The sequence below is a fragment of the Lachnospiraceae bacterium genome (assembly GCA_022794035.1).
Taxonomy (GTDB): domain Bacteria; phylum Bacillota; class Clostridia; order Lachnospirales; family Bianqueaceae; genus CALWPV01.
This window is the reverse complement of sequence record JAAWDX010000007.1, coordinates 173,014-230,142: the sequence shown is the minus strand read 5'-3', so window position 1 is coordinate 230,142 and position 57,129 is coordinate 173,014. Positions and strand designations below refer to the sequence as shown.

At 47.0% G+C, this 57,129-nt stretch carries 57 protein-coding genes, 2 tRNA genes and 1 riboswitch (2 of these 60 cut by a window edge); of the genes, 46 read left to right on the top strand and 13 right to left on the bottom strand.

What is annotated here, in order from left to right; all coding sequences use genetic code 11:
* The 22 genes from HFE64_07360 to HFE64_07255 all read left to right on the top strand — a co-directional run.
* Window positions 1-1,222, top strand: partial view of an ABC transporter substrate-binding protein gene (locus tag HFE64_07360; GenBank protein ID MCI8633279.1) — the 3' portion only. 263 nt of this gene lie to the left of the window's left edge; only the last 1,222 of its 1,485 coding nucleotides appear in the window; its start codon lies beyond the left edge, outside the window; it ends in the stop codon at window positions 1,220-1,222.
* The gene (locus tag HFE64_07355) at window positions 1,219-1,770 is read left to right on the top strand and encodes a Holliday junction resolvase RecU (protein MCI8633278.1); all 552 of its coding nucleotides are present in this window, start codon (window positions 1,219-1,221) and stop codon (window positions 1,768-1,770) included. The genes HFE64_07360 and HFE64_07355 overlap by 4 nt, the downstream gene beginning before the upstream one ends.
* Before the next feature lie 136 nt (window positions 1,771-1,906).
* Window positions 1,907-2,905, top strand: a complete 999-nt coding sequence (plsX, locus tag HFE64_07350) for a phosphate acyltransferase PlsX (GenBank protein MCI8633277.1) — start codon at window positions 1,907-1,909, stop codon at window positions 2,903-2,905.
* Between the two features lie 14 nt (window positions 2,906-2,919).
* The gene (locus HFE64_07345) at window positions 2,920-3,153 is read left to right on the top strand and encodes an acyl carrier protein (GenBank protein MCI8633276.1); all 234 of its coding nucleotides are present in this window, start codon (window positions 2,920-2,922) and stop codon (window positions 3,151-3,153) included.
* Between the two features lie 27 nt (window positions 3,154-3,180).
* Window positions 3,181-3,867, top strand: coding sequence for a ribonuclease III (gene rnc / locus HFE64_07340; protein ID MCI8633275.1), 687 nt, complete (start codon window positions 3,181-3,183; stop codon window positions 3,865-3,867).
* 21 nt (window positions 3,868-3,888) lie between these two features.
* The gene (gene smc / locus HFE64_07335; protein MCI8633274.1) at window positions 3,889-7,473 is read left to right on the top strand and encodes a chromosome segregation protein SMC; all 3,585 of its coding nucleotides are present in this window, start codon (window positions 3,889-3,891) and stop codon (window positions 7,471-7,473) included.
* 13 nt (window positions 7,474-7,486) lie between these two features.
* On the top strand, window positions 7,487-8,407 hold the full coding sequence (gene ftsY / locus HFE64_07330) for a signal recognition particle-docking protein FtsY (protein MCI8633273.1): 921 nt from the start codon (window positions 7,487-7,489) through the stop codon (window positions 8,405-8,407).
* 131 nt (window positions 8,408-8,538) lie between these two features.
* Entirely contained in the window at window positions 8,539-9,303 is a 765-nt protein-coding gene (locus tag HFE64_07325; protein MCI8633272.1) for a hypothetical protein, read from the top strand.
* A gap of 161 nt (window positions 9,304-9,464) precedes the next feature.
* Window positions 9,465-9,752: an OadG family protein gene (locus HFE64_07320; GenBank protein MCI8633271.1), complete on the top strand. Its 288-nt coding sequence runs from the start codon at window positions 9,465-9,467 to the stop codon at window positions 9,750-9,752.
* Between the two features lie 26 nt (window positions 9,753-9,778).
* A complete protein-coding gene (locus HFE64_07315) occupies window positions 9,779-10,138 on the top strand; it encodes a biotin/lipoyl-binding protein (GenBank protein ID MCI8633270.1) in 360 nt (119 codons plus the stop codon).
* A gap of 40 nt (window positions 10,139-10,178) precedes the next feature.
* Complete coding sequence (locus tag HFE64_07310) at window positions 10,179-11,339, top strand: sodium ion-translocating decarboxylase subunit beta (GenBank protein ID MCI8633269.1); 1,161 nt, start codon at window positions 10,179-10,181, stop codon at window positions 11,337-11,339.
* 18 nt (window positions 11,340-11,357) lie between these two features.
* A complete protein-coding gene (locus tag HFE64_07305; GenBank protein MCI8633268.1) occupies window positions 11,358-12,770 on the top strand; it encodes an oxaloacetate decarboxylase subunit alpha in 1,413 nt (470 codons plus the stop codon).
* A 179-nt stretch (window positions 12,771-12,949) separates the two neighbouring features.
* Window positions 12,950-13,444, top strand: coding sequence for a helix-turn-helix transcriptional regulator (locus HFE64_07300; protein MCI8633267.1), 495 nt, complete (start codon window positions 12,950-12,952; stop codon window positions 13,442-13,444).
* A complete protein-coding gene (locus HFE64_07295) occupies window positions 13,441-13,647 on the top strand; it encodes a hypothetical protein (GenBank protein ID MCI8633266.1) in 207 nt (68 codons plus the stop codon). The genes HFE64_07300 and HFE64_07295 overlap by 4 nt, the downstream gene beginning before the upstream one ends.
* A gap of 11 nt (window positions 13,648-13,658) precedes the next feature.
* Window positions 13,659-14,522 (top strand): Gfo/Idh/MocA family oxidoreductase, encoded by an 864-nt coding sequence (locus HFE64_07290; GenBank protein MCI8633265.1) that lies wholly within the window; start codon window positions 13,659-13,661, stop codon window positions 14,520-14,522.
* A 115-nt stretch (window positions 14,523-14,637) separates the two neighbouring features.
* A tRNA-Leu gene (locus HFE64_07285) sits at window positions 14,638-14,715 on the top strand.
* Window positions 14,716-14,790: 75 nt separating this feature from the next.
* The gene (locus tag HFE64_07280) at window positions 14,791-15,219 is read left to right on the top strand and encodes a hypothetical protein (protein ID MCI8633264.1); all 429 of its coding nucleotides are present in this window, start codon (window positions 14,791-14,793) and stop codon (window positions 15,217-15,219) included.
* 15 nt (window positions 15,220-15,234) lie between these two features.
* The gene (locus tag HFE64_07275) at window positions 15,235-15,546 is read left to right on the top strand and encodes a toll/interleukin-1 receptor domain-containing protein (protein MCI8633263.1); all 312 of its coding nucleotides are present in this window, start codon (window positions 15,235-15,237) and stop codon (window positions 15,544-15,546) included.
* A gap of 22 nt (window positions 15,547-15,568) precedes the next feature.
* Complete coding sequence (locus HFE64_07270; protein MCI8633262.1) at window positions 15,569-16,027, top strand: GNAT family N-acetyltransferase; 459 nt, start codon at window positions 15,569-15,571, stop codon at window positions 16,025-16,027.
* Window positions 16,028-16,190: 163 nt separating this feature from the next.
* Window positions 16,191-16,271, top strand: a tRNA-Leu gene (locus HFE64_07265).
* A 92-nt stretch (window positions 16,272-16,363) separates the two neighbouring features.
* Window positions 16,364-17,185, top strand: coding sequence for an RNA methyltransferase (locus HFE64_07260; protein ID MCI8633261.1), 822 nt, complete (start codon window positions 16,364-16,366; stop codon window positions 17,183-17,185).
* A gap of 63 nt (window positions 17,186-17,248) precedes the next feature.
* Complete coding sequence (locus HFE64_07255) at window positions 17,249-18,625, top strand: MATE family efflux transporter (GenBank protein ID MCI8633260.1); 1,377 nt, start codon at window positions 17,249-17,251, stop codon at window positions 18,623-18,625.
* On the opposite strand, the gene HFE64_07250 is transcribed toward HFE64_07255, so the two are convergent.
* The gene (locus tag HFE64_07250) at window positions 18,617-19,189 is read right to left on the bottom strand and encodes a TetR/AcrR family transcriptional regulator (GenBank protein MCI8633259.1); all 573 of its coding nucleotides are present in this window, start codon (window positions 19,187-19,189) and stop codon (window positions 18,617-18,619) included. The genes HFE64_07255 and HFE64_07250 overlap by 9 nt on opposite strands.
* 106 nt (window positions 19,190-19,295) lie before the next feature.
* Here HFE64_07250 and HFE64_07245 point away from each other — a divergent pair, with 106 nt between their 5' ends.
* The gene (locus tag HFE64_07245) at window positions 19,296-20,690 is read left to right on the top strand and encodes an MATE family efflux transporter (GenBank protein MCI8633258.1); all 1,395 of its coding nucleotides are present in this window, start codon (window positions 19,296-19,298) and stop codon (window positions 20,688-20,690) included.
* 21 nt (window positions 20,691-20,711) lie between these two features.
* On the opposite strand, the gene HFE64_07240 is transcribed toward HFE64_07245, so the two are convergent.
* Window positions 20,712-22,181, bottom strand: a complete 1,470-nt coding sequence (locus HFE64_07240) for an FAD-dependent oxidoreductase (GenBank protein MCI8633257.1) — start codon at window positions 22,179-22,181, stop codon at window positions 20,712-20,714.
* A 78-nt stretch (window positions 22,182-22,259) separates the two neighbouring features.
* On the opposite strand from HFE64_07240, the gene HFE64_07235 reads away from it, so the two are divergent.
* Together HFE64_07235 and HFE64_07230 are read left to right on the top strand one after the other, a co-directional pair.
* A complete protein-coding gene (locus HFE64_07235) occupies window positions 22,260-23,582 on the top strand; it encodes a replication-associated recombination protein A (protein MCI8633256.1) in 1,323 nt (440 codons plus the stop codon).
* Window positions 23,575-23,844: a hypothetical protein gene (locus HFE64_07230; protein ID MCI8633255.1), complete on the top strand. Its 270-nt coding sequence runs from the start codon at window positions 23,575-23,577 to the stop codon at window positions 23,842-23,844. Before HFE64_07235 ends, HFE64_07230 begins: the two co-directional genes overlap by 8 nt.
* A 266-nt stretch (window positions 23,845-24,110) precedes the next feature.
* Here HFE64_07230 and HFE64_07225 read toward each other — a convergent pair whose 3' ends face one another.
* The 3 genes from HFE64_07225 to HFE64_07215 all read right to left on the bottom strand — a co-directional run bounded on the left by HFE64_07225 (window position 24,111) and on the right by HFE64_07215 (window position 27,466).
* Window positions 24,111-24,998 carry a DegV family protein gene (locus tag HFE64_07225; protein ID MCI8633254.1) on the bottom strand — a complete coding sequence of 296 codons (888 nt, stop codon included), beginning with the start codon at window positions 24,996-24,998 and terminating at the stop codon, window positions 24,111-24,113.
* An 83-nt stretch (window positions 24,999-25,081) separates the two neighbouring features.
* Window positions 25,082-26,428 carry an MATE family efflux transporter gene (locus tag HFE64_07220; GenBank protein ID MCI8633253.1) on the bottom strand — a complete coding sequence of 449 codons (1,347 nt, stop codon included), beginning with the start codon at window positions 26,426-26,428 and terminating at the stop codon, window positions 25,082-25,084.
* A 123-nt stretch (window positions 26,429-26,551) separates the two neighbouring features.
* Window positions 26,552-27,466 carry a phosphotransferase gene (locus HFE64_07215; GenBank protein ID MCI8633252.1) on the bottom strand — a complete coding sequence of 305 codons (915 nt, stop codon included), beginning with the start codon at window positions 27,464-27,466 and terminating at the stop codon, window positions 26,552-26,554.
* 197 nt (window positions 27,467-27,663) lie between these two features.
* Between HFE64_07215 and HFE64_07210 the strand changes: the two genes are divergently transcribed.
* Entirely contained in the window at window positions 27,664-28,122 is a 459-nt protein-coding gene (locus tag HFE64_07210) for an Lrp/AsnC family transcriptional regulator (protein MCI8633251.1), read from the top strand.
* 34 nt (window positions 28,123-28,156) lie between these two features.
* A complete protein-coding gene (locus HFE64_07205) occupies window positions 28,157-29,242 on the top strand; it encodes a DUF2812 domain-containing protein (protein ID MCI8633250.1) in 1,086 nt (361 codons plus the stop codon).
* Here HFE64_07205 and HFE64_07200 read toward each other — a convergent pair.
* Window positions 29,234-30,190, bottom strand: a complete 957-nt coding sequence (locus HFE64_07200) for an AEC family transporter (protein ID MCI8633249.1) — start codon at window positions 30,188-30,190, stop codon at window positions 29,234-29,236. The two genes, HFE64_07205 and HFE64_07200, sit on opposite strands and share 9 nt — an antisense overlap.
* A gap of 142 nt (window positions 30,191-30,332) precedes the next feature.
* Window positions 30,333-30,530 (bottom strand): DUF2892 domain-containing protein, encoded by a 198-nt coding sequence (locus HFE64_07195; GenBank protein MCI8633248.1) that lies wholly within the window; start codon window positions 30,528-30,530, stop codon window positions 30,333-30,335.
* A 143-nt stretch (window positions 30,531-30,673) separates the two neighbouring features.
* Between HFE64_07195 and HFE64_07190 the strand changes: the two genes are divergently transcribed.
* From HFE64_07190 to HFE64_07170, 5 genes are read left to right on the top strand one after another with little or no spacing between them, the layout of a single operon-like run.
* Entirely contained in the window at window positions 30,674-31,912 is a 1,239-nt protein-coding gene (locus HFE64_07190) for a dihydroorotase (GenBank protein ID MCI8633247.1), read from the top strand.
* On the top strand, window positions 31,909-32,838 hold the full coding sequence (gene pyrF / locus HFE64_07185; protein ID MCI8633246.1) for an orotidine-5'-phosphate decarboxylase: 930 nt from the start codon (window positions 31,909-31,911) through the stop codon (window positions 32,836-32,838). Before HFE64_07190 ends, pyrF begins: the two co-directional genes overlap by 4 nt.
* 21 nt (window positions 32,839-32,859) lie before the next feature.
* Window positions 32,860-33,669 carry a dihydroorotate dehydrogenase electron transfer subunit gene (locus HFE64_07180; GenBank protein MCI8633245.1) on the top strand — a complete coding sequence of 270 codons (810 nt, stop codon included), beginning with the start codon at window positions 32,860-32,862 and terminating at the stop codon, window positions 33,667-33,669.
* Window positions 33,662-34,567, top strand: a complete 906-nt coding sequence (locus HFE64_07175; GenBank protein MCI8633244.1) for a dihydroorotate dehydrogenase — start codon at window positions 33,662-33,664, stop codon at window positions 34,565-34,567. Before HFE64_07180 ends, HFE64_07175 begins: the two co-directional genes overlap by 8 nt.
* A gap of 4 nt (window positions 34,568-34,571) precedes the next feature.
* Window positions 34,572-35,465, top strand: coding sequence for a DegV family protein (locus HFE64_07170; protein MCI8633243.1), 894 nt, complete (start codon window positions 34,572-34,574; stop codon window positions 35,463-35,465).
* 60 nt (window positions 35,466-35,525) lie between these two features.
* Here the strand turns inward: HFE64_07170 and HFE64_07165 are convergent, their stop codons facing one another.
* The 3 genes from HFE64_07165 to HFE64_07155 form a co-directional block, all read right to left on the bottom strand.
* Window positions 35,526-36,041 (bottom strand): hypothetical protein, encoded by a 516-nt coding sequence (locus HFE64_07165; protein MCI8633242.1) that lies wholly within the window; start codon window positions 36,039-36,041, stop codon window positions 35,526-35,528.
* On the bottom strand, window positions 36,038-36,499 hold the full coding sequence (locus tag HFE64_07160) for a DUF4430 domain-containing protein (protein ID MCI8633241.1): 462 nt from the start codon (window positions 36,497-36,499) through the stop codon (window positions 36,038-36,040). The genes HFE64_07165 and HFE64_07160 overlap by 4 nt, the downstream gene beginning before the upstream one ends.
* Before the next feature lie 61 nt (window positions 36,500-36,560).
* Window positions 36,561-36,787: riboswitch (cobalamin riboswitch) on the bottom strand.
* 35 nt (window positions 36,788-36,822) lie between these two features.
* The gene (locus tag HFE64_07155) at window positions 36,823-37,707 is read right to left on the bottom strand and encodes an AraC family transcriptional regulator (GenBank protein MCI8633240.1); all 885 of its coding nucleotides are present in this window, start codon (window positions 37,705-37,707) and stop codon (window positions 36,823-36,825) included.
* 187 nt (window positions 37,708-37,894) lie between these two features.
* Between HFE64_07155 and HFE64_07150 the strand changes: the two genes are divergently transcribed.
* Together HFE64_07150 and HFE64_07145 are read left to right on the top strand one after the other, a co-directional pair.
* Window positions 37,895-38,437, top strand: coding sequence for a chromate transporter (locus HFE64_07150; protein ID MCI8633239.1), 543 nt, complete (start codon window positions 37,895-37,897; stop codon window positions 38,435-38,437).
* On the top strand, window positions 38,437-39,006 hold the full coding sequence (locus HFE64_07145) for a chromate transporter (GenBank protein MCI8633238.1): 570 nt from the start codon (window positions 38,437-38,439) through the stop codon (window positions 39,004-39,006). Before HFE64_07150 ends, HFE64_07145 begins: the two co-directional genes overlap by 1 nt.
* Here the strand turns inward: HFE64_07145 and HFE64_07140 are convergent.
* Window positions 39,003-40,331 carry an MATE family efflux transporter gene (locus HFE64_07140; protein ID MCI8633237.1) on the bottom strand — a complete coding sequence of 443 codons (1,329 nt, stop codon included), beginning with the start codon at window positions 40,329-40,331 and terminating at the stop codon, window positions 39,003-39,005. The genes HFE64_07145 and HFE64_07140 overlap by 4 nt on opposite strands.
* Window positions 40,332-40,518: 187 nt before the next feature.
* Here HFE64_07140 and HFE64_07135 point away from each other — a divergent pair, with 187 nt between their 5' ends.
* The 9 genes from HFE64_07135 (at window position 40,519) to HFE64_07095 (ending at window position 52,604) form a co-directional block, all read left to right on the top strand.
* Entirely contained in the window at window positions 40,519-41,805 is a 1,287-nt protein-coding gene (locus HFE64_07135) for an O-acetylhomoserine aminocarboxypropyltransferase/cysteine synthase (GenBank protein MCI8633236.1), read from the top strand.
* A 240-nt stretch (window positions 41,806-42,045) separates the two neighbouring features.
* On the top strand, window positions 42,046-43,434 hold the full coding sequence (locus HFE64_07130) for an aspartate ammonia-lyase (protein ID MCI8633235.1): 1,389 nt from the start codon (window positions 42,046-42,048) through the stop codon (window positions 43,432-43,434).
* 344 nt (window positions 43,435-43,778) lie between these two features.
* Window positions 43,779-44,111: a hypothetical protein gene (locus HFE64_07125; protein MCI8633234.1), complete on the top strand. Its 333-nt coding sequence runs from the start codon at window positions 43,779-43,781 to the stop codon at window positions 44,109-44,111.
* 23 nt (window positions 44,112-44,134) lie between these two features.
* On the top strand, window positions 44,135-44,404 hold the full coding sequence (locus HFE64_07120; protein ID MCI8633233.1) for a hypothetical protein: 270 nt from the start codon (window positions 44,135-44,137) through the stop codon (window positions 44,402-44,404).
* Window positions 44,405-44,516: 112 nt separating this feature from the next.
* Window positions 44,517-45,578: a lactonase family protein gene (locus HFE64_07115; protein MCI8633232.1), complete on the top strand. Its 1,062-nt coding sequence runs from the start codon at window positions 44,517-44,519 to the stop codon at window positions 45,576-45,578.
* Window positions 45,579-45,581: 3 nt separating this feature from the next.
* Entirely contained in the window at window positions 45,582-46,442 is an 861-nt protein-coding gene (gene metF, locus HFE64_07110) for a methylenetetrahydrofolate reductase [NAD(P)H] (protein ID MCI8633231.1), read from the top strand.
* A complete protein-coding gene (locus tag HFE64_07105; GenBank protein ID MCI8633230.1) occupies window positions 46,439-48,868 on the top strand; it encodes a dihydropteroate synthase in 2,430 nt (809 codons plus the stop codon). The genes metF and HFE64_07105 overlap by 4 nt, the downstream gene beginning before the upstream one ends.
* Before the next feature lie 57 nt (window positions 48,869-48,925).
* A complete protein-coding gene (locus tag HFE64_07100) occupies window positions 48,926-51,334 on the top strand; it encodes a leucine--tRNA ligase (protein MCI8633229.1) in 2,409 nt (802 codons plus the stop codon).
* A 499-nt stretch (window positions 51,335-51,833) separates the two neighbouring features.
* Entirely contained in the window at window positions 51,834-52,604 is a 771-nt protein-coding gene (locus HFE64_07095; GenBank protein MCI8633228.1) for a hypothetical protein, read from the top strand.
* Here HFE64_07095 and HFE64_07090 read toward each other — a convergent pair.
* A complete protein-coding gene (locus tag HFE64_07090; GenBank protein ID MCI8633227.1) occupies window positions 52,589-53,902 on the bottom strand; it encodes a threonine/serine exporter family protein in 1,314 nt (437 codons plus the stop codon). The genes HFE64_07095 and HFE64_07090 overlap by 16 nt on opposite strands.
* 170 nt (window positions 53,903-54,072) lie before the next feature.
* Between HFE64_07090 and HFE64_07085 the strand changes: the two genes are divergently transcribed.
* The 3 genes from HFE64_07085 to HFE64_07075 are packed head-to-tail and all read left to right on the top strand — an operon-like array spanning window position 54,073 to window position 56,942.
* Entirely contained in the window at window positions 54,073-55,317 is a 1,245-nt protein-coding gene (locus HFE64_07085; protein ID MCI8633226.1) for a serine hydroxymethyltransferase, read from the top strand.
* Window positions 55,318-55,329: 12 nt separating this feature from the next.
* The gene (locus HFE64_07080; GenBank protein ID MCI8633225.1) at window positions 55,330-55,797 is read left to right on the top strand and encodes a GNAT family N-acetyltransferase; all 468 of its coding nucleotides are present in this window, start codon (window positions 55,330-55,332) and stop codon (window positions 55,795-55,797) included.
* 26 nt (window positions 55,798-55,823) lie between these two features.
* On the top strand, window positions 55,824-56,942 hold the full coding sequence (locus HFE64_07075) for a 4Fe-4S dicluster domain-containing protein (GenBank protein ID MCI8633224.1): 1,119 nt from the start codon (window positions 55,824-55,826) through the stop codon (window positions 56,940-56,942).
* Window positions 56,943-56,999: 57 nt separating this feature from the next.
* Here HFE64_07075 and HFE64_07070 read toward each other — a convergent pair whose 3' ends face one another.
* Window positions 57,000-57,129, bottom strand: the final stretch of a protein-coding gene (locus HFE64_07070; protein ID MCI8633223.1) for a D-alanyl-D-alanine carboxypeptidase. Its footprint extends 653 nt past the window's final position; the window shows 130 of its 783 coding nt (coding positions 654-783); its start codon lies off the right edge, out of view; the stop codon is at window positions 57,000-57,002.

Sequence of the window (57,129 nt, the reverse complement as noted above, 5' to 3'; positions counted from 1 at the left end):
GCTGATTTATAGCCCGCTGATGAATCAAAGTGAGGATGGCAGGCTGCAGCCATGTCTGGCAGAGAGCTGGAGCTGGTCAGAGGATCAGAGTCAGCTGACGATCCAGCTGAGGCAGGATGTGCATTTTCATGATGGGCAGAGACTGACGGCAAGCGATGTTGTGTACAGCATTCAGCAGCTGCAGTCGGCAAGCAATGTGTTCCGCTCTGCTGTGAGCGGTATTGCGCATGCGGAAGCTGTGGATGAAGGCTGTGTACGGCTTCAATTTGCGGCCCCTGGCCGGATGCAGGAGGAAACGCTGGTGTTCCCGATTGTCCCTTGGGGATATGAGGAGGCGCTTGTTCCGGTGGGCACAGGTCCGTATCAGTATGATCAGACGGAGCCGATGCGAGAGATGAAGCTGAAGCGGTATGAGGCGTATTTTGGAGATAAGCCGTATATTACGGAGATAACGGTGTATTTTGTGCGGGATGGTAAGGCTGTGGAGCAGTGCTTTGAGACCACACGGACTAATCTCATGCAGACGAATCATTTTGAGTGGGGGACTTATGCCAATCAAAAGAATTTGACGCTGCACCGCTTTGAGAGCTATGAGACTTTGTATTTAGAATTTAATCGTCAGGGAGCGTTTGGCGCCTCGCTGTCTAACCGGCAAAAGGTGGCATATGCGATTGACGCGTCGCATGTGCTGCGGGATGCATATTGGGGGCGGGGAAATGTGACAGAAACGCTGCTGCGGCCAGCGAGCTGGTATCAGGGGCATACGACGAAGGAGTATGAGTATGATGCAGAGAAGGCGCAGAGCATTCCGGCTCAGACTACAGATCAGATCAAGCTTTTGTATGACAGCAGAGATTTGGTGCAGACCGCGGCGGCGGAAACGATCCGTGAGCAGCTGACGGAGGCTGGGCTTACCGTGACGCTTACGACAGCGGGATATTATGATATTGCGCTTAAAAGGGAGCAGATGACGCTTGTGAAGATAGCGGAGAAATTGGGCAGGGCTGAGCTTCTGCAGGCGGCGTTCACAGAAGAGGAGATCAGCAGCGCCGCAGCGCAGCTGGATGCCTTCATGACGGAGGAGCTGCCAGTCTATAATTTGTTTTTCCTGACGCAGACATCGGTCACGGGATATGGGATCAAAGGGATGATGACACCGAATGACTGGAATGTGTTTTTGGGGATTGAGGATCTGTATATGAAAGGGACGGCGGCATCATGAGCTACTGGAAAAGCAGAGGACTCAGAGGCAGCGCATTTGAGGAGCTGCTGAACATGACCAATGAGGCGTATCGCAAAGAGGGGTTGGCTCTGATCCAGAAGATCCCAACGCCGATTAAGCCGATTGAGATTGATCAGGAAAAACGCGTGATCAAACTGGCCTATTTTGAGCAGAAAAGTACGGTGGATTATATTGGCGTGATGGGGAGTATTCCGATTTGCTTTGACGCCAAGGAGTGCGGCAAAAAGAGCCTGCCATTTTCTAATATTCATCCACATCAGGTGGCCTTTATGAAGGATTTTGATAAGCAGGGAGGCTTGGCCTTTCTGCTGGTACATTTTACGGTATACCATGAATATTATCTGCTGCCGGTGGAAACGCTGGCGGCGTATTATGAACATAGAGAAGAGACCGGACGCGCATCGGTCCCTTATCAGGCATTTCAGCGAGAGCTGATGATTCCGGAGACGGAGGGAGCGGTTTTAAACTATTTGGCAGCAGCCCTGAAATATGGTAAAATGAAGGCTAAAGGTGAAACATTTGTATGAACCGGCAGAAATTTGGAAGCAGGGTAAGAAAACTACTTGTCAAAAGGCCGGAAATTTAGTATAGTATGCGCCGGAGAAATCTACGGCAGCGAGGGAGGAAGGGAAATTGACAAACTATAAAATCGTAGTCGATGCTATGGGCGGCGATTATGCGCCGCAGGCGCCGGTCGGAGGCGCTCTTTTGGCGCTGTCTCAGTGTCCGGAGCTATCGATTGTACTCACGGGAAATGAAGAAGCTATCCAAAAGGAGTTGGCCGGAAAACAGTATGATTCGCAGCGGCTTATGATTCACCCGACGACAGAGGTGGTAGAAAATGAAGAGCATTCACCAGTGGAAGCGATCCGAAAGAAAAAGGATTCTTCGATGGTGGTTGCGCTGAAAATGCTCAAGCAGCAGGAAGTGGACGGTTTTGTTTCGGCAGGTAATACAGGGGCCGTTCTTTCGGGCGCCACGCTTTTGGTCGGCAGGATTGCGGGCGTGCAGCGGCCGGCGCTGACAGTGGCGCTGCCAACAGGGGAGCTTCCGACTCTGGTGCTGGATGTAGGCGCGAATATGGATAGCAAGCCTGGGTATCTGGTGCAGTTTGCCAGGATGTGTCAGATTTATTTTCGCAAGCAATACGGCGTTGCGCAGCCTAAGGTGGGCCTTTTAAATGTGGGCGTAGAACCGGGAAAGGGAAATGCGCTGGTGAAGGAAGTGTACGAGCTGCTGAGGCAGGAAGAGGACATGAATTTTATCGGCAATGTAGAGGCGCGCGAGGTCATGAGCGGCGATGTGCATATTGTTGTTACCGATGGGTTTGCCGGCAACGTACTGCTGAAAAATACCGAAGGGGTCGTAAGCTTTATTTTGAAGAAAATGAAAAAAGAGCTTTATTCCAGTCTGCGTACCAAGCTCGGAGCGCTGCTGATTAAGCCGGCACTGCTTAAATTGAAAAATGATCTGGATCCGAGAGCGGTGGGAGGCACGCCCATGCTGGGAGTTGATGGCGCTGTGATCAAGGCGCACGGCAACTCTAACGATGTAGCGATTGCCAATGCCATACGGCAGTGCCTTACCTTTATTGATTCCGGTGTGAATGATGAAATCAGGGCTAAGCTGAAAAAAGAGTCCAAATCACGCGAAGGCGTTTAAAACAGGAGGAAAGTATGAGCACAGACGAGCTAAGTATTGTTCGCCAGATTATTGCAGAGGAGATGGAGATCAATCCGGAAGACATTACAGAAGAGATGTCTCTGGAAGAGGATCTGGAAATGGACAGCACTTCTATTTTGCAGGTGCTGATGGCCTGTGAGGTTGAGTTCAATGTAGAATATGACCCGGAGGATATTCGGCAAATCAAAACGGTAGAGGATATTTTAAAAAGTTTGTCTGAATGGTGATGAAAGAGGAGGAGACGTGTGAGACAGATGATTTCAGATGAGCGGTTGACAGAATTTGAACATATTATCGCTTATTCTTTTCGTCAGCGCCGATGGCTTCGTCAGGCGCTGACACATTCTTCTTATAGCCGGGAACAAAAAAAGACGCCGGATTATGAGCGGCTTGAATTTTTAGGAGATGCAGTGCTGGAGCTATGCACCTCTCAGATGCTATTTGAAAAATATGACTGGCCGGAAGGTAAATTGACCAAGACTAGAGCGAAAATCGTATGCGAGGCTTCTTTGTCTTACATAGCCAAAACACTTTCTTTTGGTGAATTTATCGTGATGAATTATGGAGAAGAAAAAACAGGCGGACGCGAGCGGCCTTCTATTTTGTGCGACGTGGTGGAGGCTGTCATCGGAGCCGTATATCTGGACGGCGGTATGGAGGAAGCGAGGGCGCTGATTGAACGGATTTTATACAGCAGGCTGGAAGAAATACCCGATGAACGCCAGTTTGATTTTAAGTCAACGCTGCAGGAGCTTTTGCAAGGAAAAGGAAAAGAAAAACCGACCTACCGTGTGATTGCAGAGGAAGGACCGCCGCATGACAGAACCTTTGTCAGCGAGTTATGGCTTGAAGGCAGGCCGATCTGCCAGGGAGAAGGAAAGAGCAAAAAGGAAGCGGCGCAGCGGGCGGCTGAGAAGGCGCTGGCCATGTGGAAATCTTAAAGGAGACGGTCTGAAAATAGAATGGAATTAAAACGTGTAGAGATCATGGGCTTTAAGTCCTTTCCGGAAAAAATTCAGGTAGAGTTTGGAAAGGGAATTACTGCCATTGTGGGCCCTAATGGAAGCGGAAAGAGTAATATATCAGATGCTGTGCGCTGGGTATTGGGAGAACAGAGCGCTAAAACACTGCGCGGCGCCAAAATGGAGGATGTTATCTTTGCCGGAACAGAGCGCAGAAAGCCCGTTAATTTTGCGCAGGTGACGCTGGTATTAGATAATCATGATAAAAAAATGGCCGTTGATTTCAATGAAGTGGCCATCAGCCGCCGCGTATACCGCTCAGGAGAGAGTGAATATACGATCAACGGCGGGCGCTGCCGGCTTAGGGATGTGCAGGAAATGCTGATGGATACGGGAATCGGCAAAGATGGCTACAGCGTCATCGGGCAGGGACAGATTGATCAGCTTTTAAGCAGCAAGCCTCAGGACCGGCGGATGATTTTTGAAGAAGCTGCCGGTATTGTGAAATATAAAAGCAGAAAAGAACAGGCAGAGAAGCAGTTAGCGGAGGAAGCGGATAATCTGAGCCGCGTACAGGATATTCTGGAGGAGCTGACCTCAAGACTGGAGCCCTTGGAGAAACAGGCCGAAACAGCTGAGACATACCTGAGTCTAAAAGAGGAGCTGAAAACCTACGAGGTGGCTTCCTTTTTGGGAGAATATCAGGAGCTGCAAGGGCAGTATGAGCGGGTCAGCAGGCTGCTGGAGGAGCTGAGCGAACAGATTGAAGGATCTAGAAAGGATCAGCAGCAGGCGAAGGAGCGCTCTGAGCAGTACGCCAAGGAAGCAGATGAAGCGCGCAAAGGCTTGACAGTGCTTTATGAGGAGCATAATCAGCTTCGGCTGCAAAAGGAAAGCAATGAGGGCGACAAGCGCGTGATGCTGCAGCAGGCAGAAGGCAATGAAAAGGAAATTGATTCACTGCAGCAGCGGTTAGAGGATGTTAAGCAGCGTATGAGCAGCCGCATTGAAACAGTAAAAAAAGAAGAGATAAAGCTGCAGCAGCTGGAAGCGCAGACAGCCAAGGAGGAGAACGAGCAGAAGGCCTTTTTAGAGCTTTTGGGCAAAAAGGAAGAGGAGCAGCAGCAGCTCACAAGTGCTTATGACGAGGTTAAAAACCGCGTGTCATCTTTAGAGCAGGAGCTCAGTATGCTGCGCGCGCAGGCAGAGCGTCATGCCCTTGTTTTGGAACAGGACCTCTCACAGCAGGAGCAAATAGACCATAAAGGCGCTGAACTAAGCCAGCAAATGCAGGAACAGAACCGGCAAATAGAGGATGAGCGCAAAAAGCAGGAGGAAGCAGTGCAGGCTGCAGCGAGGGCACTGCAGGAAGAGCAGGAGCTAAGCACACAGACCGAGCAGATGCGCCAGACAATCCGCGAAAAGCAGAAGCAGCAGGAAAGTCTGATTCTGCAGATGAGAGAACTCCAAGGGCGTATGAAATGGCTGCAGGATATGGAGAGCGATTATGAAGGCTTCAGCGGCAGCGTAAAGGCTGTTATGCAGCTAAAAAAACAAGATCCAAACCGATATCAGACGGTACATGGTACAGTAGCAGATATTCTGCAGGTGCCGGGAGAATATACGCTGGCAATTGAAATTGCATTGGGAGCTGCCATTCAAAATATTATTGTGCAGGATACGAAGGCTGCAAAAGAGCTGATTGAAATGCTGCGCAGCACCAAGCGGGGAAGAGCTACATTTTTGCCGCTCGATAGCGTAACAGCGCGCAGCCCCATCCAAAATGAAAGCGTGATCAAAGCGATGAAAGGAGTGTGCGGCTTTGCCCACGAGCTGGTAGAGTACGCCCCAGTCTATCAAAAGATTATTTCCCGGCAGCTCAGTAATGTCGTGGTAGCGGAAGACTTTGAAAGCGCTTCTCAGGTATCGCGCCGGTATGGAAATGCAGTGCGCGTTGTTACGCTAAAAGGGGATATCTTTAATATTGGAGGCTCGATTACAGGTGGCAGTACAACGGCAAAAGCCGGCGGTATCCTAAGCCGAAAGGACGAGATTAAGCGCCTGCAGCAGCAGTTAACTGCGAAAAGAGAAGAAGGCAGAGTACTGCAGGCAGAGGTTTCGGCCTTGTCAGAGCAGCGCCAGAATATGAGTCTTAAACTAGAGAAAAAACAAAATGAAAGACAGGCTGCAGAGCAAAACCGCATGCAGGGGGAGCAGAGGCTGCAGCAATTATCCTTCATTTTGCAGCATATGCAGGCGCAAATGGAAGAGACAGAGCAAAGCAGAAAAGAGCTAACGATCTCCAAGGAGCAGCATGAAAAACAAGAGCGGCAGAGCCGCAAACAGCTGACGGAGCTTGAGGAAAGCCAAGAGCAGCTAAGGCAGGAGGCAGAAACAGCACAGCATGCCGTAGAAGTGCTCAGCGCTCAAATTGAGGCTGAAAAGGGCGAGCTATCTCAAAAGAAAATTGCGCTGGCAGGACTTAGGCAGCAGCAGCAGTTTATGCAGCGAACAGTGGACTGGGAGTCACAGGAAATCGAGAATCTGGCGCAGGAGGCCGATGCGATTCTGGAGGACAGCCAGCAGCGCAGAGAACAGGTAGAGGCAGCTCACAAACAGATTGATCAGATTGAGCAGCAGCAGACGCAGCTGGAAAAAGAGATTGAAGAGAAAGCAGCGCAAATGAAGCAGCTGGAAGCGCAAAGAGCGGAAAAGGATCGGCGCCGGGATGAGAGCATTAAAGAGGCAGAAGAGACACTGCGAAGCTTCAGCGCTCTAGAAAAAGAACAGGTTCGTTTAGAGAATCAGGCTGCTAGAGCGAAAAAGGATCTTAATGATCTGCAGGATCGTATATGGGAAGAATACGAGCTAACCTATGGCGCGGCAAAAGCGCTGAGTGAAAAAAATGGTCAGCAGGATCTGGGAAGCCAGACGGCAATGAAAAAACGGGTTTCACAGCTAAAGGAAGCCATCCGGCGGTTAGGGAACGTCAATGTGGATGCGATCGAGGAGCTGTTGGCGCTGCGAGAACGATGCACATTTTTAAATCAGCAAAGAGACGATATTGCACAGTCAGAGGCGAGTCTGCGCGAGGTAATCGAGCAGCTGACGCAAAAGATGGAGGAACAGTTTATTAAAGGCTTTTCTGCGATTGCCAAAACCTTTAATGAGGTATTTCAGAAATTGTTTGGCGGCGGACAGGGCATTCTGCGGCTGGGAGAAGGAGAAAATGCGCTGGAAGCCGGCATCGAGATCATTGCACAGCCTCCCGGAAAGAAGCTGCAGAGCATGATGCTGCTCTCCGGCGGCGAGAGGGCTCTTACAGCCATTTCCCTTTTGTTTGCAATCCATCAGCTAAATCCGGCGCCATTTTGCATTTTGGATGAGATCGAGGCTGCGCTGGATGATGCCAATGTAGGGCGGTATGCTGATTATTTAAAAGAGATGTGCGAGCATACACAGTTTATTATCATTACACACCGCAAAGGAACGATGGAAGCAGCAGATACCATGTATGGAGTGACGATGGAGGAAAAAGGCGTATCGAAGTGTATATCTGTTCAATTTGCAGAGGCGCAGGCCTAGAAGGGAGAAGGCAATGGGGTTATTTAGTGCATTAAAAAAGGGCTTGGAGAAGACGCGCAGCAGTCTGATCAGCAATATTGAAACTGTATTTGGATCCTATGAAGAAATTGATGAGGATTTCTATGAGGAACTGGAAGAATCTCTGATTCTGGCAGATATGGGGATGGAAACGGCAGTTCAGGTGGTGGATAACATAAGAAAAAAGGCAAAGGAGCAGCGCCTGCAAAAAACAGAAGAGGTCTATGAGCTGTTTAAGGATGAGATCTGCCGGATTTTAGAAACTGCAAATCCCGACATCGTGGTAAAGGGAATGACCAATGTCATCTTGGTGATCGGCGTCAATGGAGCCGGCAAGACTACGAGTATTGGCAAAATGGCATATCAGCTAAAGCAGGATGGACACCATGTGATCTTGGCGGCGGCAGATACCTTCAGGGCGGCTGCCATTGATCAGCTCAAGGTATGGGCAGATCGTGCAGGCGTAGAGATTGTCTGCCATGCCGAGGGCTCCGATCCAGGGGCTGTGGTGTATGATGCTGCAGACATCACGCATGCCAGATGGGCGGATGTACTCATCTGCGATACGGCCGGTCGGCTGCACAATAAGAAAAATTTGATGGAAGAGCTGCGCAAGCTTGGGCGTATTCTGGAAAGAGAATTTCCGACGGCCCATCGAGAGGTTTTATTGGTGCTGGATGCCGCCACAGGGCAAAATGCGCTTAGTCAGGCCAAGCTGTTTGCAGAGGTAGCGCCTATTACCGGAATCGTTCTCACAAAGCTGGACGGAACGGCTAAGGGCGGCGTTGTGATCGGAATTATGAATGAACTGGGGATTCCGGTTAAATACGTAGGCGTAGGAGAGGGGATCGAGGATCTGCGTCCCTTTGATGCACGCGAATTTGCAGAAGCGCTTTTTGCAGTAGAAGAAAATTAAAAAATGTCGGAATTTGATGGAATATGTCAAATTCCGACATCTTTTTACATATGAGGTTCTGGTAAGCCGTCTGATCATTTTTTATAATAAGGGCATCTTTTGCGCTATGCGCATAAATGGCGGAGGTCAAGATGCCAAGAGAAGCAAGACAGAGACGGGAACAGGGAATGCATCACGTGGTGGTGCAGGGCCGGCGGCTGGAGGCCGTGTTTGCTTTGGAGGAGGATAAGGAGCTGTATTTGGAAACGCTGCTGCGGTATAAAGAAAAGACAGGGATGCAGCTTTATGCATACTGCATTTTGGAGAATCATGCCCATATGGTGCTGCAGGAAGCCAATGGAGAGGATGTTTCTAATTTTATGCGCCGGGTCGGAGTCAGCTATGTATACTGGTACCGCAAACAGCATCCGCAGTGGCCGGCAGGACGGGAGCTTTTTCGCGGGCGGTATATGAGCGAGCCGATTGAGTCGCAGCAGCAGCTCTTAGAGACGGTACGTTATATTCATCAGGAGCCGGTGAGGCTGGGGCTGGTAAAGGAAGCGGCGGCGTATCTGTGGAGCAGCGATCGGCTGTATCGGGAGCGCGGCAGCTTTATTGACAGCCGCCGGCTGCTGGATAGCCTGCATTTTAGCGGCGGATATTTAGCGTATATGGAAGCAGAGACAAATAAAGACAGTTTTTTAGAAGAAGTCCCTTTAAAATATGGGCGCAGTGATGACGAGGCTAAACAACTGATTGGCCAAGAGCTTGCAAGTATGCAAGTTGCGGATTTGGCGGAGCTGGAAGAGGAGGAGCTAAGAAATTTTTTAAGACGAATGAGGAAAGAAGAAGAGATCAGTATTCAGCAGCTTGCCAGAGTGACAGGCATCCATCGCGGCAAAATTCAAAGACTATGAGATTCGTGTAAATGCGTATTGAAATCTCCTTTAAAAAGTGGTATGATAGTTTATAATTTGATACAATGCGTTAGAGTTGGCTTTTTGAAAGAATTTTAGAAAATTCTGACAATGTCAGCTCTGGTATTATCATAAAACTTTGGACGAAAGGAGGATTCCTTATGCCAGAATTATCAGGACCGTTTGTAGTTCTTATGGGTATGGGTACAGTGTTTGTCGGCTTGATTTGCATCATCATTTTGGTTGTGCTGATGGGAAAGATTATTGGTGCAATTACAAAAGATACGCCGGCGCCTGCAGCTGCTCCGGCAGTATCACCTGCTCCGGTGGCTGCCCCGACTGAAATCCCGAATCGCCCGGAATTGGTAGCTGCCGTATCGGCGGCGATTGCGGAAGATCTGGGAACAGATATTTCGAAAATTCAAATTCACTCAATTAAAAGAATCTAGTTAAGAATTGAAAGGATGAATGCAAAATGAAAAAGTATCGTGTAAATGTAAACGGCGCTGACTATGAAATTACGTTAGAGGCTTTAAAGGATGGAGAGGATTTTGCACCTAAGGCAGCAGCACCGGCAGCACCGGCTGCAGCACCAGCGGCTCCTGTAGCGGCACCGGCCGGCGGAGAGAAGATCACCAGCCCCATGCCCGGCACCATTTTAAGTGTAAACGTAGCGGCAGGAGATTCTGTTCAGGAGGGTACTGTGCTTCTGATTCTGGAAGCAATGAAGATGGAAAATGAGATTATGGCTCCCAGAGCTGGTAAAGTTGTTTCTGTTCAGGTAGAAAAGGGCGCTACCGTAGAGAGCGGCGCTGTATTGGTTGTAATTGAATAATTTGTCCCTGAAAATAAGAAACAAGTAAAGGAGCTGTCAAATGGAAACTATTACAAATTTCCTGCAGCAGACAGGCTTTTCCAGATTGATGGACGACCCTAAAGTTTTTGTGATGATGCTGATTGCATTTGTGCTGATGTATCTGGCCATTAAAAAAGGGTTTGAGCCTCTTTTGCTGCTGCCTATTGCATTTGGTATGTTACTCACCAATTTGCCCGGCGCCAACATGTATCACACCGAGTTTTTCTCGGGCGGACATGTTCACTGGGATCAGGTTGGTAATTTTGGTCTGATTGATTATCTTTATTTGGGCGTGAAGCTGGGTATCTATCCCTCGCTGATTTTCCTTGGTGTGGGTGCTATGACTGACTTTGGCCCGTTGATTGCAAATCCCAAGAGTCTGCTGCTGGGAGCAGCTGCTCAGCTGGGTATTTTCCTTACCTATTTGGGCGCTTCCGCTATGGGCTTTACGCCGGCTGAAGCAAGTTCTATCGGTATTATCGGCGGAGCCGACGGCCCGACAGCTATTTATGTAACCTCTCAGCTTGCACCAGACCTTCTGGGACCGATTGCGGTTGCTGCCTATTCTTATATGGCACTTGTGCCGGTGATTCAGCCTCCGATTATGAAGGCTCTGACGACAAAGAAGGAACGGCAGATCGAGATGAAGCAGCTGCGTCCCGTGAAGAAGATTGAGAAGATTGTATTCCCGATTATGGTTACCGTCTTTGTGGCGCTGCTGGTTCCTTCGGCGGCACCGCTGATCGGCGCTTTGATGTTGGGTAATCTGATGAAAGAAAGCGGAATGGTAGAGCGCTTGTCTAAAACGGCTCAGAATGAGCTGATGAATATCGTGACGATTTTCCTTGGCGTTTCTGTTGGCGCAACGGCGACAGCTGATGTGTTCCTGAGCTGGAGCACCATTAAGATCATTATCATGGGTGTTGTTGCTTTTGGTGTGGGTACTGCTGGCGGCGTATTGCTGGCGAAGCTGATGAATCTGTTCTGCAAAGAAAAGGTAAATCCGCTGATCGGATCTGCCGGTGTGTCCGCTGTGCCCATGGCAGCTCGTGTTTCCAATACGGTTGGTCAGAAAGAAAAGCCCGGCAACTTCCTGCTGATGCATGCAATGGGCCCGAACGTAGCTGGTGTCATTGGTTCTGCAATTGCAGCTGGTGTACTACTGGCATTGTTCGGTTAAGAATAAAGGGAGAATATTATGGCTAAGAATCCGTTAAGAATTACAGATACGATTTTACGTGACGCGCATCAATCGCAGGCTGCAACTCGCATGCGCCTGGAGGATATGCTGCCGGCCTGTGAGCTTCTGGATAATATGGGCTATTGGTCCATTGAATGCTGGGGCGGAGCAACCTTTGATTCTTGCATGCGTTTTCTGAATGAAGACCCGTGGGAACGTCTTCGCGCTTTGCGCAAGGCGATGCCTAAAACGAAACTGCAGATGCTGCTGCGCGGACAGAACCTGCTTGGCTATAAGCATTATGCAGATGATGTAGTGGAGCAGTTCTGCAAAAAGTCCATTGAAAACGGAATTGATGTTGTGCGTATTTTTGATGCGTTAAACGATCCGCGCAATATGGAAGCAGCGATGAAATATACAAAGCAGTACGGCGGTATTGTGGAGGCGACCATCAGCTATACGGTAAGCCCAGTGCATAATGAAGAATATTTTGTGCGCCTGGCATGTCAGCTGCAGGAGATGGGAGCCGATACGATTTGTATTAAAGATATGGCGAATCTGCTGCTGCCCTATGATGCATATAGTCTGGTAAAGCGTCTGAAGAGCGAGCTGAGTGTTCCGATTCATCTTCATACGCATAATACGACCGGTACGGGCGATATGATTTACCTGAAGGCCGCAGAAGCTGGCGTAGATATCGTGGATACAGCGCTGTCTCCGATGGCAAATGGTACGTCCCAGCCGACTACAGAATCGCTGGTTGCTTCCTTAAAGGGAACTGACCGCGATACAGGACTTGATCTGGAGGCTATGAGCAAGGCAGCAGAGCATTTCCGTAAGGTAGCGCAGAAGCTGCAGGATGATGGTACGCTGAATACGAAGGTGCTGCATGTAGACACAAATACGCTTTTGTATCAGGTGCCGGGTGGTATGCTGTCAAACCTGCTGTCCCAGCTGAAGCAGGCTAATGCAGAAGATAAATATTATGATGTGCTGGCAGAGGTGCCGCGTGTGCGTGAGGATTTTGGCTTCCCGCCGCTGGTTACACCGACAAGCCAGATTGTGGGTTCTCAGGCTGTGCTGAATGTACTAGCAGGAGAGCGCTATAAGATGATCACAAAGGAATCAAAGGCTTTGCTTCGCGGCGAATATGGTGAGCTTCCGGCTCCTGTCAATGAGGATGTGCGAAAGAAGGCCATTGGAGATGCAGAGGTGATCACCTGTCGTCCGGCTGATCTGTTAGAGCCGGAGATGGAAAAATATAAGGCAGAGCTTGGCGACAAGGCAAAACAGGAAGAGGATGTTTTAAGCTATGCTCTGTTCCCACAGGTAGCACCGAAGTTCTTTGAGGCACGGGAAAAGGGATTTGCACCTGAAAAGCCGGCAGAGCCGGAGGTACGTGTCCTTTACGTGCAGGATAGCGGGCATTAAAGAAAAATAAGAGATAGAGAACGGCTTTATGGCTGTTCTCTATCTTTTTATCTCTGTAAAACAACTGTTGGTTGTTAGGAAAGTCTCTGTTTGGTTGTGTAAATAGAAAGATGGGCGATGGAAGCAGAACGGGAAATGGGCTAAGATAAAACCATCAAAGAGAAAGGATGGTGTTTGATATGACACTGGGAAAGAAAATTCAAAAGCTAAGGAAAGAGAAGAACTGGACACAGGAGGAGCTGGCGGAGCGGCTGGGTGTATCCTCGCAGGCTGTTTCTAAATGGGAGACCGATATATCCAGTCCGGATATTTTGCTGCTTAGGCCTCTTGCAGAACTAATGGGAATCAGTGTAGATTATTTGCTGAATCCGGATGAGGAAGAACGGGCGCAAGTGTGGATGGCTCCGGAAAAGCAAAAGAAAAAGCTGGAGGATATGATTTTGCATCTGTCGATTGTTTCGGCGGATGAGGATATTGTTAAGCTGAATTTACCGATGCCGCTGGTCCAGATGTTTCTCGAAATAGGACTGGAGATGCCCAAGGTTAAAAATAAAGAAATTTTAGAGAAAAAGGATCTAGAAAAGATTCTGCTATTGGTTGAAAAAGGAGCGATGGGAAAATTGCTGGAAATTCAATCTGGTGATGGCGATTTGATCGAGATTGTGGTAGAATGATGAAAATACACATCAAGGAAAGGAATGGATTGAATCTGCCTCTCTATGTGCCCAATCGGTTTGTGCTGATGATCCTGCGCCGAAAGGGAATCTTGAAAAGAAAGGATGCCATGCGCATAGGGAGGATGCTTCGTCATTATCATGGCCTTCAGCTCATTGAAGTGAAGGAAAAAGAAGGGACGGAGGTAAAGATTCGTCTGTAAGGGAAAGGGCAATGTATAAAGTCGGAATCATGGGCTCGGAAAACTCTCATGCGATGGCCTTTGCTGAGATTTTTAACCTTAAAAAGGACTTGTATCCGGATATTGAGGTAGTTGCCGTCGGAGGGATCGATCGGGAGGCCAGTCAAAAAGTACAGGAAAAATGTCATGTGGCAATTCTGGCAGAGAAGGCAGAAGATATGCTGGGAAAGGTCGATGCCGTTATGGTAACGGCAAGGGATGGAAAATATCATCTGGGCTATGCACGTCCCTTTATAGAGGCAGGACTGCCGGCATTTATTGACAAACCCTTTACCAGAAGCAGGGAGGAAGCGCTGGAGCTGGCAAGACTGGCTCAAAAGCATCACGTACCGCTTGTAGGAGGCTCTTCTGTCAAATATGCAGATGGCATTACCGAATTAGCAGAGGCGATAAAAAAGGGAGGCGTGATAGCGGCGGATGTGGCGGCTCCAGTGAACCTCATCAATGAATATGGCGGATTTTTCTTTTATGCTTCGCATTTAGCGGAGGTTACGATGGCGCTGTTTGGAACGGCCCCGTGCAGTGTAACCGCCTGTCAAACGCCTAAAGCAGTCACAGCAACTTTGAGGTATGAAGGATATGACGTGACGAATCACTTTAATGAGGGCTGTTATCATTATTCAGCTACGATCTATCAAAAGGAGCAGACTCTGTTTAAGGAGCTGGATATCAGCAAAATCTACGAACGGGAATGCGATAATTTTGCACATATGCTGCGCACCGGAAAGATGGATCAAACCTATGAAGAGCTGATGATGCCGGTGTGCTATATGGAAGCCGTAGAAAAAGCCTATCAGACGGGAGTGGAGCAGAAAATAGTTCCCCTTACTTTATGAGTTTATTTGTTTTTTAGGATCATGGTTGAAGGTAAAATAAGGATATGATATAATCACTAACGCAGTCAGATACAGTAAGAATTAAACGCTTCTGTATTAAGACTGCGTTGTGTTTGCAGGTGTGGCGGGACTGGCAGACGCACTAGACTTAGGATCTAGCGCCATAGGCAGGGGGTGAGTCCCTTCACCTGCATAGATAGCAGAGCTAAGGATGGCTCTGCTTCTTCTGTTATATATGTTATACACATACGAAAGAAGGTTGATTTATATGAAATATCTAGAATATGGACCAGTGATATGTACAAGGGGTGTACAAAAAGGAAGAATCGGGTATTACGATGATGAAGACGAGGAAAATGGGAAAACAGTTGCTATTGTTTATTTTGGAGATCCCCTTATGTGTTCATCGTATTACCTTATTTCGATGGGATGTTTATCGAATGAAATTACAATGCAGCAGCTCATTCAAAGAAAAGAGGAACTGACAGGGCTGGTTATGAATGAGAAGCATGAAGAAAAGAAAGCGGAGCTGCTTTTAGAGCTGGAATATGTCAATACACTATTTTATGAGAGACATATACAGACTCATACAGGATCAGCAATGGGAACCAAATTGTTTTTATCGCATTCTTCTATGGATAAAGGCTTTGCCAATACATTATATGCAGATTTGAAAAAAGCGGGCTGTGATCCATAGTTAGATGAATGGGATATCGTAGGGGGACAATCGATTCCTGCTGAGATTGAAAAAGGCATTGATACGAGTGACTTTTTACTAATTTTATTATCCAATCATTCTGTGGATTCTAACTGGGTCAGGGCTGAATGGGAGTCAGCCATTTGGGATGAGAATAAAGATAGGCAAACAAGGGTGATTCCCTTACTTATTGAGGATTGTGCAATTCCACGATTTTTGAAATATAAAAAGTATATCGATTTTCGGAAAAATTATATTCAGGGAGTTCGTGATTTATTACATACGCTTGATCAATTAGGAAAAAGAAGGGAAACTGAGGAACCGTGATTCTCGGCTTGGAGGAATGGATATGGAAACGGATAGGTTATACATACGAAAATTTGTAGAAGAGGACATAGAGGCTTTCTGTGAGCTCATAAGGAACAAGATGGCCTCGCCATACGCCGTATACGATCATGCATTTCCCACAGATGATGATGGTCTGCGTGAAGTTTTGCGCTATTTTACCAGTACAGATGAGTTTTGGGCGCTGGAATTGAAGGCAGAGTCAAGAGTGATCGGTTTCATCAGTCTAAACCGTGTGGATGAAGTTTCACGCAATCTTGGTTACTGTTTGCACACAGAGTGGCATAAAAAAGGCTATGCGACAGAAGCGGCTCAAAGGATGATTAAGTATGCTGCGGAGGAATTAAAACTGAAAAAGCTTGTGAGCGGCACGGCAAAAGAGAATCTCCCCTCTGTGAGGCTTTTAGATAGGCTGGGCTTCGTAGCGATTGGGCTTGAGAGTTATGAATTGGCCTTGAATTAAAAGGCTACAGCTGAGAGTATGCAGATTAAACAGCGGAATAACTCCGTATGCTCGCTGTTCATGTAAAAGTGATGGTTGACGGTAAAATAAGGATATGCTATAATATAATGCAGTCGGGTGTAGTAAGAATTAGAAGCTTCTGCATCGCGGCTGCGTTATATTTGCAGGTGTGGCGGAACTGGCAGACGCACTAGACTTAGGATCTAGCGCCTTAGGCATGGGGGTTCGAGTCCCTTCACCTGCATGATCAAGGGACAATCAAGAGAATATTGTTCTGGAAAACCTCGATTATATCGGGGTTTTTGTTGCTTCAGACAGAGAAAGTAGGAGAGTAGCATGCGTGAAATAAAAGTATATAGTCAAAATAGTATTTTTCAAAGATTTCAAACACTAAAAACAAACCGTAATAAACGGTATAAATATAATGAATTTCTGGTAGAGGGAGTGCGGAGCCTAAATGAAGCCGTAAAAAATAAATGGAGAATTAAATCATTTATTTATAATAATGAAAACCTATCAGGGTGGGCTAAAGCAATGATAGAAAATGTTGCTACTGACGTGAATTATGTTTTGACCATGCAGCTTATGAGCGAGCTAAGCGGAAAGTCGGACACATCAGAGCTAATGGCTATCATTGAAATGAGGGAGGACTGCCTGGAAGGCGTACGACTTTCAGAGAACCCTATGATCGTTCTTTTTGATCGGCCTTCCAATAAGGGGAATCTGGGTACGATCATTCGTTCATGTGATGCTTTGGGTGCTGATATGTTAATGATAACCGGACACGCTGTTGATTTGTATGAACCGGACGTTGTAGTATCTGCAATGGGCTCTTTTTTTAATATGCCGATAATACGTGTTTCGGATAATCAAACATTATTTAATTATGTGAATCATCTGAAAGAAAAATATCCCGGATTATTTGTCATTGGTACAACGGCGCATAAGGAGAAGCCAATCCATGAAGTTAATCTGACAGGTCCGCTTATGCTTATGATTGGCAATGAAACAACTGGACTTAGCAAAACATATAAGGAATATTGCGATATATTATGTACGATTCCCATGTCTGAAAAATCATATGCAAGCTCTTTCAATGTAAGCTGTGCGGCCTCCATTGCTATGTATGAGATTTCAAGGCAGCGAATGACAGTATAAAAAGCTTTATTGACTATAGTGAAAATTACGATTGGATATATGCAGAAAAGTGAGGAATAAAAAATGGAAGATCATTCTAAAATAGATTTGTTTGAAAACATGCCCATTCCCAAAGCGGTAGCCAAGCTGGCTATTCCGACGATTGTCAGCTCGCTGGTGATGGTCATTTATAATCTGGCTGATACGTATTTTGTAGGGATGCTGAATGATCCGATTCAAAATGCAGCAGTCACGCTGGCGGCCCCAGTCCTGTTAGCCTTTAATGCCATTAACAATTTGTTTGGCGTAGGTACCTCCAGTATGATGAGCCGCGCGCTAGGGCGCAGGGATTATGAGACGGTGCATAGAAGTTCTGCCCTTGGATTCTATATGGCGCTTATCAGCGGATTGGCTTTTTCACTGCTCTATACTATATTTCATGAGCCCATGCTGCAGGTTCTGGGAGCTAATGAAACGACGACAGAAGCGACGGCTGCCTATTTAAAATGGACGGTATCCTTTGGAGCGATGCCCGCTATTTTGAATGTAGTCATGGCCTATCTGGTACGCTCGGAGGGAGCGTCGCTGCATGCCAGTATCGGAACGATGAGCGGCTGTATTTTGAATATTATTTTAGACCCGTTTTTCATCATGCCCTGGGGGCTGAATATGGGAGCAGCCGGCGCAGGAATGGCTACTTTTATTGCCAATTGCTTTGCCTGCGGCTACTTCTTTGTACTGCTGTACTATAAACGCGGACGCACCTATGTGTGCATCAATCCGAAAATGGTGGCATTCCAAAAGGCGATTGTCGTGGGGATTTGCGCCGTTGGCGTTCCGGCCTCTATTCAAAATCTGCTGAACGTAACAGGGATGACAGTGCTTAATAATTTTACATCCTCTTTTGGCTCCGATGCAGTGGCGGCTATGGGAATTGCGCAAAAGATCAATACAGTGCCCTTTCAGATTGCATTGGGACTTTCGCAGGGCATTATGCCCCTCATCAGCTATAATTTTTCGAGCGGAAATAGTAAGCGGATGAAAAATAGCTTTTTCTTTACAGCAAGGATTTCCCTGATTTTTTTATGTCTCGTAGCTGTGGGATATTACATTGGGGCGAGCGGACTGATTGGATTGTTTATGGATAATGAAGTTATTGTAGGCTACGGATCTCGTTTTCTGCGCGGCTTTTGCTGGGGGCTGCCGTTTATCTGTATGGATTTCATGGCAGTGGGTGTATTTCAGGCATGCGGCATGGGGAAAAAGGCTTTTGTATTTGCAATTTTGAGAAAGATTGTGCTGGAAATTCCGGCCATCTGCGTGCTGAATTATTTGTTTCCGCTGTACGGCCTTGCCTATGCACAGTTTACGGCGGAGCTGATTTTGTCTGCGGTTGCTGTAGTGGTGCTAGCCAAACTGTTTAAAGGACTGGAGCAAAAGCAGAAAGAAATATCAGTCTAATGATACAATGGGATCGATGACGGCATGAAAATATTCGTTTAATTCCTCTGGACTTTGCTTCATCTGCCCTCTGATCCACCATAGAATCAATTCAACAAAGCTACTGGAAATATGGTTGACTAAAAAATCATGGGGCAAAGCCAGATTTTTTGTTTGAGAGACATACTGTGAGAATACAAGTTCATTTAAACTATCTTTGAAATAACGCAGAAAGATTTCATTGCTTTCGCAGGAAAGAAGACTGAGAATGGAGTGATCATTTTCAGCAAGATGCTGCAAAAGATGGTGAAATAGAGAATGAGAGATATTTTGACCTGTGTTGTAAGAATGTGTATGATCGGTTAAATGATTGGCAGCACTATCTACCACATGTCCAAAGAGTTCACAGCATAGCTCTTTGAGCAGCTCATCCTTTGTTTCATAATGTGCATAAAAGGTGCTTCGGCCAATGTTGGCATAATCAATAATTTCCTGTATGGTAATGCGGTGATAGCTTTTGTGCTTTAAAAGCGTTATAAAAGCTTGAAAGATAGCTTCCTGAGTTTTTTTCTGACGTCGATCCATGTGAGAATCCTCCTGTACAAATAATAAAAAATGTTCACTAACTTACAGTGTATAGGATTTGTTTATTGTATTTCTTATTTTAACGATTATAATAAAAACGAACGATATGTTTTGTATCATACAAAACATATCGTATTTTTATTTTTATGTCAAGCAAAACGGAGGAATGACGGTGACACAGGAATGGAAATCTTATATGAAGAGTGTGTTTTGGCTGGCAATGCCAATTATCATCGAAAATACACTGCAAACGCTATTGGGTACTATGGATACATATTTCGCAGGAAAGCTAGCCGATCAGGCAATTGCTGGAATTGGCGTTACCAATCTGATTATGAATATATTCATTTCCTTTTTTACAGCAGTCAGCGTGGGCACCACGGTCATCGTATCGCATAGCTACGGAAGGAAGGACTATGTCCAGATAAACCGTGCGATAACGCATTCATTGGCTATAGGCAGTGCGCTTGGAATTTTCTGCAGCGTTTTATGCGGTGTAGGAAATACATCTATTTTACGTATTTCCGGAGCTGATAGGACTGTAATCGAATATGCAAGACCTTATTTTTTAATTGTGGTTGTTCCTTGTATAGCACTATGTCTACAGCTCATACTATCTGCTTGTCTACGGGCAATAAAAGATACGAAAACGCCAATGTATGTTACGGGAGCGGCCAATGTTTTAAATATCCTTTTAAATATTGTGTTTATGAAAATGGGGCTGGGAATTTTTGGATTAGGGCTGGCAACTACACTATCAAGAGGAATTAGTATTTGCATTTTGTTTTGGCGTGTTAAAAATTATGATGCTCATATACGAATATCAGTCTGCAGGCTTTCAAAAAAAGAGGCAGGCGCTATTTTGCGTATTGGCATGCCGGCCGGCTTTGAAAAGCTGATTATGCGCATTGGTCAGCTGGTTTACAATGCCATGATCATTTCAATTGGCACGGCAGCTTATGTGGCACATCAGATTGCGGGCAGCATAGAGAATTATTCCTATATTCCGTCCATGGGATTTGGGCTTGCAGTATGCACTTTAGTGGGAATTTCATTGGGAGAGGGAAATTTTCAAAAGGCAAAAGAAATACCGAAGGCAGCCTATGCACTGTCAACAGGACTAATTCTTTTATTTAGTTTAGTGTTTTTTATTTTTGCGCCTCAATTGGCAGCACTATTTACAAAAACAAAGGAAATACAGAAGATGGTAATCGAGGTACTGCGGATCATAGCCTTATTCCAGCCATTTACATTTCTTGTGCAGATCATGACAAACGCGCTGCAGGGAGCCGGCGAGACAAAATTCCCCATGTATTTAACCTTAGTCGGGATCTGGGGTATCCGAATTGGCGTAGGATATCTGCTGGCGGTATATTTTAGGCTGGGACTCACCGGCGTATGGTGTGCCTATGCATTAGACGTGACGGTGCGAGGAATTCTTCTGCTGCGCCAATTTCAGAAAGAACCGTGGAAGCAGAAAAGAAATTGTCATACCGCATAGTTTGTGTTACAATTAAAATACTTAGACAGAAATCCCCTTTTGTGCAGGACCGCTTAGAAGCTGGCCGCGGTAGTCAAAACGGGAACCATGACAGGGGCAGTCCCAGCTAAGCTCATCCTGATTCCAGGCCAGCTGGCACCCCAGATGAGGGCAGCGGATATCGACAGTAAAGACTTCCTGATCAGGACTTTTGTAGACGCCAACCTTATGCCCATTGACCAAAACAATGCTTCCATGGCCGGGCGGGATTTTTGCAAGCTCAGATTTGGGCAGCTGAAAGATGCGCTTGGCAATGCTTCCGGCAGCTTTTCCGCCAAGGGCGGCAATAGAGGGGAGATCCCGCAAAGCAAAGCGCCGCGGATCAAATGCGGATGCAAAGGGAGTGTCGAGATGCAGAATCTGATTGCGAAGGATCAGGGCAGCTGCCATTGCGTTAGTCATACCCCATTTCTGAAAACCGGTCGCCACATGCCAGTGAGGATGCTTAGCAGAAAAGGGACCAATATAAGGAAGATGGTCAATGGAAATGCAGTCCTGCGCAGACCAATGAGCAGTTTCATGGCTGTTGGGAAACCACTCGCGGGCCTTTTGGCGCAGAGCCTCATAGCGGCTGGAAGCACTTGAGCAGCCCGTTCGATGCCCCTCGCCGCCTAAAAGCAGATAGGGGCCATAATGGCGGAAGGAGTATTCCTGAGAGGGCGAGCCCGCAGGAGAGGGCGGCTCGGGCGACAGGCTGCCAATCCACATGCCATCCGGAAAGTCAGCATTTTCCAGCGCCAGCACATAGGAGCGTTTTTGATACATGCGGGCAAAGAATAGGCCGGGAAAATTAAGAAAAGGATAGTGGCAGGCGAAGAGGATGTGCTTGGCACAGATTGATCCATCCGGTGTATAAACGGTCTGATCCTCCACAGAAAGAGCAGGGGTATGCTCATAAACGGTAAGAGGGTCCGATAAGGCTTTGATCAGCATCAGCGGATTATACTGCAGCTGATCCGGCAAACAAAGCGCGCCTGCGCAGGAAAAGGGCAGAGAAGCAGGCAGCTGCGTTATCAGCTCAGCAGAAAAACCAAGCTGTGAGAGTGCCGTATATTCTTTTTCAAGCTGTGTTATATCCTGGGCATACAAATAGGCTGGCTGAACAGACAGATCACAGGCAATCCCATACTCCTTAATGAGCGTTTGATATGCCTGTATCGCTGTTTGCTGGGCCAGCGCATATTGTTTAGTTTTCTGCAGGCCAAGGCGCTGCAGGAGCATGTGATAGACCATCCCATGCTGCGCAGTGATTTTGGCAGTTGTATGGCCGCTCTGACCGCTGGCAATGCGGTTTGCTTCAATCAGAACAACCTCTTTGCCGCTTTTCTGCAGTAAGGAGCCGGTGAGAATGCCGGTGAGACCGGCGCCGATGATGAGTACGTCGGTGTCCAGATGTCCTCGCAGAGAGGGCCGATTTTGGATATGACAGGTATCAGACCAGATTGTTTGCATAGTAATCTCCATTTCGAAACGTTTTAACCTAGCATATCTCATTTGATAAGTTTTATACAAAATAGGAAAGAAAAAGCCATGGATCAGATCAATTTATTTGAAGAAGGCAGAGGCAGCATGCCGTTAGCCAGCCGCCTGCGGCCCGGATCCTTAGAGGAGCTGGTGGGGCAGACGCATCTGCTGGGCAAGGGTAAAATCCTGCGGCAGCTCATTGAGCGCGATCAGCTATCCTCGATGATTTTCTGGGGGCCGCCTGGCGTAGGCAAAACAACGCTCGCCCGCATCATTGCCAGCCATACGAAGGCTGAATTTGTAGACTTTAGCGCAGTAACAAGCGGCATTAAGGAGATCAAGGAAGTGATGGCAAAGGCAGAAACGAGCCGGCGCATGGGGTTGCGGACGCTGCTTTTTGTCGATGAGATTCACCGCTTCAATAAAGCGCAGCAGGATGCCTTTTTGCCTTATGTGGAAAAGGGAAGCATTATATTAGTAGGCGCCACTACAGAAAATCCTTCTTTTGAAATTAACAGCGCTCTTTTATCGCGCTGCCGCGTATTTGTGCTGCGGGCGCTGACAGAGGAAGAAATGGTCGATCTGCTCACACGGGCGCTGCGGCACCCGCTCGGCTATGGGGATCAGCCGATTGGCATTACGCAGGGGCAGCTTCGGGCCATTGCCCGTTTTGCGAATGGAGATGCGCGCACAGCGCTCAACACGCTGGAGATGGCTGTGCTAAACGGCAGGATCAGCGCAGAGGAAATTACGGTCACAGAGGAGGTGCTGAGTGAGTGCATTAACCGCCGGTCGCTCTTGTATGATAAAAATGGAGAGGAGCATTATAATCTGATATCGGCGCTGCATAAGTCGATGCGCAACAGCGATCCGGATGCGGCGGTGTACTATCTGCGCAGGATGCTGGAGGGAGGTGAGGAGCCGCTGTATATTGCCAGACGCTTGATCCGTTTTGCCAGCGAGGATGTGGGCATGGCGGATCCGCAGGCGCTTTTGCAGGCGGTAGCTGCGTATCAGGCCTGCCATTTTAACGGCATGCCGGAATGTGATGTGAATTTGATGCAGGCGGTGGTGTATCTGGCGATGGCGCCTAAATCCAATGCTTTGTATGTGGCGGCGGAGGAGACCAGGCAGGATGTGAGAGAAATGCCGGCAGCACCGGTGCCGCTGCAGATCTGCAATGCGCCGACGCAGCTGATGAAAGAGCTGCATTATGGAGAGGGCTATGAATATGCGCATGATACAGAGGAGAAGCTAACCAAGATGCGCTGCCTGCCGGATGTGCTGGCCGATCGCAGATATTACAGGCCAACGGCTTCCGGAAAAGAAAAACAGGTGCAGGAGCGCCTGAATCAAATTAGAAAATGGAAGGGAGAAAAAGATGAGTAAAAAGAGAAAAATGGATACAGATGACAAGAGAAAAGCATTTACGCTGGGTGTTGCTTTGATGATGCTGTTTATTATTTTGTATTTCATGTTCATTCACCGGCTGCTGGGAGGCGATGCGGCGCCATGGCAGTTGGTGGACGGCATTGTAGCAGGGGGCTCAGCGCTCAGCTTTGTGGTAGCATATTTTATCGTTAAGCTGAGAATGGGAGAAGCGCATGCAGCGCCGGAGGAAGCGAATAAGCATAAAAAGTTTGAGGACTAAGAGCAAAGCTTCTGGCTTTTGCTTAGTGCCGTCTCTATGTTTTCTTCCGCCGCCACTGGCGGAAATGGGCGATATAGCTGAACTTTTTCCACCGTGTATAGCGCAGCTTCTATAATTGGTGGAAAAATCACCGTTAGCAAGTATCTCAAAATAAAAAATGGCGGAAGAAATTCCGCCATTTTGATTTATAGTATTGTGCGCAGAGGAAATTTCTACGCTTTTCTCTAATTTCTGCTGATCTTGGCTGAAAAGCGCACAAGATCCAATCAGGCTTCTCTTTTGCTGCCCCAGAAGAAGAGGGCAACCGTGCCGGGGCCAGTGTGGCTACCGATGGTGGTGCCGATATGATTGATCTCTACCTTTCCATTTAAATGGGGGAAACGAGCTTCCACCAGATCGGCAACAGCTCTGGCATCCTCATAGCAAGCGGAATTGGAGATATAGCATTTTTCAGCATAGTCCAAACCGTTCTCGGCGAATTCTTCCATCTTATCTACAATCCGGTGGATGACCGCATTTTTAGTGCGCACCTTAAAACGAGGAATCAGTCTTCCTTGGTCATCCATATTCAGCAAAGGACAAATTTTCAGCATGGTACCAAACCAGCCAGAGGCCTTGGAAATGCGGCCGCCTTTGACATAAAAGCTTAAATCCGTTGAAAAGAACCAGTGATGCAAGCGGAGCTTATTTTCTTCAGCCCATTGGTGAGCTTCTTCCAGTGTAAGCCCAGCATCGCGCAGATCGGCAAGCTTATCCATGAAAAGACCATAACCGGAAGAAGCGCCTAAAGAGTCGACTATGAAAATTTTTCGGTCGGGATATTTTTCCAGCAATAGATTTTTAGCTAAATTAGCCGAATTGTACACGCCGGAGATCCCGGAAGAAAGTGTGATATGAAGAATATCTTTTCCGTCTTCTAAAAACGGAGTGAAATATTCGATAAATTCATCTACATTGATTTGAGAGGTTTTGGTCTCTGCTCCATTGGCCATTGCTTCGTAGAATTGATCAAAGGGCATGCTCTGGCCGAGATCATCAGGATATTGCTTTCCGTTTAGAGAGTAATGGAAGCAAATATAGTGCAGGTCTCTTTTTTCAAAATGTTCTTTGGATAAATCAGCAGTTGAACAGCAGCTGATAATATAGTTGCTCATAGCAGGATTCCTTTCTGCATTCAGAATTATCGCAATTATAGTAGCACATTAAATCTTAGGATGCAAGAGGAAAAGTGACAGTTTTATTGCTTAGGAGCTAATGAAGCGTAAGCAGGATGACGGCGGTAATAAAGAAGCCCATACAGGTCTGCCAAAAACCAACCAATGGGAATGGACCACCAGATGCCAGTCACACCAATGGCGGGAATCGAAGAAAGGAGATAGGCTAGTGCTACGCGGGTGCCCAAAGATAAAATCGTAAGGATAACAGACATGCCCGGCTTTTTGACAGCGCGATAATAGCCATAGAGCAGAAACAAGCAGCCGATACCGCAATAAAAGGTGCCCTCGATCCGCAGGTATTCAGCGCCGATGGATAAAATAGCAGTTTCAGAGGGAGCGATGAAAATCATCAGCAGAGGCTTGGCAAAAATAAAGATGAGTGAGGAAACGATCAGGCAGAAAAGAAAAACGGTGCGAATGGCACTTTTGATAGCGAGACGAATCCGTTCTGGCTGACGCGCGCCATAGTTTTGAGCAATGAAGGTAGAGAACGCATTTCCAAAGTCTTGCACAGGCATATAGGCAAAGGAGTCAATTTTAACGGCTGCCGCGAAAGCGGCCATTACGGAGGTGCCGAAGCTGTTTACCAGCCCTTGCACCATGAGAATGCCAAAGTTCATTACGGATTGCTGCAGACAGGTGAGCGAGGAGTACTGAAAAATCTCCTGAACGGCCTGTTTGGTGATGTGCATATGACGGCGCGCCGGACGCAGATGGGGAAACCGAAGCCAGGTGTACAGGACGATGCTGATGGCGGAAAGGCCCTGTGCGATGACGGTAGCGGCGGCGGCTCCGGCAACGCCCCAGCGAAAGCTGAGGACAAACAGAAGGTCCAGCGCGATATTGGCCAGAGAGGCGATGATTAGAAAAATGAGGGGCGCCAGAGAATTGCCCACGGCACGCAGAAGACAGGCACAATAATTATATAAAAAGGTAAAAGCGATGCCAAAGAAAATAATCCATAGATATTCGTGCATTAGATTAAAAATTTCGTCAGGCACCTGCAAGAGATGAATAATGGGATTGATGAATAGAAATACGATTCCGGTAATCAGAAGGGTAATGAGAGCGATCATGCAAAATGAAATAAAAATGCTGTTCTTCATTTTGTCTTCCGCTTTTTCACCAAATTGGATGGAGAAGATCGCGCCGCTGCCCATGCAGAGCCCGAGTAGAATCGACGTCAGAAAAGTCATAAGCGTGAAGGAGGAGCCAACGGCAGCCAGTGCATGGGGGCCGAGGAAGCGTCCTACAATGAAGGTATCCGCAATATTGTAAAGCTGCTGTAATAAATTGCCCAAGATCATGGGGGCAGCAAAAGTAAGCAGTGCTTTGGTAATGGGACCGCGGGTTAAATCGTGTTGCAAAAGAAAACCTCCTTAATATGTATGTTCACAGAATGATATTACGAATCGAAAGATTTTTCTTACGTTTTGTAATATCTTATAAGAAAAGGGAGGGTTTGTCAAGAGAATAGTAAGAGATATAATTTATTGCGTTTGAAGCAGTTTCCATAAAAGGGGTTTTTGTGCCAAGCCAAATTGGAGAATATTCCATAACGGTTGCACGGCATCAGGACCATAGGACTGCATATAGGAAATATGCATATAAATGGCGCCTTGCCATAAGAGATCGTATTCTTTTTTAGAAAGAGAAGCAGATGGATAATAGCCCTTTAAAAAAGCCTCTGCTAAGTCAAAACGATAGGAAAGCCGCATATCCTCGGTATGCTCCACAAATTGCATAATAAACGGCCAGCCTAAGTCAAGGTATCGGCTGCCGATGCCGCAGTCATCCAGATCAATGAGCGCTGCTCTTCCGTCAGGCCTGATGAGCGCGTTATGCGGACCAAGATCGGTATGGATCAGACATCTGTCATAGGAGGAAAAATCCGGCAGATCATCCAGAAGCAGATTAAAGGCTGCTTTAAAGGGGTGGTTTGAAAACCAGGCGTAAAAACGCTGTTTATTTTCATTTAGAGAGGAAGGCAGGGAATAGCCTTGGATGGTATGCAGAGTTCTTGCTGTTTGTGCTAATAAGAATTCATCTGCGGGAGTACTCTGCATTGGGCGTCCTTCCAGAAATTCAAGTAAGTAAAACCAATATCCGTCCCTTTTCAGATAATAGCTGTCAGCGCCGTCTTTAAGAGAGAAAATTCGCGGTGCGATCCCTTTTTGATTTCCTAGAAATTGATGGGCACATACATTTCCCTGGATGGTCTGTTCTGATATGACTCTGCCATCGCTTATGGCGGGGATTCCTTTAAGGATATAACAGTGGTTTTCAGAGCGGACCTTTAATATGATTCTTGGAGAATCAGGGTGAAAGCGTTCCAGAAGCTCAGGGGAAATCAGCCCCCAGGCAGAAAAAATGGCGGTGAAATCTAGGTTTGGCAAAGTCTGCATGGATGAGTACCTCTTTTGTTTTGATTTTCTTACACAATTATAGGGAGGAACAGCCGAAATAGCAATCTTCATTTAACTCTTTCTCAGGAAAACACAAAGAATGATGAAATCAGCTTAGACAGCGCCCGGACAGTATGGTATAATACAGACGCAGAACGAATGCAATATAGCTAAATCGATCAATCAGGAGTGAAATTATGTTTTTAGATCATTTAGATCAGCTGGATCAAAAAATTGTAAAGCTGCTCATCCGCAACGCGCGCATGTCTTATTCAGAAATTGGCGAGATCATCGGTCTTTCGCGTGTTGCCGTAAAGGCGCGGATCAAAGCAATGGAAGAACAGGGTATCATCGAAGAATACACAACGATTATTAATCCGCAAAAAATCAGTGGCGCCGTGTCCTGCTATTTTGAAATAGAAGTAAAGCCAGAGTCACTCGAAGCAGTCATTCAAATTTTAAATGAGCATACTACCGTTACACAAATTTATCGTGTCACAGGTCAAAATAAATTACATGTGCATGCAGTAGCTGCCGGACAAGAAGAAATGGAGCAATTTCTAAAAGAAACCATCGACCAGCTCCCAGGAACCCAAGAAGTCAGCTGCAACATGATTTTATCCCGGATCAAGGATGTAAAGGGACTGCGGTTATAAAAAGCTGCATGGCAGCAAAAGGAGGAAATGAGCCATGAAACAATGGATCCCCATGGACAGGTATCATATCAGCGGTCTGGAGGCCTGGCTTGCAGAGATGGCAGAAGCAGGCTGGAAGCTTAAAAAAATGGGACGGTTTTTTGCCTATTTTGAGCAGAAAGAAGAAAAAAGATTAACCTATCATATAGAAATCAAAACAGAAGGGGAAGACAGGCAAGCAGAGCTTAAGGCAGACGGCTGGGAATATGTGAGCGATATGGGAAAAAACTTTGCCATATACAGCTCAACACGCAAAACTATAAAAATACCGCCCTATTCGCAGGAGGCGATTCAAAAGTTAAAAAAACAGCAGCTGCAAGTGGGTTTCAGCGCATTATGGATGCTGCTTTTGCTGGTATTTCTGATTGGTCTTGGGTATCAGCTGTATGCGCAGGAATTTGTGCTGTGTACTTTGAATGATGCTATGATGGGACTATATCTGCTTTTAGTGATTTTCAATATACAAGAGATAGGAATGGCTCTTCGCAGGCGGAAGTTTTTAAAGCATTTACAAGAAGGCAGGCCAACCTCAGCTTCAAAGCGTCATACTACGGCGGCTGTCTATCTCATTTTGACAGGGCTGCTATTAGCAGAAGGCGGGGTCTGGGTGACGCGCGGGATGCAGAGCTGGCAGGGAGATATTGAAAAAGCGGCAATTGTCTATCCATCCCTAGAGGAGCTGGAGCTCTCTGCGCTTTCTGATGAGTCAGAGAGAAAAGAATTTGGCAATACCGCAGAGTTTTCTACTTCGTTTTTAGTGCCAGTACAATATGAGCTGCGGCAAAGCGGACAGACGGAGGCAGGCAGTGAGCCAATCCTGCAGATTAAATATGATGAGGCAGTGAGTGAAGCGCTTGCGGCAAAGCTTTTAACGGCACGGGTAGCGTCTATGCTGCGCTGGAATGAATCCATCCAAGCGCAGAAGGTAGAGATCGCAGGCGCCGAGGAGGCGTATGCCGCATCTTATCAAAGTATGCAGTATCTGTTTATGCGGCAAGGAACAAAAGTAGTTTCTGTTTTCTATATGGGCAATCAGGACTTAACAGAAAGAGCTTCTGTTTTTTTGAAGATGTTAGCTTAAAAGATGAAGGGTACGCAGGAGCAGGATGCCGCCAAAGAGAGTAAAGCAAGAGACGAAGGTAGTCATAATCAGGATTTGCGCAGCAAGCTGCTCATCAGAATGCATATTCTTAGCCATGATGTATCCGGACACAGCGCTGGGAGCCATAAATAAAATGAAAATAGCGCCTAATTCGCCATTTCGAAATCCCAGTAAGGCAGCGAGCGTCAGCGTAATAGAAGGAATGATCAGGAGCTTAATGACCGTTGCCCACACAGAGAGGGCAAAATTTTTTCTGGCAGCATGAAAGGTAAATTGGCCGCCTAGGCAAATCAAAGAAAGCGGCGTTGTTAAAGAAGCGATTTGAGATAGGCTCTTGGTGACAAGAGCGGGCAGCTGCCAGTGGAAAATTGAAAAAGGCAGGCCTAAAACAATACCGATGATTAAGGGATTCGTAATGATATCTTTTATTAAAGTCTTAAAGGATATTTTATGCTTTATGTCGCGCTCTGGACTAAATACCGTGAGGATGATTACGGCCAAAGCATTATAAAGCGGGATTGTAAAAGGAAGCAGGAGCGAGGTAGGGGCAGCGCCGGCCTCGCCAAACATATTGATGGCAAGAGGGACACCTAAAATGGCAAAATTTCCTCGGTAGATTCCCTGAATCATAGCGCCGCGCTGAGCATTTTCCTTAACAAAACGGGGAATGAGCAGACAAAGAAGAAAAATACTGGTCAAGGTAGCACTTAAGCTAAATAGAATGAGCTTAGGATTAAAAGCCTGCGTAAAATCGGCATTAGAAATCTGCTGAAATAATAAGACAGGCAGGGCAAGCTTAAAACCAAGCGCAGTGCCCACCTGAATAAATGGTTCATTTAGAATGTGGCGCCTGCGCAGTATGTATCCGGTTAAAATTAAAACAAATAAAGGAACTACACTTTCTAAGCTATACAATAGATTGTCCATATCTGAAATCCTTTCTCAGTGATAAGTTCGGCTTTGCCAAATGTATCGTATCAGATATCCATTCGGTATGTCAATCAATTTTGCTATGTAGCATAAGACCATCATGCAGATACAAAGCTGCCATGATGGTCTTATGCAAGTCTTATAAAAACTGCCGTGTGCTTTTTTTGAGCATATACAGGCAGGGGCAAAAGCGCGTGATGCCCTCAGCAATTTTCATGCTTCCCATTACAGCGAGCACTGGATGACATTTTTTATGCTGACAGGAAAGCAGCAGACAGCCAATCATGATCCTGAGATAGGCATCTAAAAGCCCTACGTTGCGGCGAACTTTTTTCATAAACTTTACCTCTTTTCTAAATTTACGAATAGTTTGCGGAAAAAGTGAAAATCTATGCAGATAAATCTTTGATTGCAGTTTTTAACAATATCGTGTATAATTTTCAATATCAAATAAACTGGAGGTAGTGTGGAAAAATTACTATGAGCTTACTCATCGAAAAAGGAACGGTGATAGATCCCGCTTCCGGAGAATGCATCGTGAGGGATCTATATATTGAAAACGGAAAAATTCAGGAGCTTCCTGCTGCCGTGCCGCCCGAGACCAAACGAATTTCGGCGGAAGGCCTTTGGGTGCTTCCTGGACTGATTGATCTGCATGTTCATCTGCGGGATCCCGGCCTTACCCATAAAGAGACGATCGAGACTGGCAGCAAAGCCGCCGCCGCTGGCGGATTTACCACAATTTGCGCCATGCCCAATACGCAGCCGGTTACCGATTGTGCAGAGGTAGTGGAATACGTCAAAAGAGCAAGCCTGCAGGCGCCTTATGCGCATGTGCTGCCAATCGGCGCCATTACCGTCGGCCAAAAAGGCAGCATGCTCACCGATCAGCGGCGCATGCAGGAGGCCGGCATCTGTGCAATCAGCGAGGACGGAAAATCCGTAGCCGATGCAGACCTGATGGAGCAGGCCATGATCCGGGCCAAAAAATTATCGCTTCCTATTTTGGATCATTGTGAGGATCCAGAGCTGGCAAAGCAAGGGGATTCCCGGGAAGCAGAAAATCAGATGACGCAGCGGGAGATCCAGCTCGCCGAAAAAACAGGGGCGGCGCTGCATATCTGCCATGTCAGCACCAGAGAAAGCGCGCAGATGGTCCGCGATGCACAGCAGAGAGGGCTCTGCGTTACAGCAGAAGTGTGCCCTCACCATTTCACACTGGATAACAGCGAGCTTGCGCGGGGAGATTCTAATTATAAAATGAACCCGCCGCTGCGGGAAAAGGATGATGTCGAAGCCATGAAAGAGGCTCTCAGAGACGGAACCATCAGCTGTATTGCTACTGATCATGCCCCGCATGCGGAATATGAAAAGGGGCCGATGGAAAAAGCAGCAAACGGTATCATTGGACTGGAGACAGCGGTAGGGCTTGGGATTACAGAGCTGGTGGATACGGGCGTGCTGACGCCGCTGCAGTGGGCAGCCTGCATGAGCACAAATCCCGCCAAGGTACTGGGCATTCCTAAAGGCAGCCTGCAGACCGGCAGGGAGGCTGATATAGTGCTCATTGATCCAGAGGCAGAATATATCGTAGATGTAGATCGGTTTTACAGCAAAAGCAAAAATTCTCCCTATGGAGGAAGGCGCCTGAAGGGGCGGGTCATGATGACGATTTTGAGCGGCAAAATCGTATATGAAAAAGGAGAAATAAAAGAATGATTGACAGACTGATAGATCAGATTCAAAAATTGAAAAATCCAACGGTAGTAGGCCTGGATCCCCGTTTAAGCATGATCCCGGCGCACATAAAAGAAAAAGCGTTTGACGAGCATGGAAAAACGCTGGCCGGGGCTGCAGCAGCTTTTTTGGCCTTTAATCAAGCGATTATAGATGCCACCTATGATCTGATTCCTGCTGTTAAGCCTCAGGTCGCCATGTATGAAATGTACGGCGCCGCCGGGATGCAGGCCTTTATCGATACGGTGGCCTATGCCAAGAAAAAGGGGCTGATCGTGATCGGCGACGTAAAAAGGAATGATATCGCTTCTACAGCACAGGCCTATTCAGACGGACATCTGGGCGAGGTCGAGATCGAGGGGGAAACCATCGAGCCCTTCGGCGAAGATTTTATTACCGTCAATCCATATCTGGGCACGGAATCCATCGAGCCTTATTTTGCCCATATGAAAAATAGGGACAAGGGCTTGTTTGTACTTGTAAAAACCTCTAATGCCGGCAGCGGGGAGATTCAGGATCTGCCCATGGGCAGCGAGGGACATCCGCTATATGAAACAGTGGGACAGCTGGTCAATAAGTGGGGCGCTGATTTTCGCGGAGCTTATGGATTTTCTGATATCGGTGCTGTGGTCGGCGCTACACATCCTGAGCAGGGAGCGCGCCTGCGTCAGCTGCTTCCGCATGTGTTCTTTTTAGTACCCGGCTATGGAGCGCAGGGCGGTACGGCTGAGGATCTGGCAGGCTGTTTTAATCAAGAGGGAATCGGCGCGATCGTCAATTCTTCAAGAGGCATTATTGCCGCATATCAGAACAAAAAATACAGCAATCAGTTTAAACCAGAAGAATTTGCACAAGCATCCAGACAGGCAGTTTTAGATATGAAGGCAGACCTAAACCGCGTGCTATAAGCCAAAGATAAGGAGAAAGTAATGTTTAATGATCGGGTAACACTTATCCAGCAGGACAGGCTGGATGAACAGATCTACCGCATGACGCTTGCGGCGCCTGACATTGCCCAGACTGCGCAGCCGGGGCAATTTGTCAATCTGTACAGCGACGATAAAAGCAAACTTTTGCCCAGACCTATCAGCATCTGTGATGTAGATCCAAAGGAAGGTATTTTGATTTTGATCTACGCTGTAGTGGGCGCCGGCACGAAGGAGCTTTCCCAGCTACAGCCGGGGGATACGCTTCGCGTGATGGGACCGCTGGGAAAAGGCTTTCCCTTGGAGGAAGCAGAAGAAGCCGATGAAATTTTTATCGTAGGCGGAGGATTGGGCATGCCGCCCCTTCTGTATTTGAGCCGCATGCTGACGGAAAAGGATCCGGAGAGCCGCAGCAAAATCAAAATCTTTCTTGGCTTTCGCAGTGAACCCTGGATGGGACGTGAATTTGAGCCCTACGGTACGGTGTATATGACGAGTGACGACGGTGCGTCTGGTTTCAAAGGAAATGTGCTGCAGCGCATACAGTTTTATCTAAAAGAGCAAAATCAGTCTAAACGGCGGATTTTATATACCTGCGGCCCCATTCCGATGATGCATGCCATTCAGCGCTTTTTTGAAAAAGACGAAACCATGGCTCTGTGGTTTTCGCTGGAGGAGAGGATGGGATGCGGCTTTGGCGCCTGTGCCGGCTGTCCTGCCAGGCTGCGTATGCCGGACGGCAGCATCAAGCGGGAAGGCGTCTGTAAGCTGGGCCCTGTATTCCCGGGAAAGGCGGTGATTTTTTATGAATAAGAACTTAGTCGTTGAGCTTTGCGGCATTCCGATGAAAAATCCGCTCACCACAGCCTCGGGCACCTTCAATCCGCAGGCGCATAGTCAGTTTTATGATCTGGGGATTCTGGGAGCCGTCACGGTTAAAGGCGTGGCAGATATCCCATGGCCGGGCAATCCTACGCCGCGCATTGCCGAAACCTATGGCGGCATGCTGAATTCGGTGGGCCTGCAAAACCCGGGAGCTGACGTCTTTATCGCTGAAGATCTGCCCTTTATCCGCAGGTTTGATACCAAAGTTATTGTTAATTTGGCAGGGCATTCGATTGCAGAGTATTGCCGCGTAGCGGAAAAAATGACGGAGGCCGATGTGGACCTTTTGGAGCTGAACATTTCCTGTCCTAATATTAAAGAGGGCGGTGTGGCGTTCGGAACCAATGCTTCCATGGCCGAAGAAGTGGTGCGTGAGGTGAGAAAGGTTGTCACAAAGCCGCTGATTGTGAAGCTGAGCCCTAATGTGACGGATATCACGGAGATTGCTAAGGCGGCTGAGGCCGGCGGCGCGGATGCGCTTTCGCTGATCAATACTTTGTTTGGAATGAGAATTGACGTGTACAAGCGGCGTCCGGTGCTGGCGCAAAAAATGGGCGGCTTTTCGGGGCCGGCTGTGAAACCAGTGGCGGTGCGCATGGTGTATCAGGTGCATCAGGCCTGTGACCTGCCGATCGTGGCGATGGGCGGCGTAGCGACCGGAGAGGATGTGGCTGAGTTTATAATGGCTGGTGCGACCATGGTGGCAACCGGTACGATGAACCTGACGGAGCCGGATTGTCCGGTGCGGATTCTGGCGGAGCTGGAAGCTTTTATGGAGAAGACCGGCATAACGGATATCAATGAAATCAGAGGGATTATTGAATAAAGTGATGAATTTTAAGATTATGAGCGATAGCTCCTGCGATTTGGGCAAGCAGCGCGTAGAAGAGCTGGGCATCGATATGGTGCCGTTTTATGTGAGTTTTGACGGAGAGACATATTATAAAGAAATTGAAGAGATAGACATCCGGGAGTTTTATCAGAAGATGGTAGACAATCCGGATCAGTATCCGAAATCCTCGATGCCCTCTGTCATGGACTATGCCGAGCGATTTGAGCGCTATGCGAAGGAGGGGCAGCCGGTGCTCTGCATCTGCATCACCTCTAAATTCAGCGGTTCTTATAATGCAGCCCGCGTGGCGGCGGAGCAGGTGACAGAGGAGTATCCGCAGGCACAGATCAAGGTGCTGGATGCCCAGATGAATACGGTGCTGCAGGGACTTTTGGTGGAAGAGGCTGTCAAAATGCGCGATCAGGGGCTGGAGCTTGCAGAGGCTTTTGAGCGGCTGGAAAAAATGCGGGGCAGCGGCCGTATCTTCTTTACGATTGCCAATATGGAGTATCTGGTCCATGGAGGCCGCGTAGGCAAAGTGTTAAAGGTGGCCGGCAGCCGGCTTAAAATTAAACCTCTGATTACTCTGCGGGAGGGTGAGATTTTCCCTTCCGGGCTGGCGATGGGAAGAGCCTCATCCTTAAAGAAAGTAGAAACGCTGCTGTTTAACTATCTGGAGAAGGAGAAGGCGGTATTAAATCATTTTCAGATGGTGGTTGGCTTTGGCTATGACAGAGAAGAGGGCGAAAGCTTTTTGCAGCATATTTTGGAGGAGCTTCGAAAGAGAGGATATACCAAAAAGCTGGAGCTTCGTCAAATTGGCGCGACCATTGGCGTTCATACAGGACCGCATCCGCTGGGAGTAGGCATTTTGAAGGTTGTTACCGAGTAAAAATAAAAGATCGAAAACGTTTATTTAAACGTTTTCGATCTTTTTTATAGAGTGCAAGGTTTAATGGGCGGAAGTCCTCTGGGCCAAGCGAATGGCCGCAATGAGCGGCATAATTAAAATACCGCAGAAGAAGTTGCTGACACCGTGGATAAAATCCCAAGGCAGGCCTGCCGCAATCCAGGCCAGCATGCCCTGAAAGCTTAGGCCAAAAAGCAAAGCCTGGGCCGGTGCATAGAGCGTGCCAAACAGAAATCCATGCAGAGCGCAGACCGACATATAAACAAGGGGCTGCAGCTTGCTTGGTATAGACCTTGGAAGCAGCATCACGAAGGCCCATAATACCGTCCAAACATATAGATAGGGGAGCCACCAAGTCGAAAAGCCGCCAAAAAGCCCGGTTATTAAAATGTAGATATAGATAGGATACAGAGCCTTTTTGCGGTAGACCACTGTGGTTGCTGTGATGAATACGCCGACGAGGTGGATGTTGGGAAGAAATTCCAGCAGAGCCTTGGCGGCATACATGAGCGCACCAAGCATAGCAAAAATGACGAGCTCCTTAATGCTGAGTCTCAACCCTTTTCAACCTTAAAAGCATAAGTAGAGCCGGCGGTAACTGGAGTGGAATCCACGCCGGTGCTTGCATATTCACCGTCTACATAAAAGGCCCAATAAGCGCCGTCCTTGTCATAATCAACGGTTGTTCCGTTGACAGTGGTGACCATGAGGCCATACTGACCGACTTCTCCGGCAATGAGCTCTACATCTAAAAGAGCCTCTCCTACCGTGGCCTTATCGGTATGGATCTCAAAGGTCGTATCCTTTCCTTCCGCATCCGTAACGATGAAAGTAAATTCTGTTTTGCCTTCGCCTAATACGGTGTTTTCGGAAACGGCGGAAGAGTCCTGCGTGGCGATACTAGAATCACCGGTTACCTTGTTAGCGTTACAAGCTGTCATAGAAAGTGCCATAGCCGCAATCAGCACCATAAAGCAGAAGAACGATAACCATTTTTTCATTCTTTTGAACATGATAAATCCTCCATAAATCAATAGATTAAGTTTATTCCCGCAGGGAGCCGGCGCTCGCAGCAAAGATAGCGGGAGGATGCATGGACAAGTATTTCGACTTGGCGCGTAAGCAGCCGGCCTTCTCGGACTGCCATTTGAGCAGTGCCAATGACCTGTTCCCTGAGATGCGGCCTCAGGTAGGCAGCTTCATAAAATGCGCCTCACGGCGACGGGCTCGTACAGGAGTTTCACCTGTTTCCATGTCCAAGCAACATGTTGTATTATAGAGGAACCGCGAGATAAATGCAATAAAAATTTCCAATAGTAGGAAGGGGTGAGTTTAATGCTTACTTTTTTAGTATAGGAATATAGATATCCATGGTTGAATCTGGGTGAGAATGACATCTTTCATCGTAAAATTCAAAGTCAATTTTGCTTTCATCATATCGATATCCGCTATTTGGAAACCATTCTTCAAAGATATATTTCCAGGTTGCTTTTACAACGTCAGCTAATGGATCATTTGTATCACTGCCCTTATTTGTCAAATCAACAGGTGGTGTGGTAAAAACAGCATATTCAGCTTCCGGCACTTCAACTGTAATCATGTCAGGAGTAGCTTTTGTGAAATCATCAACGATGACACCTAAAAGATATACTATATTTTCATCTTTTGTAGATGAAAAGCAAATTCCAACTTCCCCATGTTTAGGCGGGCATAGCTGTGTGTACATTTTATTTTCAAGATTTTCGCCTGTATAAGTATCCCAGTAGGCAGCAATATCTTTCATATGACCATTTGTAACATTGGTCTCTATACCATAGCCAGCTACTTTAAACGATTCTTTTTTCATAATAATAGGATTCATACTGTAATCTCCATTTCTAGTTAATAATTTTAAGTCAATATCACTCATACGAGCCATATAGGTGGTTGGGCTATATCCAAATTCTTTTCTAAAGGATTTTGCAAAACCACTTGCTGTTTCATAACCATATTCTACAGCAATATCAATAATTCTTTTACCTTTAAGTAATTCGGAGCGTGCAATGGATAATCGTCTTTTTCGGACATAATCCATAAGCGTTACATCTTTCTGTAAAGCAAACACTCTGCAAAAATGATAAACGGAGTATCCCATTTGTTCAGAAATCTGTTGCGCGGTTAATTTTTCTTTGATATTTGTTTCAATAAATTCGATAGCATCGTCAATGCATTCACGATAATTCAATTTATCACCTTGCCTTTCTCTTATCTCCGTACGGTGATATTACTATATCACATATTGAAAGGGTATGCTGTTTCTATTTTGCTAAAGTTAGGTTCCGTAATAGACGGTTTTAATTCGTAAAATCGAAATTTAAGACTAGACCAAATCCCTTTCATATATTACAATACACAGGAGAAAGGAGATAAAAATGAAACGCTATTTACAAATACTATTGGTTTTTATGCAGTTGGGGGTATGTACCTTTGGCGGAGGCTATGCCATGCTTTCTTTGCTGCAGAAGATTGTTGTGGAAAAATACCACTGGGTTACCGAAGAGGAGCTAATGGATTATTATGCCATTGGACAGTGCACGCCGGGCATCATTGCCATCAATACCTCGACGTTTATCGGATATAAGCTGCTGGGCGTTTTAGGCGCTATTGTGGCTACGATTGGCTTTGCGATTCCTTCTATCTGTATCATTTTGGTGATCGCTGCCTTTGTACAGAATTTTGCGGATTTAGAGATTGTCGGACATGCCTTTGCAGGGATCCGCGTCTGCGTCTGTGTTCTGATTCTGGACGCTGTGATTAAATTGGGCAAAAAGGCGCTGGTCAGTAAGGCAGCGGTGGGAATTTTTCTGATTGTTACCGCGTTGGCTGTTTTTACAGATATTTCTACCATTGTGCTGGTGCTGGCCTCCGGTATTGCCGGCTATATTTTATATAAAATAGGAGGAAAAACAGCATGATGATCTGGCTTCGACTGTTGTATGAATTTTTTAAGACTGGCCTGTTTGCTGTGGGCGGCGGGTTGGCGACGCTTCCGTTTTTATATGAAATGGCGGAAAAGACAGGCTGGTTTACCAATCAAGATATTTTAAATCTGGTGGCAATCTCAGAATCGACGCCGGGCGCCATCGGAATCAATATGGCCACCTATGTGGGCTATTTGACCACCGGTCCTTTGGGAGGCGTACTGGCAACGCTGGCGCTTATCGCGCCGTCAATCATTGTGATTATTATGATTTCTAAAATTATAGAGCCCTTTAAAAACTCACCTGCGGTGCAGGGCGTATTTAAAGGGCTCAGGCCGGCGTCCACCGGGATGATTACAGCAGCAGGGCTAAGCGTAGCCGAGCTTGCCTTTTTAAATCTGACAAAATGGAGCGGCTGGAATGCTTCCAGCTTGCTGGCCGTGGTGAACTGGAAAGCGCTTGTGCTGGCGGCTGTGGTCTGGCTGGCGCTAAAAAAGTTTAAAAAGCATCCGATTGTGTATATTGCCTTTGCGGCTGCGGTGGGGATTATTTTTAAATTTTAATACTGATATTGGATCCGGCGCGTTTTTAGAAAGTAGAGGGAAAGGAAAAAGCAGAGAGCCTCTGCGATCGGAATGGCAAGCCAGATGCCATCGCCGCCGATGAAATGCGGAAGAAGGAGAAGGGCCGGCAGAATCAGAGCAAAGGTACGGGAAAAGGAAATAATGGCAGAGACCTTGCCGTTGGAAAAGGCTGTAAAAAAGGCAGAGGAAAAGATGTTGAGGCCGGCAAAGAGATAGCCAAGGCTGAAAACCAGAAAGCCATGAACAGCAATAGAAAAAACGGCGCTGTCACGCGAGGTGAAAACAGCCATAAGAGGCTTTGCCAAAAAGAGGGGCAGGACTGTCATGAGCACAGACGATGCGATGACAAACCCCAGACAGATGCGGAAGATGCGGTGCAGGTTTTGAATATTGCCTGCACCGTAATTGTAGCTGATGAGTGGAGCCACGCCGCTGGAATACCCCATATAAACGGCAGTGAAAACAAATTGACTGTATAATACGATGGAGATGGCCGCCAGTCCATCCTCACCCAGTACACGCAGTGTAACGATATTGAGCACAAGAAAAATGAGGGCTGTGGCGACATTGGAAACAAATTCAGAGCTTCCGTTGGCTAGAGCTTGAAGCAGGAGGCGGAGGCGCAGCCGCGGACGGCGGAAGCAAAGGCCTCCTTTGTTATGAGAAAAGAAGATAAGGCCGGTAGCCGCAGGAATGAGGTAGCCGGTGAGCGTCGCCAAAGCGGCGCCGCTGATGCCCAGATGAAAGACAGCGATAAAAACATAGTCGAGAATTGCATTGATGATGCCGGCCGCGACAGAAGAGATGAGCCCGAGATTGGGGCGTCCGGCAGTGATAAAATAATTCTGAAAGATCAGCTGCAGCATATAAGCGGGAAAGCCGCAAACACTGACAAAAAAATAGTCCCGGCAATAGGGGTAGAGGCGATCATTGGTGCCCAGTGCATAGAGTAAAGGCTTTATAGCAAGCAAACAAAACGCAGAGAAGCCAACAACGAGTAAAAAGGAGAACAGTGTGAAAAAGGAAAGATCCTCACAGGCCTCGCGGCTGCGGCCTTCTCCTAGCTTTTTGGCTAAAACGGCATTGCCACCTGCGCCCAGCATGGAGCCGAGGCCGATCACGATGTAGATAACGGGATATACGATATTGGTAGCTGAAATGGCGTCAGCTCCTACTAAACGGGAGATGAAGATGCCATCGACCATCGAATAAATAGAAGTGAATACCATCATAATGATGGTGGGAAACGTAAAACGAAGTATAGAGGAGACGGAAATGCTCCGCTCCAATTGTTGCGCTGACATGATGAAATAAATCCTTTCGTAAATTTTGTGATCACGATGGCTATCATAAACCATGGGGTTAGACCATAGTCAAGGGCTTTTTTGAAGCTAGCAGAGGATGAATTTTTTTAAAATGGTTTGCATGGAAAGCAATCTGTGGTAAAATAAGAATGATCATTTAATACAAAAGTTAAAGGTGGAGGAATCGATGAAAGAATTAAGAAAAGATGCTAAGATCGAGACACAGTGTCTTCATGCCGGCTATACGCCGAAAAATGGAGAGCCGCGTGTAGTCCCGATTGTGCAGAGCACAACCTATTGTTTTGATTCAACAGATCATATCGCGGCCCTGTTTGATATGCCTACTGAATATATGTATTCCCGGTTTGCCAATCCGACCTGCGATGCAGTAGAGAAAAAAATTGCGGCCTTAGAAGGGGGCGCCGGCGCTATGCTGACGAGCAGCGGTCAGGCGGCCAGTCTGCTCTCTATTTTAAATTTGTGTAATGCTGGTGACAGCTTTATCGCTGCTTCTACTATCTATGGCGGTACGATCAACCTGTTTGCCGTGACGCTTAAAAAGCTGGGCATAGAATGTATTTGGGTAGACAGCGGAGCGAGTGAAGAAGAGATTCAGGCAGCATTTAAGCCCAATACGAAGGCTGTGTTTGGCGAGACATTGGCGAATCCGGCGCTGGTCGTTTTTGATATTGAGCGATTCGCTAAAGTAGCACATCAAAATGGTGTACCGCTTATTGTTGATAATACCTTTGCCACACCGTATTTGTGCAGGCCGTTTGAGTTTGGCGCCGATATTGTCGTACATTCCACAACAAAATATATGGATGGACATGCGCTGCAGGTGGGCGGTGTGATCGTGGACAGCGGTCATTTTGATTGGGCCGCCAGCGGCAAATTCCCTGAATTTACAGAGCCGGATGAAAGTTATCATGGCGTGGTGTATACCCGCGAGTTTGGTAATCTGGCATATATTATTAAAGCGCGTATGCAGCTGATGAGAGATTTTGGCTGTTATCCGGCTGCCAATTCGGCTTTCTTGCTGAATCTGGGGCTGGAGACGCTGCCGGTGCGCATGAAGCAGTATTGTGAAAATGCCATGCAGGTAGCCTCCATGCTGGAGCGCTCAGAGAAGGTTGCTTCTGTCAATTATCCGGGACTCTCTTCCAATCCATATCATGAAATGGCGCAGAAATACCTGCCCAAAGGATGCAGCGGCGTGATTTCCTTCTCCATTAAGGGCGGTCGCCAGAATGCCGTTAAATTCATGGATAGTCTGGAGCTTGCCTCTAATGTGGTGCATGTGGCCGATATTCGTACCTGTGTGCTTCATCCTGCGTCGGCGACGCATCGCCAGCTAACGGATGAGCAGCTGGTAGCCGCAGGCATTGACGGCGGCATGATTCGCCTCTCCGTAGGTCTGGAAAATGTGGAGGATATTATGGCGGATGTGCAGCAGGCACTGGATAAAATCTGAGAAATTGAAAAATAAGTTTAGGAGCCTTGCCGGCTTATCTGCGGCAGGGCTCCTAATTGTTTTAAGATTCTTTATTTTTAAAATATTAAAGGATTTGATGAGGAAAAATCACGAAAAAATGCAGGAAAACTTTCAAAAAAGGGTTGAAAATTCAAAGTAATCTGCTATAATGATACTGCTTTATGAAGGAATCACATCATATGCAGGATGTGATTTGAAAAAATGTTTTGTAAGGATAAAATGGAGGAAATCATGCAGTATCGTATTGAACGGGATTCGATTGGAGAAAAGGAAGTTCCGGTTGACGCATATTATGGCGTACAGGCGCTGAGAGGTCATGAAAATTTTCATATTACCGGTCATAGACTGGAAAAAGAGTTTATTGAGAGCTTAGCAGAAATTAAAATTGCATGCGCAACGATTAATAATGAATGCGGAGAGCTGGATAAAAATATCTGCGATGCAATTTGCCAGGCGAGCCGTGAGATTTTGGAGGGTAAATTCCATAATGAATTTATCTGCGACCCGGTACAGGGCAGCGCAGGCACCACAATTAACATGAATGCAAATGAAGTGATTGCCAATCGTGCGATTGAGATTTTGGGGGGAGTTAAGGGCAATTATAAGATTGTACATCCCAATGATCATGTAAACCGTGCGCAGTCCACCAATGATGTCATTCCTACAGCTGGCAAGATGACAGCGATTAAACTGATGAAAAAGGCTAAATTCCAGCTGGAGCGTCTGGAAAAGGCTTTAGCTGTGAAGGAAAAAGAGTTTTGGAACGTGGTAAAGATGGGACGTACGGAAATGCAGGATGCAGTGCCGATTCGCCTGGGTCAGGAATTTGGAGCCTATCGCTGCGCTGTTAAAAGAGATATCCGGCGTTTTGATCTGGCCATGGAAGAGCTTTCCTATGTAAATATGGGAGGAACAGCTGTTGGTACCTCCATTAATGCAAAGCCTTATTTTGTAGAACATATTGTACCGCGTTTAAGCATGGTGTCAGGACTCGATCTGCATCAATGTGAAAATCTGATTGACGGTACGCAGAATCTGGATGGATTTGCTTATGTTTCTTCTATTTTAAAAACCTGTGTCGTGAGTTTGGCGAAGATGTCCCATGATTTGATCCTGATGTCTTCCGGTCCGAGAACTGGATTTGGAGAAATTAAGCTGCCTTCTAAGCAGAATGGCTCTTCTATTATGCCGGGTAAGATCAATCCGGTAGTGCCGGAGGTAATGGCACAGATTTCCTATTTAATTATTGGCAATGATACGACCATTATGATGGCAGCAGAGGCGGGCCAGCTAGAGCTGAATGCCTATGAGCCAGTGCTTTTTTATGAACTGTTTGAATCCATCAATGCGATTACGGGCGGCGTTGAAACGCTGGTGGACAATTGCATTTTGGATATTGAAGCAAATGAAGAGCGTTGCCGTGACTTGGTGGAAAATTCAGTAGGCATTATTACGGTGATCTGTCCGAAGGTTGGCTATCAGCAGGCGGCCGATGTGGCCAAAGAAGCGATTAAGACCGGAAAATCCGTTCGTACCCTGTTAAAGGAAAAGCATATTTTGAGCGATGAAGAAGTGGATGAAATGCTGATTCCGGATCATATGGTATAAAAGTGGCGTGACATATTCAGAGGATTCACATTTTAGAGCCACTTTACGAGTTTGGTGCAGTGCACCAAACTCCGGTGTCGTTCTGGATTAAAGGCGGCCTGATATATTTCTTTAAATCACGATACTGAACCGCCTTACGAGTTTGCCGCGAGCGGCAAACTCTGGTATCGTTCTGATTTTATAAAAGTGGCGTGACATATTCAGAGGATTCACATAACGAGGATATTTTCAGTAGAGAAGATGTCCTCGTTTTTGTATATAAAAGCCATAGGAAAAGAATTTAACACGGGCATCAAGTTTTAGAGAATAGGCGCATATGCTATAGATAAAGGAGGGGATCAAGGATGGATGCAAAAAAAGCCGGAGGCCCTGATATGATGAAAATGCTGCATATGATGCTTCCTTACATGGACTCTTCCACAAAGCGGATGCTGAGTATTATGATTAAGCTGCAGGAACTGCAGGAGCTGATGAAGGTAGAAGAAGAGGTAAAACCAAAGACTGCTGAAACTGGGGAAAATCAAACAACCTCCGCAGAAGAAAGGGAGAGTAAGGAAGTAACACCAGTGTGGCCGGCAGCCGCGGCGCCCGATCAGAATCTGGCATTAAAGCTGAGAGAGGGATTGACGCCGGAGCAGCAAAGCATGATTACATCATTAACAGATATGTTAGGATGAATATAAAGAAGGGAGAAGCAGTCATGGATCAAAATCTGATAGAGTTTTTTAAAGGGCCGGAGTTTCAGTCTTTGCCTAAAATTAAACAACAGTATCTTAAAGAAATGATAGAGCTCATGGCAGATCGGCCAATCAATGAAAAGATACAAATTATGATGTCATATGGCTTTAAAATGCAGAACAATGGGCTAGCGCTTAGTCAGGAAGAGGCTTCTATGCTGATGAAGGTTTTGCAGGCGAATCTGACGCCAGAGGAAAGAGCACGGTTTGAACAATTTAGCAAGATGATATAAAAGGGGCAGCGCCATATTTTGGGATAAGATATGGGCGCTGCCTTTTAAAATGCTTGCACTTTATAAAAATGTGCAGTAAAATAAATGATCATACAAAAGAAAGGACAGGCTGATGAAGCAGTATTATATATATCTGGGAACGCAGACACATAAAACCAGCAAGGGAATTTATGGAATGCGTATTTCTGCTGACGGTAAGCTCGAGGAGGGGCCGCAGCTTTTGGCAGAGCAGCCCTCGCCGACCTATTTTTATGTAAGCCGCGCACATGATTTTCTCTATGCCGTTTCTGAACCGGGAGAAGAAGAAAAGGGACTGATCTGTGTGTATGCAATAGACATGCAGACACAGGAAATATCCCTGCACAGCAAAAAGGTGGCAGCCGGCAGGGGACTCTGTCATATTGAAATGGATTCAGCAGAGCAGTATGCGGTGGTGACATGCTATGAGGAGGCGACGATTCAGGTGTATCCCGTGGATATGCACAGAAAGCTCATGCCTATGTTTTGTCTGCGCCGTCATATTGGAAGCGGTCCTGTTGCCGAGAGGCAGGAAAGAGCGCATGCGCACAGTGCGTTTTTTACGAAAGATGGAGCCTATGTGGTGATCTGTGATCTGGGCATGGACACTTTGGCTCTGTATGAGATGAATGAGGAAACAGGAAAGCTGCACCGGGCAATTGGTATGAATGTTAAGCTACCGCCCGGAAGCGGTCCGCGCCATATGGTCATGAGTCCGGATGGCAGATATGCCTATGTAGCCTGTGAGCTAAGCTCAGAAGTGGCAGTGCTTGCCTATGAAAAAGAAACGGGATTTACGCTGATAGAACAGGTGAGCACGTTGTCTCCGGAATTTCCTTCTGACAGGAATTATCCGGCTGCGATCCGTCTCACGCAGGATGGGAGATGTTTGTATGTTTCCAATCGGGGGGAGGATTCCATTGCTCTGTTTAAGGTTAACCCGCAAAATGGACATATTTCACTGCAAAATACATATTCCACACGCGGCTGGTACCCGCGTGATTTTATCCTGACAGGCGATGAGAGGCTTCTGATTGCCGTGAACCAGTTGTCAGATAACATGGTCATTTTCCGGCGTGAGCCGGAGACGGGAGAGCTTACGTTGACGGATGAAAAAACAATTGTCAATGCGCCGGTAGCGCTGATAGAGGGATAAAAAATGAAAATTAGTGATCTTTTAAAAACAGGGAAATCAACCCTATCTTTTGAAGTATTTCCGCCAAAGACGGAGGACAAGTTTTTGGCTGTGGAAACCGTGACGAAGCAAATTGCTGCGCTAGGGCCTGATTTTATGAGCGTAACCTATGGGGCCGGCGGAGGAACGAGTCAGTATACGGCGGCACTGGCCAGTGCGCTGCAGACAGAATATCATACGCCGGTGCTGGCGCACTTGACCTGTGTTTCCTCAACGCATGAGGAGATTGGTAAGATGCTGGGGATGCTGAAGGAGAAGGGAATTGAGAATATACTGGCCCTGCGCGGAGACATTCCCGAGGACGGCGGAAAATGTGAATATCGGTATGCGAGCGAGCTGATTCGGGAGATCAAAAGCTATGGAGATTTTTGCATTGGGGCGGCATGCTATCCGGAAGGGCATGTGGAATCTAAGAATAAGGCGGATGATTTGAAGCATCTGAAGGAAAAGGTGGAGGCCGGCGCTGAATTTTTGACGACCCAGATGTTTTTTGACAATCAGATTTTGTACCGGTTTTTATATCGGATTCGTGAAATTGGCATTACTGTGCCGGTGTGTGCCGGCATCATGCCGGTGACAAACGGTAAGCAGATGAAACGGATCGGCAGTCTGTCAGGTACAGAGCTGCCTCAGCGGTTTAAAGCAATTTTGGATCGGTTTGGCAGTACGCCTAAAGCGATGCGGCAGGCAGGGATCGTGTATGCAGCGGATCAGATCATTGATCTGCTGGCCAATGGAGTGCCGCATGTGCATGTGTATACGATGAATAAACCAGAGATTGCAGAGGCTATTTTGGCACGTATTTCGGAGATTTTAAAGGTATGAAATTTTTAGAAGCGTTAGAGCAGCAGATTCTCTTTTTTGACGGAGCGATGGGGACGCTGCTGCAAAAAGAAGGGCTTGCCGCAGGAGAAATTCCGGAAACCTGGAATATTTTGCATCCGGAAACGATTGTGCGGATTCATAAAAGCTATTTAGCGGCTGGGTGCCATATTTTAAAGGCCAATACCTTTGGGGTCAACCGCTATAAGCTGGAAAAGACAGCGTATACGGTGGAGGGCCTGGTGCAGGCGGGATTGCAGCTGGCAAGGGAGGCAATTGCGCAGGAAAAGCGGCAGAATCAGCAGGCAGCAAAGCGTGAATGCTTTGCTGCGCTTGACATAGGTTCCCTAGGCAAGCTGATGCGTCCTCTGGGGAGTATGGGATTTGAGGAGGCCTATGCTGCCTTCGCTGAGGTGGTACAGGCCGGCAGGGAGCTCGCAGATCTGATTTTGATTGAGACGATGAATGATCCTTATGAAATGAAAGCGGCGCTGCTGGCGGCCAAGGAGCATTCGGATCTGCCGGTAGCCGTCACCATGGTGCTGGATGAGAAAGGAAAGCTTCTGACCGGTGGCGATATACCGGCGGCAGTTTCTATGCTAGAGGGGCTTGGCGCTGATTGCATTGGCATGAACTGTGCGCTGGGGCCGAAGCAGATGCTGGAGCTGATGCCGGTGCTGCAGGCCTGCGCCAGCAGACCCATCATCGTGAATCCTAATGCGGGCATGCCGCAGCTTATCGAGGGACAGACGGTATTTGGGGTAGGGCCTGAGGAATTTGCTGAGGATCAGGAAAAGATGATAGCAGCGGGTGCGCAGTGCATAGGCGGCTGCTGCGGCACGACGCCGGAGCATATTCGCCAGATGGTCATGCGCTGTCAGGCAGCAACTCGCAGACCGGTGACGGAAAAGAATCTCACGATTGTTTCCTCCTACGGCGCTCATGAGATCTTGGGCGATAAACCGCTGATTATTGGAGAACGGATCAATCCAACCGGCAAGAAAAAGCTTAAGAAAGCGCTGCGTGAGCATGATTTTAACTATATATTAGAAGAAGCGATTAAACAGGAGGAGCAAGGAGCTCATATTTTAGACGTCAACGTGGGGCTTCCGGAGATCCGGGAGGCAGAAGTGATGGATGAGCTGGTGCAGGAGCTGCAGGCCATCACCAAGCTGCCGCTGCAGATCGACACCTCCGACGCATATACCATGGAAAGGGCCCTGCGGCATTACAACGGAAAACCACTGATCAATTCAGTAAGCGGAAAGCGCGAAGTGATGGAAGCGATCTTCCCGCTTGTAAAAAAATACGGCGGCGTAGTCGTCGGGCTCACATTGGATGAAGATGGCATCCCGGAAACGGCGGAGGGGCGTCTCAAAATTGCCAAAAAAATCATTGACACAGCCGCTGCCTATGGCATTGCCAAAAAAGATATCCTTATCGACACACTGACGATGACAATCAGCACCGGAGAAGAACAGGGACGAGTCACGCTGGAGGCGCTGCAGAGAGTGCGCCGGGAGCTTGGCGTCGGCACCGTGCTCGGCGTATCCAACATCTCCTTCGGACTTCCAAACCGTGAGCTCATCAACGCTTCCTTTTACGCCATGGCGATGGACCGCGGCCTGTCAGCCGGCATCATCAATCCGGCCAGCGCCGCCATGCGGCAAGCCTATGATGTGTATCTGGCGGTCAAAGGATACGACAAGAACTGCAGTCAGTATATCGAGAAATATAGTCAGATGGAGATGACCGCGGCGGTGCATAAGACAGCGTCTGAAGCAAAGCCGGCAGGCCAGATGCAGGCGGCGCCGCTGCAGGACGCCATCATCAAGGGACTCGCGGATCTTGCTTCCCGCCATACGGCGGAGGGGCTAAAAGAAAAAGAGGCACTGCGCATGATTGATGAAGAGCTGATTCCGGCGCTGGACTTTGTGGGAAAAGAGTTTGAAAAGGGGACGATGTTCCTGCCTCAGCTTTTGATGAGCGCGCAGGCCGCGCAGGCTGCTTTTCAGGTGATTAAGGAGAGCTTTCGCGGGAAGGAGCAGCAGAGCAAGGGCAAGATTGTGCTGGCGACGGTAAAAGGGGACATTCATGATATTGGCAAGAATATTGTGAAGGTGCTGCTTGAAAATTATGGATTTACGGTGCTGGATCTTGGCAAGGATGTGCCACCGGAGCTGGTGGTGGAGACGGCGCAGCGGGAGCAGGTGAAGCTTGTGGGACTGAGCGCGCTGATGACGACGACGGTGGTGCACATGGAGGAGACGATTCGGCAGCTGAAGAAGACGCTGCCGTCTTGTAAAGTGATGGTGGGAGGCGCTGTGCTTACGCAGGCCTATGCGGATCAGATCGGGGCGGACTTTTATTCCAAGGACGCGATGGGATCGGTGCGCTATGCAGAAGAGCTTTTTTCGCAAAATGCTTGAATTTTGTAATACCTTCTGCTAAAATGAATTTTAATTTGAGTGTAAGGAGTGAATGGATTGAAGATCTATGATCATAAAGCCATTGAGAAAAAGTGGCAGAATGTTTGGGAAGAGAGCGGTGCGTTTCGGGCTTCTGAATCTACGGACAAGCCGAAATTCTATGCGCTGATCGAATTTCCTTATCCATCAGGACAGGGGCTGCATGTGGGGCACCCGCGTCCTTATACGGCGATGGATATTGTGGCCAGAAAGCGCCGGATGCAGGGATATAATGTATTGTTTCCTATGGGCTGGGATGCGTTTGGACTGCCTACGGAAAACTATGCGATTCAAAACAAGATTCATCCGCGTGAGGTGACGAAGCGGAATGTGGCGCATTTTAAAGAGCAGCTGCAGTCTTTGGGCTTTTCGTTTGACTGGAGCCGTGAGGTTAACACGACGGATCCGGGCTATTATAAATGGACGCAGTGGATTTTTCTGCAGCTCTTTAAAAAAGGCTTGGCCTATAAGAAAGAGATGTCGGTCAATTGGTGTCCGTCCTGCAAATGCGGTTTAGCGAATGAAGAGGTGGTCAACGGAGCCTGCGAGCGCTGCGGCACGCCGGTAGAGCACCGCATGAAGACGCAGTGGATGCTGAAAATTACGGAATATGCGCAGAAGCTGATTGATGGTCTGGAGGGGCTGGATTTTATTGAGCGTGTTAAAACGCAGCAGACCAATTGGATTGGACGTTCAGAGGGGGCAGAGGTTGATTTTACAGCCAACGGCAAAACGCTGACGATTTATACCACGCGCCCAGATACGCTGTTTGGCGCGACGTACATGGTGATGTCGCCGGAGCATCCTTATATTGACGAGTGGAAGGATCAGATTGAAAATTTTGATGAGGTGCTTTCTTATCGGGAGTTTGCCAACAGCAAGTCTGATTTTGAAAGAACGGAGCTTGCGAAAGAAAAGACGGGCGTGCCGCTGAAGGGGATTAAAGCGGTGAATCCGGTGAACGGTCAGGAGATCCCGATCTGGATTTCGGATTATGTGCTGATGAGCTATGGTACCGGCGCGATTATGGCGGTACCGGCGCATGATACGCGCGACTGGGAATTTGCAAAAAAATTTGATCTGCCGATTATCGAGGTTGTGGCAGGCGGCAAGGTACAGGAAGAAGCCTTTACGGATATTGCCACGGGCACGATGATCAATTCTGGCTTTTTAGATGGAATGTCTGTAGAAGAGGCAAAAAAAGCGATTGTGGAATGGCTGACCGAAAAAGGCATTGGACATAAAAAGGTAAACTATAAGCTGCGCGACTGGGTTTTCTCACGTCAGCGCTATTGGGGAGAGCCTATTCCGGTTGTATATTGTGAGCACTGCGGCGGATGGGTGCCGCTGCCAGAGGAGCAGCTGCCGCTTTTACTGCCGGAGGTGGAGAGCTATGAGCCGGGTGAGAACGGCGAATCTCCGCTGGCTGCTATGACGGACTGGGTCAATACGACCTGTCCTGTCTGCGGCGGACCGGCGACGAGAGAGACGGATACAATGCCGCAATGGGCCGGGTCTTCTTGGTATTTCCTGCGGTATATGGATCCGCATAATGAGCATGCACTGGCCAGCAAGGAGGCACTGAATTACTGGCTTCCGGTAGATTGGTACAATGGCGGAATGGAGCATACGACGCTGCATCTGCTGTATTCGCGTTTCTGGCACCGCTTTTTGTATGATCAGGGCATCGTGCCTACGCCGGAGCCCTATCAGAAGCGTACCTCTCATGGGATGATTCTGGGAGAAAACGGCGTGAAGATGTCGAAATCGCGCGGCAATGTTGTCAATCCTGACGAGGTCGTGGAAGAGTTTGGTGCGGACACTATGCGTCTTTACGAGATGTTTATTGGTGATTTTGAAAAAGCAGCGCCATGGTCCACACAGGGCGTCAAGGGCTGCCGCCGATTTGCAGAGCGCGTATGGAAACTGCAGGATATGGTGACAGAGGGAGAGGGCTATAGCGCCGATCTGGAAACCTCGATGCACCGCACGATCAAAAAGGTGAGTCAGGATTTTGAATCTCTTAAATTTAATACCGGCATTGCGGCTTTGATGGCGCTGCTTAATCAGTTTTATGATAAGGGCAGCGTGACTCGGGGCGAGATGAAGACGTATTTAACGTTGCTTAATCCGGTAGCGCCTCATTTCACGGAGGAGATGTGGGAAAATCTGGGATTTGAAAGGCATATTTTCCAGACAGCATGGCCGACTTATGATGAAAATAAGACGGTGGAGGCGACCATTGAAATCGCTGTACAGATCAGCGGTAAGGTGAAGAGTACGATTATGATTCCCAAGGATGCTGATCAGGAAACGGCGATTGCAGCGGCAAAGGCGGACGCAAGGGTGGCTGCTGCGCTGGAAGGAAAAACCATTATGAAAGAGATCTATGTGCCGGGAAGAATTGTGAATATTGTAGCGAGATAAAAGAAAAGCGGGCCTCTGAAAGGTCCGCTTTTTTTTGTTGGGAGTGCGGAGGCGGGGGATGACGTGGAGCAGGGTCCAGACTGGGGGCGGACATGGGGCAAACTCTGGATGTGAGCTTGATCATAAGTTAATCTTTAGGCGTGAGCCGGATCATGAGTTAATCCTTAGGCGTGAGCCGGCTCATGAGTTAATCTCTAGTTCTGAGCTTGCTTTGGGAGAAATTTGAAATTCAGCTGAAAAATTTCCCCGGGACCTGACGGAAGAACAGGAGGATGGCGGAAAATTATCCGTTGCATGAAAGAGGCGAGGGCATCTTGGTGGAAGAAGTTCAGCCTGATGTGGTGGAAAAGCCCTGAAATAGAGGAAAAATTTCCACCAAAATTAAAAAAATTGATAATGCGGCGCAAGCGACAGCAAATGTGAAATTTTTGTAACTTTAGGGAATTTTAATATTTTTCTCCGATACTATAAGTAAAAGAGCGAGCAAGGAGAAGGATGAATGGAAAGAGAAGAATTTAAAAATAAGTTAGAGGAGCAATTTCTGTATTTGCATTTGCGGATCGAACGGCTGGAAAAAAGTATTCCGCATACGGCCGGCTCATTGGTTTGGAAAGGAGATAGAAAACAATATGCTTATTGGCAGTTTTATCAAAATAAAGTTAAAGTTCAAAAATCGGTTGCAAAGGATCAAATAGAAGCAACGAAAAGACAGATAGAAATTCTGCGTCATCAGCAAGAAAAATTAAGAGAATTGCTTCAGTTCAGAAAGAAACTGCAGCATGTGCTGCTGATTTTTCATATGACAGGAGAAGAAATTTTACAAGAGTACTATCAAAGAGAGAGAAAAAGGATTGATCAAGAAAAAGCCTATCAAAAGGCAAAACAATTGGCGGAGGCAAAGTGGCATCGGGAAAATTATAAGCATATGACGGATCAGGGAGAGCTGGTAGCTTCTAAATCAGAAGAGATTATCGCTAATATGTTATTTGCACAGGGGATTACCTACGAATATGAAAGACCAATGCAAATGGGGGATCAAAAAGTAATCCCAGATTTTCTTCTCTGGATGCCGAATGGAGAAAAGATCATCTGGAAACATGCAGGTCTCATGGATAATAAAGAGTATGCAGACAAGTTTGAAAAGAAACTGTCAATATATGAAAAAGCTGGTTACACACGAACGAAAAATCTGATTGTGACATGGGAGGATAATGGCAATTTCAGCGCTGAAGAAGCGCGGCGAATGATTGCACTTTACCGTTTAATCTGAGACTGCTTTTTTAAGTGGTGCTTGCGCAGCAGGCTATCTAAAGAAGTGTGAACGGCAATTGCAATGGCGATGAGTGCAGCGATTTCTAAAGTGTTTAAAAAACGGTTAGCTCCCGTAACAAGATCGCGGCCGATCAGATAATACATGGTCTGATAAATTCCCGCCCCCGGAACCATACAGAAAATACCGCCTGTAAAGAAAATGGTGACAGGTGCACGAAGCCGGCGAGCCATATAAAATGAAATGGCGCTGGCGGTTACAGCAGCAAAAAAATTAGAAAGAGCAATGCCAGGTACGTATTTGATTACAAAATAATATACAAACCAGGTGGCTGCGCCCACAATACCACAGGGAACGAGATGCTTGGGTTCAATATTAAATAGAATTACAAAGGTAATGGTTGAAAAGAATGAGCAGCCGGCCTGAAATATCATTTCCGGGGTAATCAACCAGTTTTTCCCCCAGGTGAACCAAGTAGGGGGCGTATCAAGGAGCAGAGCACCGTGACTTCGTTCAAACAGATGGGCAACGATGGAGACGCCGGCAGCAATGGAAACGGCGCAAATAGAAGCTTCAATTGCACGAGAAACGCCTGACATATAGTCGCCATGCAGCAAATCCCGAATGGCAACTGTGAGAAGCATACCAGGGACTAAAGGCATGATAGATCCAGAAATGATAGGCTGCAGATGGGAACCAATGGGGATAAAATATACGAAAAGAATACAGAAGATGCCCAAGACAACAGAAGCTAGAAAATCCCTGACAAAGCCAAGGGACTTTAGTTTACCAAAAAGCAGATAGGCTATGCCGACAAAAAAACCAACAAAAGCAGAAGCTAAAGCATCCAGAGGATAGCCGCCGAACATAAAGGTAAATAAAGAGGAAATGACAACAAAGCTGAGAAGAATAATAAACGGTGAATAATACTGTTTATTTTCTAAAGCATCAAATTCTTGAAATGCCTGTTCAATAGTCAGCTCTCCGGAAACGAAGCGGCGTGAAATTTCATTGGCATGCGAGATCTGGCTGAGATCACTCACCCGATTGCTGATGCGTTTTACAAGCGTAACTTCGCGGTCTAAAGAAGGATCAGATAGGGTGATAAATAAACCGGTCACGGAAACATGAGCCTCTGCATAAGAGAAACCAGTGGTTTTTAAAAGCCGGCAAACGGTGTCCTCAATTCGGTAAGCCTCGGCTCCGTGAGAGGCCATAATTTCCCCGGCACGCAGTGCAATTTTACAAACTTTTTTATAGTGAGCAGCACAATAGGCTTGAAATTCCTGTTGTTCCATTATAATCTCCATTTCGTGCATCTGATTTAACGAAGCTGATTATACTATAGTTAGAAAGGCTTTTCAATGCTGGTTTTTAATTTTCCAGCTATTGCATAAGATTTGCCATTTGCTATTTATGAAAAATTTGTTATAATTATTAAAGAAGACTGAAAAAGGATGAGGGTATGATGAGCTTATTAGAAGATGTACGTATAGTGGATTCCCAGATTGCCGAGCTGATTCAGGCAGAAACAAGAAGACAGCATGAGAAGATAGAGCTGATTGCTTCAGAGAATTTTGTATCAAAAGCTGTTATGGCAGCGATGGGATCACCGCTGACCAATAAATATGCTGAAGGATATCCGGGAAAACGCTATTATGGAGGCTGTGAGTTTGTAGATGAAGTCGAGCAATTGGCGATTGAAAGGGCAAAAGCGCTCTTTCAGGCAGGATATGCAAATGTGCAGCCACATTCGGGTTCACAGGCGAATTTTGCCGTATATCATGCATTTTTAAAACCGGGAGATACGGTTTTGGGAATGAGCTTAGCCTGCGGTGGTCATTTGACACACGGCAGTCCGGTCAATGTATCAGGAGCGCAATATAGGATTGTCAGCTATGGAGTAAAGGAAGAAACGGGCTGTATTGACTATGATGCTGTAAGAGAACTGGCATTAAAAGAAAAGCCCAAGCTGATCATTGCAGGAGCCTCAGCTTATTCTAGGGTGATTGATTTTAAACGGTTCCGTGAGATTGCCGATGAAGTAAATGCAATGCTCATGGTAGATATGGCACATATTGCAGGTTTGGTAGCAGCAGGGCTGCATCCGAATCCAGTACCCCATGCGCATGTGGTGACAACAACAACGCATAAAACGCTTCGGGGGCCAAGAGGAGGCATGATCCTCTGTAATGATGAGGAAATTGCTAAAAAAATTGACAAAGCTATTTTCCCAGGGATTCAGGGAGGGCCGCTTTGCCATGTAGTTGCGGCTAAGGCAGTCAGCTTTTTTGAGGCGCTGCAGCCTGCGTTTATTCATTACCAAGAACAGGTTGTACAGAATGCAAAGGCGCTTGCAGAAGGCCTGCAAAAACGCGGTTTTACGATCGTTTCAGGCGGTACGGATAATCATCTTATGCTTGTGGATCTGCGTAGCAAGGGCATTACTGGTAAAAGAGCGGAAAACCGCCTCGATCAGGTTGGAATCACCTGTAACAAAAATGCTATTCCATTTGACCCTGAAAAACCATTTGTGACGAGCGGTATTCGTTTGGGAACACCGGCGGTGACAACGCGCGGCATGAAAGAAGAGGATATGGATAGGATTGCACAGATCATTGATTGGACCGTATCAGATTTTGAGGGCAGAAAGGAAGAGGCCCGTCGAGCGGTACAGCTGCTCTCTGAAAAATATCCCTTATATCAAGCATAAGGAGGAAAAACCATGCCGGATATGCTAGTCAATTTATATCAGCTGCCCTCTAATCAAGAGAATAAAGACAGGCTGAAACAGAAGGGAATTCGGATTGAACGGGCGCTTGCGCCTGATCGGCATAAAGTGATGCAGTTTGCAAGAGAAAACTTTGGAGAAGGATGGGCCAGCGAGGTATCGGCTGCATTCAGCAATCAGCCGGTTAGCTGCTATATTGCCATCAAAGAAAAAAAGGTAGTCGGATTTGCGTGCTATGAGGCAACGGCAAAAGACTACTTTGGCCCTACGGGTGTTTTAGAAGCAGAAAGAGGGCAGGGGATTGGCCTGGCCCTTCTTCTGCAAAGTATGGAAGGGCTGCGGGAGGCGGGATATGGATATGCGATTATCGGATCCGCCGGCCCGGTACATTTTTATGAGAAATGCTGCGGTGCACAGGTGATTCAAAATGATGAGCCTAATGTGTACAGCCGCATGATATAATTAAACATTATTTAGGAGGTATTACCATGGGTTACTTAGGGGAAGAGATTAAAAAACTAGGCTTTGGTTTTATGCGTCTGCCAATGAACGGAGAAGAGGTTGATTTGGAGCAGACTAAAAAAATGGTAGATCATTACATGGATCTTGGATTTACATATTTCGATACAGCTTATGTGTATATGGATGGTAAATCAGAGCGGGCAATTCGAGATGCGGTTGTGAAGCGGTATCCGCGAGAGGCATTTCAGCTGGCAACCAAAATGCCGATCTGGCCGATCAAGGAATACGCTGATTATCAGCCGATTTTTGATGAATCTTTAGCCAGAACAGAGGCTGGTTATTTCGATTTTTACTTATTGCATGCGCTTGGCAAGGAATCCTTCCAAAAATCAGAGGAGACAGGCGGCTGGAAGTTTGTACAGGAAATGAAGGAAAAAGGATTGATTAAGCATGCCGGCTTCTCTTTCCATGACAGTGCTGAGGTACTGGATGAAATTTTGACCAAGCATCCGGAAGCAGAATTTGTACAGCTGCAGATCAACTATGCCGATTGGGAAAGTGAAAATGTACAGTCCCGCAAATGCTATGAGGTTGCCAGAAAGCATGGCAAGCCGGTCATTATTATGGAGCCTGTAAAGGGCGGTTCGCTAGCAGTGATGTCAGATGAATTGGAAGCAAAATTCAAGAGCTTTAATCCGCAGGCTTCGGTTGCCTCTTGGGCGCTTCGGTATGCTGCGTCTTTAGAGGGACTGGTTACGGTACTGTCCGGTATGAGCAATATGGAGCAGTTAGAGGATAATACTTCATTTATGAAGGATTTTGAGCCGATCAATGAGGCAGAAGCAAAAGTCATTGCTGAGGTAGTGGAAATCTTTAATAAAGCACCCAAAATCCCCTGCACAGCATGTAAATATTGTGTCGATGACTGTCCTATGAAGATCAATATTCCCAGAATGTTCAGCACCATGAATCATTATATGACATTCGGCAATAAAGAAGCGGATAAGAAGAGCTATGCAAACATCACAAAGGACGGCGGCCTTGCATCGCAGTGCCTGCACTGCGGAAGCTGCGAGAGTCATTGTCCGCAGCATATTGAGATCATCAAAGAGCTGGAAAAAATTGCAGAAACCTTTGAAAATTAAGGATGAAAAAGAGAGAGTCTCGGGAATGATATGTCCCCGAGACTCTTTTTTAATATATCAGGATGCCAGCTGCCGATATACCGAAATTGCGTCCAGAATGTGATATGGCGGCGTCTCATGAGAGCCGGCAGCCCCTGCGGTAACAAGGAGGTATTCCTGATCGCTGATTTTAGCCAAACTTGCCAGA

Excerpts from the sequence above, each read along its gene's own strand:
- HFE64_07255 (MCI8633260.1), top strand. The coding sequence starts at position 17,249 with ATGGAAGATCATTCTAAAATAGATTTGTTTGAAAACATGCCCATTCCC.
- HFE64_07205 (MCI8633250.1), top strand. The coding sequence starts at position 28,157 with ATGAAACAATGGATCCCCATGGACAGGTATCATATCAGCGGTCTGGAG.
- HFE64_07135 (MCI8633236.1), top strand. The coding sequence starts at position 40,519 with ATGAAAGAATTAAGAAAAGATGCTAAGATCGAGACACAGTGTCTTCAT.
- HFE64_07250 (MCI8633259.1), bottom strand. The coding sequence starts at position 19,189 with ATGGATCGACGTCAGAAAAAAACTCAGGAAGCTATCTTTCAAGCTTTT.
- HFE64_07195 (MCI8633248.1), bottom strand. The coding sequence starts at position 30,530 with ATGAAAAAAGTTCGCCGCAACGTAGGGCTTTTAGATGCCTATCTCAGG.
- HFE64_07120 (MCI8633233.1), top strand. The coding sequence starts at position 44,135 with ATGGATCAAAATCTGATAGAGTTTTTTAAAGGGCCGGAGTTTCAGTCT.
- HFE64_07325 (MCI8633272.1), top strand. The coding sequence starts at position 8,539 with ATGCCAAGAGAAGCAAGACAGAGACGGGAACAGGGAATGCATCACGTG.
- HFE64_07305 (MCI8633268.1), top strand. The coding sequence starts at position 11,358 with ATGGCTAAGAATCCGTTAAGAATTACAGATACGATTTTACGTGACGCG.
- HFE64_07260 (MCI8633261.1), top strand. The coding sequence starts at position 16,364 with ATGCGTGAAATAAAAGTATATAGTCAAAATAGTATTTTTCAAAGATTT.
- rnc (MCI8633275.1), top strand. The coding sequence starts at position 3,181 with ATGATTTCAGATGAGCGGTTGACAGAATTTGAACATATTATCGCTTAT.
- HFE64_07280 (MCI8633264.1), top strand. The coding sequence starts at position 14,791 with ATGAAATATCTAGAATATGGACCAGTGATATGTACAAGGGGTGTACAA.
- HFE64_07080 (MCI8633225.1), top strand. The coding sequence starts at position 55,330 with ATGCCGGATATGCTAGTCAATTTATATCAGCTGCCCTCTAATCAAGAG.
- HFE64_07320 (MCI8633271.1), top strand. The coding sequence starts at position 9,465 with ATGCCAGAATTATCAGGACCGTTTGTAGTTCTTATGGGTATGGGTACA.
- HFE64_07170 (MCI8633243.1), top strand. The coding sequence starts at position 34,572 with ATGAATTTTAAGATTATGAGCGATAGCTCCTGCGATTTGGGCAAGCAG.
- HFE64_07190 (MCI8633247.1), top strand. The coding sequence starts at position 30,674 with ATGAGCTTACTCATCGAAAAAGGAACGGTGATAGATCCCGCTTCCGGA.
- HFE64_07270 (MCI8633262.1), top strand. The coding sequence starts at position 15,569 with ATGGAAACGGATAGGTTATACATACGAAAATTTGTAGAAGAGGACATA.
- HFE64_07315 (MCI8633270.1), top strand. The coding sequence starts at position 9,779 with ATGAAAAAGTATCGTGTAAATGTAAACGGCGCTGACTATGAAATTACG.
- HFE64_07295 (MCI8633266.1), top strand. The coding sequence starts at position 13,441 with ATGATGAAAATACACATCAAGGAAAGGAATGGATTGAATCTGCCTCTC.
- HFE64_07225 (MCI8633254.1), bottom strand. The coding sequence starts at position 24,998 with ATGAGCAACTATATTATCAGCTGCTGTTCAACTGCTGATTTATCCAAA.
- HFE64_07300 (MCI8633267.1), top strand. The coding sequence starts at position 12,950 with ATGACACTGGGAAAGAAAATTCAAAAGCTAAGGAAAGAGAAGAACTGG.
- HFE64_07245 (MCI8633258.1), top strand. The coding sequence starts at position 19,296 with ATGTTTTGTATCATACAAAACATATCGTATTTTTATTTTTATGTCAAG.
- HFE64_07105 (MCI8633230.1), top strand. The coding sequence starts at position 46,439 with ATGAAATTTTTAGAAGCGTTAGAGCAGCAGATTCTCTTTTTTGACGGA.
- HFE64_07145 (MCI8633238.1), top strand. The coding sequence starts at position 38,437 with ATGATCTGGCTTCGACTGTTGTATGAATTTTTTAAGACTGGCCTGTTT.
- HFE64_07200 (MCI8633249.1), bottom strand. The coding sequence starts at position 30,190 with ATGGACAATCTATTGTATAGCTTAGAAAGTGTAGTTCCTTTATTTGTT.
- HFE64_07175 (MCI8633244.1), top strand. The coding sequence starts at position 33,662 with ATGAATAAGAACTTAGTCGTTGAGCTTTGCGGCATTCCGATGAAAAAT.
- HFE64_07090 (MCI8633227.1), bottom strand. The coding sequence starts at position 53,902 with ATGGAACAACAGGAATTTCAAGCCTATTGTGCTGCTCACTATAAAAAA.
- HFE64_07075 (MCI8633224.1), top strand. The coding sequence starts at position 55,824 with ATGGGTTACTTAGGGGAAGAGATTAAAAAACTAGGCTTTGGTTTTATG.
- HFE64_07150 (MCI8633239.1), top strand. The coding sequence starts at position 37,895 with ATGAAACGCTATTTACAAATACTATTGGTTTTTATGCAGTTGGGGGTA.
- HFE64_07235 (MCI8633256.1), top strand. The coding sequence starts at position 22,260 with ATGGATCAGATCAATTTATTTGAAGAAGGCAGAGGCAGCATGCCGTTA.
- HFE64_07290 (MCI8633265.1), top strand. The coding sequence starts at position 13,659 with ATGTATAAAGTCGGAATCATGGGCTCGGAAAACTCTCATGCGATGGCC.
- HFE64_07180 (MCI8633245.1), top strand. The coding sequence starts at position 32,860 with ATGTTTAATGATCGGGTAACACTTATCCAGCAGGACAGGCTGGATGAA.
- smc (MCI8633274.1), top strand. The coding sequence starts at position 3,889 with ATGGAATTAAAACGTGTAGAGATCATGGGCTTTAAGTCCTTTCCGGAA.
- plsX (MCI8633277.1), top strand. The coding sequence starts at position 1,907 with ATGGGCGGCGATTATGCGCCGCAGGCGCCGGTCGGAGGCGCTCTTTTG.
- HFE64_07230 (MCI8633255.1), top strand. The coding sequence starts at position 23,575 with ATGAGTAAAAAGAGAAAAATGGATACAGATGACAAGAGAAAAGCATTT.
- HFE64_07115 (MCI8633232.1), top strand. The coding sequence starts at position 44,517 with ATGAAGCAGTATTATATATATCTGGGAACGCAGACACATAAAACCAGC.
- HFE64_07215 (MCI8633252.1), bottom strand. The coding sequence starts at position 27,466 with ATGCAGACTTTGCCAAACCTAGATTTCACCGCCATTTTTTCTGCCTGG.
- HFE64_07130 (MCI8633235.1), top strand. The coding sequence starts at position 42,046 with ATGGAGGAAATCATGCAGTATCGTATTGAACGGGATTCGATTGGAGAA.
- HFE64_07095 (MCI8633228.1), top strand. The coding sequence starts at position 51,834 with ATGGAAAGAGAAGAATTTAAAAATAAGTTAGAGGAGCAATTTCTGTAT.
- HFE64_07140 (MCI8633237.1), bottom strand. The coding sequence starts at position 40,331 with ATGTCAGCGCAACAATTGGAGCGGAGCATTTCCGTCTCCTCTATACTT.
- ftsY (MCI8633273.1), top strand. The coding sequence starts at position 7,487 with ATGGGGTTATTTAGTGCATTAAAAAAGGGCTTGGAGAAGACGCGCAGC.
- HFE64_07355 (MCI8633278.1), top strand. The coding sequence starts at position 1,219 with ATGAGCTACTGGAAAAGCAGAGGACTCAGAGGCAGCGCATTTGAGGAG.
- HFE64_07210 (MCI8633251.1), top strand. The coding sequence starts at position 27,664 with ATGTTTTTAGATCATTTAGATCAGCTGGATCAAAAAATTGTAAAGCTG.
- HFE64_07240 (MCI8633257.1), bottom strand. The coding sequence starts at position 22,181 with ATGCAAACAATCTGGTCTGATACCTGTCATATCCAAAATCGGCCCTCT.
- pyrF (MCI8633246.1), top strand. The coding sequence starts at position 31,909 with ATGATTGACAGACTGATAGATCAGATTCAAAAATTGAAAAATCCAACG.
- metF (MCI8633231.1), top strand. The coding sequence starts at position 45,582 with ATGAAAATTAGTGATCTTTTAAAAACAGGGAAATCAACCCTATCTTTT.
- HFE64_07085 (MCI8633226.1), top strand. The coding sequence starts at position 54,073 with ATGAGCTTATTAGAAGATGTACGTATAGTGGATTCCCAGATTGCCGAG.
- HFE64_07310 (MCI8633269.1), top strand. The coding sequence starts at position 10,179 with ATGGAAACTATTACAAATTTCCTGCAGCAGACAGGCTTTTCCAGATTG.
- HFE64_07125 (MCI8633234.1), top strand. The coding sequence starts at position 43,779 with ATGGATGCAAAAAAAGCCGGAGGCCCTGATATGATGAAAATGCTGCAT.
- HFE64_07345 (MCI8633276.1), top strand. The coding sequence starts at position 2,920 with ATGAGCACAGACGAGCTAAGTATTGTTCGCCAGATTATTGCAGAGGAG.